Source organism: Streptomyces sp. NPDC085932 (assembly GCF_044540525.1).
Lineage (GTDB): Bacteria > Actinomycetota > Actinomycetes > Streptomycetales > Streptomycetaceae > Streptomyces > Streptomyces levis.
The window spans coordinates 1-57,671 of record NZ_JBITSJ010000012.1 but is presented as its reverse complement, the minus strand read 5'-3'; the positions used below and the strand labels follow the sequence as shown (position 1 = coordinate 57,671).

Genomic DNA, 57,671 nt, shown 5'->3' with positions numbered 1-57,671 from the left:
GGGCTCGAAACCGCACCCGTCGTCACTGATCACCGCACGCAGCAGCGAGTCACCGTAGGTCACGGAGAGGCTGACGGACGCGGTCTCACCCGCGTGCTTTCGGGCGTTGGACAGTGCCTCCTGGCACGAACGCAGTACGACCACTTCCAGGCCCGCCGGTAGAGCCTGCACAGACCCCGTGACATGGGCGGACGCATCATGACGTGCGGCCAGCCGCTGTAGGGCCTCCACCAGGGATACCTCTTGCAAGTCTGCGGGGGCGCCTCCGGCGACCAGACTGCGTGCTTCGGCAAGGTTGTGACGCGCTGTGTCCGCCATCAGGGCGAGGTGGCGCCGGGCCAGAGATACGTCGCCTTCCAGTTCGGACTCCACCGCCTGGACGAGCATCACGATGCTGGTGAATCCCTGGGCGAGCGTGTCGTGGATCTCTCGTGCTATGCGCTCTCGCTCTGCCATCGCTCCGTGCTCGGTTGAGAGCCGTGCGATCTCTTCCCGCCTGGCTTCCAGCTCGGTGATCAGGTGGGCCCGTTCGTTGCTCTGTTCGATGATTCGGATGATCCAGCTGCCAAGGGCAATGGAGAACACCAGGGTGACCAGCGCGAACACGCCGTTGAAGAACAACTCCGGAGCAGGTGGCAGCCACAGCAGTGCCCATCCGGCCACGGGAAGGAGGTTGATTACCGTAACGGCCACGATCGCGGGGCGGAGCCGGAGGGCGATGAAGCACTGAGGCACGAGCGCGAAGGTCATCAGCCGCATCTCGCCCACGAGAACGGCGGACGTCAGCAACATCACGGTCGCTCCCGCCACATAAACCACGGCTGACCGCTCGCTGCGGGTCCTGCCACTGAGCACCGGACGTCCCAGCAGGACGTACCAGGGCACCAGCAACGCCAGCATCATCATCGCGACGACACCGAACGGCCATCGAGGCCCCACAGTCCCAAGGACGAAGACGAGAGTGGCGGACCAGACCACCGCGAAGTAGAGATCCCAGAACCGGAACGCCCGGTGCCATGCGTCGATGTCCCGCGCTCCGGCGGGACCTCTCAGTCGTCGCGTCGGTTCTTCCACCGGAAGGTCAGCAGACAAAGGACCAAACCTCCAACGCACCAGGCTCCCAGAACCAGCGCGATCCGTTCGAATTCCCAGCTTCCCGCCGGCTCCAGCGCCCTGGCTGTGTCCGGCAGGAAGATTCCTCGGAAGCCCTGACTCATCCACTTGAGCGGGAACAGGGCACCGACGTTGAGCATCCATTCAGGGATCGTGGCGATGGAGACGAAGACCCCGGAAATGAACTGCAAGACCAGAAACGGGAGCACGACGACTGTGGAGGCGCTCCGCGCCGACCTCGGGACTGAACTGACCGCGATGCCGAGCAACGCACAGCCGGTGAGACCGAGGACAAGAACCCACCCGAAAGTGATCCACTTTTCCACACTCGTCGGCAGTGCGACATCGTAGACAGTGGTTCCTACGACCAACAGTATTGCCGTCTCCAACAGGCCGGTGACCAGGACGAGCCATACCTTGCCCAGGAAGTATGAAGACGGCGGCATCGGCGTCCCGCGCAGCCTGCGCAGCACGTTGGCGTCCCGTTCCACGGCGATCGAGATGCCCAGGGACTGAAAGCTGGTCGCCATGACACCTGCTGCGATCATCGCGGGCACGTAGAGCTGCGAGGCGCTGATGCCCGCGTCCGCAAGGTCGTCATTGAAGATGCTCGCGAAGAGAAAAAGGAAGACGACAGGGAAGGCGAAGGTGAAGACCACCTGCTCCCATTGGCGGAAGAACTGCTTCAGCTCCAGGGCGCCTCGGTGCAAGCCGAGACTCCAGGCGTCTGGCAGTCGCCGTGGGCCAGCAGCGGTGGGGGTGCGGGGAACGGAGGTCGAGGACATGGGCTCTCTGGTCAAGGCCGGGCCGCCTGGCGGGTGAGATGGAGGTAGACATCTTCCAGCGTTGGGCGATCGATTCTGAGCCCGGGGACCTCACCGCCGAACTCCCGCATGAGGTGGGCGACAGCACGAGCCGGCGTCGTCGTGCGCAGGTCGCGTGTCCTGCCGCCCGTATCCGTCCACTCGACCACGACTTCATCGCCCAGGTGACCGCGGAGCATCGCCGGCGTCCCCTCCGCCACCACCTTCCCGCCGACGATCACCGCGAGCCGGTCGGCCAGCGCTTCCGCCTCACCCAGGTAGTGCGTGGTAAGCACTACCGTCGTGCCGTCGACGGCGACCAGGTGGCGGACGAGATCCCAGAACTGGCGGCGAGCCGCCGGATCGAAGCCGGTCGTCGGCTCGTCCAGGATCAGGAGCTCAGGCCCTCCGATCACACCCAGGGCCACGTCGACGCGCCGTCGCTGGCCTCCGGAAAGCGTCTTGATGCGGCTTGTCGCCTTCTCCCTCAGGCCCACCAGCTCGATCACTTCCTCAGGGGGCCGCGGATCTGGGTAATAGCGCGCGAAGTGATGCACGGCCTCTCGTACTGTCAGGTCGCCTGGCGCCGATTGGTCCTGCCATACGATGCCGACCCGGGCACGCTCCTGACGGCCTGCGTTGGCAGGATCCCAGCCCAGAACTGAAACTTCCCCCCCGTCTCGCGCTCGATTGCCCTGAAGGATCTCCACCGTTGTGCTCTTGCCCGCACCGTTGGGGCCGAGCAAGCCAAAGATCTCACCGCGCCGCACGTTCAGGTCGATTCCCTTGACGGCATAGACGGCGCCGTAGCTCTTCTGCAGACCCCGCACGCGCACCGCCACTCCGCTGGGCTCGGCGACATCTGTGTGTCGTGTCATGTCACGCAGTCTCTGCTCTGAGCTGGTGCGGACGGGACGACGGTTCGGCCACTGTTGCGTCCACCGAACGGTGGACACCTCTACATATCCGGTCGGGCGGCCAGCCTGTTACGAGGACTCCATCCGGACGGCAACGATGCTTGCCGTGGCTGTGGGTGGGCCTTGCTGGGATCAGGTCGGGGCGGATGAACTGGATGCCGTGCACGGGCGGTTCCTTCACCTTTTCAGCACGTCGGAGCCCCGGAAGTCCGCGACGGCTGCTATGCGAGGGGCTGATCGCTCACTCTGCAGCGGAAGAATGACTGGACGCTGGCGGAGGAAGCCGATGAGGTGCTCGACGACGTGTGCGAGCACGGCGTCGACAACCTCGGCGACCCCTGCGCCATATTCGTCGTGGACGACACGGGCGTTTTGAAGAAGGGGACGCGGTCGGCCAGGTTGCAGCGGCAGGACTGTGGCACCGCCAGGCGGACGGAGAACTGCCAGGTCGACCCGTTCTCCGCTGGTGCTGCCGACCGTGGACGGGCCTTGATCGACCGGCGTCTGTATCTGCCCACCTGCTGGACCGATGACCGCGAAGGGAGCCGTCGAGCCGGCAGCGACGACGGGGTCGGCTTCGAGAGCGAGGCGGGCCAAGGGCAAGGTGATGGTCCGCCGCGCCATCATGGACAAGATTTCGATTCGCTGGGTGACCGCGGATGCCGCCTACGACTTCTCCAATGGCTGCTGGTCCGAGCCGAAACGGGCTGACGTCTTTCATGATGGCCACCACCCGGCGCGAAACCATGGTGACCCGCGGGGCGATCGACCCCCCGTCCACGACCTGTTCAATGACCTCGCCCAGGAATGGCAGCACCATTCCTGCGGCAATGATCGTGGACGGGACCCTCATCCCTGTGCGCGACCGGCGAGCGGCGCCTCCTCCGGCAAGTACCGCTTCACGCCCGCCGCCCCGCCGCTGGACGCCTCAACGACCGGCCGGGTGCTCGCAACGCTCGGCGACCCACGACGTGCCGAACACCACCTCGACGCCGCTGACGAACTGGTCGCTGACGGTCTGGACGACGAACCCGCGTGAACGGACTACTTCGACGCCTCCGAACCCGCCGCCGGCACCCACGCGGTCTCCACCTTCGCCGCCGCAGGACTCCAGGGCCAACCGCCAGGTGGCCGGTGCTTACTTCACCGCCGCCCCGATGCTGCGCAGGCCGGCCTCAACCGGGTGAAGACCGTGGACCGACTTGGCCTGGTCGCTGTCCCGTTCAGCAAGGACGAGCAGATGACAAGACGCTGCCGCTGCCCCCAGGCGCTGAGCGACGTCACCCGCGCCGACTCCACCCTCGTGGCCCCAGCTCAACACACGGATCGACGCCGCCCCCGGTACCGGACCACCGCGGCGAAAGACATCGGCGCCCGCGCGACGGATCTCGCCGAGGCAAGCCCGGCCATCGTCGCCGCCTGAGACCATCGGCCACATGGGCAAGTACTGCCGACCGCGACCGCTGCATCAGCCGTCCCGCGCGGGCACCGGCGCCGACGGCAGGCTCGCCGCATGCAGCCGACGCCGACACTGCCCCTGGGTGAGCCACAAGCAGAAGCTCGTGGGAGGTGTGCGCTGCCCACGGGGCATCATCGCAACCTGACCCCGCGGCTAGTGGCTGACGCTCTATCGTGCTGAGCGCAGGCGCCCTTCCGCTGAAGGGCAGGGGCGCGCCCCAGTTTGGAAGCGCTCCCTCCGGACAGCGGAGAGCGCTCTGATCACTGGTTGAGGGGGGAAGTTGTGCCGCATATCGTTCATCGACGACGAGTGCGACCTGGCCGCGTCCGTCGACGGATTGCCTCCAGCCGCTCTCACCGTGAGCACCGCGCCCAGACGTCCGGTCCAGAGGCCGGCGGCAGGGCGCTCCGCGTGATCACAGTGGGCGCCACCGTAGTAGCTGCCTTGGCGGCGATCGGAGGGCTGTGGGCTCAGGCAGTGACCACATACTGGAGCCAGCAGACAGCGAAGGATCAGCTGGAGCAGTCCCGGGAGGAAAGCGACCAGCAGAAGCGAGCACAGGCCAGCCGTGTAACGCTGTGGGTTGCGAAGACCAAGGACGGTCCGCGGCCGCACATCGCCAACAGGTCACCGGATGCCGTCACGGCTGTCCTACTGGAGCATCCCGACGGGTTCGGTTTGCTCCTCCCGGACCTGCCACCTTGCACACAGGTCGTATACACGCCACAATCCGACGCCGGATCAGATGGCGAGTTGCCCGCCCCTCCTGCCGTGCTCACGGAGTGGACGTTGTTCAACACTCATTCGGCAACTCCTTCACCCGCCCTCTTCTTCACAGACGGCCGCGGCTACAGCTGGGAACGACGGCTGGCGTCCCTCAACCAACGATCATCCGCCCGCCATGGAGTGGAAGTGATGATCCCCGTACCGCCCGACGAGTTGTCGGCTACGCCCGTCGAGAACTGCGGAACTGGCTAGGGATCTTTATCGGTCAGGCGTGCGTGGTGTTCGGCCCTCTGCAGGTTGCACCAGGGTGCTCGCAGCGTGGGGCTCCGGGCCGCCCGGTCGCCTGCGACGGGGACCCTCAACCGCTGGACGATGAAGGCGCGGTGCACAACGGGCTGGAACAACTGACGGCCGTGATGCCCCTCCACGAAGGAGAAGCAGTGGCGGACACGATCGACTGCCACGGGAAACGGGGCGCCGCCAGCGCCGGTAGCGGTTAAGCAGCCCGCGACCCACGACGCGGGCACGGTGGGGCGTAGTCGAGGCGGGGGAAGTACCGGGCCCACTGATCGCGGCCGATCGTGGTCCCGACGCGGTCGCATGCGTCGGCAAGTGCCCGGTTCAGGTCGGTGTACCAGACCTGAACGCTGTAGTGGGCCGTCACGGTGAGGAAAGTGTCGTTCGCCGTGAGGGGACGCACCTCCTTCACCGTTCCCCGGGGGTTGATGAGGTGGGCCCGGTGAGTGGGGTGTGCGGGGTCGGCCACGTCCCAGACGTTCACCGCGCCGTCCACGCCGACGGTTACCGCCGTGCGGCCGTGCGGGGCGAAGGTGACGCCGGTGACGATATCGGCGTGTCTCGTCAGCGCGCCCAGTTCCCGATGCCGGGGAAGGGCGCTGATGTCCCACAGTCTCGCCGTGCGGTCGTCGCTTCCGCTCAGCAGGATCCGGCCGTCCGGGCTGTAGGCGAGAGCGTCGACGAAGTGACGATGGCCTTCGAGGACGGCGACGGGGACGGCGCGGTGCGGGTCGGTCACGTCCCAGATGCGGACGTCGCGATCGTCGGAGCCCGAGGCCAGGGTCCTGCCGTCGGGGCTGAAGGCCACAGGCTTGACGTTCGCCTCGTGCCCGGTGAGCGTGCCCAGTATCCGAGGGTGGGCGGGGTCGGTGATGTCCCAAAGGCGGACGGTGTCGTCGAAGCTGCTGGTCGCCGCCATGCGGCCGTCGCGGCGCACGGCGATGGAGTAAAGGGCCTCCAAGTGGCCCGTCGGCCGCTTCGCCAGTAGGACCGGATGCTTCGGGTCCGTCACGTCCCACAGCCGGAGCACGCGGTCGGCGTCCGTGCCGACGAGCGTGTCTCCGTTCTCGGTGAACTCGATCGCGTTGATGCCGACTCCGTCCGTGTGGAGGGAGCCGAGCCGACGGGGCAGCCGCGGGTTGCTCATGTCCCACAGGACGATGCGCGAGCGGTCGGCCATGGCCAGCGTGCGGCCGTCAGCCGTCAGGGCCGGCGCGTGCCCGGCCGGCGTGTGCTCGGCGGGTGTCTGTCCGGCCGTTCGGGTTCCGAGTGTCTTGGGATCCGTGGAGGCGACGGACATGGTGCTCAGCAGGGCGTCGCGGGTACGCCTCTGCGGCGACTCGCGGTAGGCGGCCAGAGCGATCTGGACTGCCAGGGACGGGTTGTGCTGGCTGAGCCGCACGGACTCGGCGGCGGCCCGCAGGGCCACGGCCTCGTTGCGCTGCCGCGTGACGGTGTGCTGCGCACGTACGGCGAAACCGGCGGCCGTCACGGCGCAGACGAGCAGGACGACCAGGGCCCCGGCCAGGCGACGCAGGCGGCGCAGGCGGCGGCGGTCTTGCTGTCGCGCCTGCTTCGCCGCCGAATCGCCGGCATCGAGGAAGGCACGTTCCCGGGCGGTCAGCACCTGCGGCGGGAGTTCCTTGGCGGCGGCAAGACGCGCACCGCGGTAGAGGGTGTCCGGGTCATGGTCCATGGACTCCCATAGCGTGGTGGCCTCGGTGAGCGCACGGTGCAGGCGCTCCTGGCCGCGGTCCTCCTCCAGCCACCTGGCGAGCCGGGGCCAGCACCGGATCAGCGCCTCGTGGGCGATCTCGACATGGTCACCGTCGGCGGTCAGCAGCCTCGCCCTGGTCGCTTGTTCGAGGACGACCTCGGTGTCCGGTCCACTGTCGAGTTCCTGGCGCGGGACACGGCGCTTGGTGTCCTCGGTGCCCTCGCCCAACGCGACGAGGCGCACAAACAGCCGCCGCGCTGCCTCCTGCCTGCTGTCGTCCAGGGCGCCGTACAAGTCCTCCGCGGTCTGGGTGAGTGCGCCTTCGAAGCCGCCCGCATCACGGTAGCCGTCCAGTGTGAGCGCGTTGCCGCGCCGACGCCTCCAGGTCTCCAGCAAGGCGTGTGACAGCAGGGGCAGCGCCCCGGGCCGACCGTGGGCGTCGGCCGTTAGGGCCGTCAGCAGAGCGCTCTGGACGGTGAGCCGGCAGCGGGCGGCGGGCTGGACGATGGCGGCCCTCAGCTCTTCGACGGTCATCGGGCCGACGGAGTGGTGGGCGTGGGGCAGGGCCTCGGCGAGAGGGGGCAGCCGTGTGCAGTGCGTGTAGAAGTCGGACCGTACGGCGATGGCCACTCGCGTGCGGCTGTCGGGTGTCCGTGCGGCGTGCACGAGGGCGGCGACGAACCGCTGCCGCTCCCCCATGTCGCGACAGAGCGTGAATACTTCCTCGAACTGGTCGACGACGATGAGCAGTTCCTCGGGTGCGGGGCCTGTGTCCTGCCGCCTTGCAAGGATCTGCCGCACCATCCGGTGGAAGGTTTCCGGCTCCGCCGCGAGTCCGGCGTGCACCGGGCCGGGAGCGGTGCCGGCGCGCGCCGCCAGCCGTGAGCCGCATTCCTCCAGCGGATGTGCGCCGGGCGTGAATACCAGCGCGAAATCATCGGGAAAAGCCGGAATCACACCGGCACGCAGTACGGATGACTTACCGGAACCGGACGCCCCGAACAACACGAGAAGACGTTTTCGCTTCAGGTGTTCGACGAGTGCTCCGGTGAGTTTCTCCCGGCCGAAGAAGAATCCGGCATCGGCCTCTCCGAAAGTGATCAGGCCGGCATAGGGGGGCTTGGGGCCGCCCCTGCTCCGACTTTCGGTGCCGGCATCGGCCGACGTGTCCGCACCGCTGCACGCGTCGGCCGTCCGCTGCCAGATCACCTTCCATTCCCGCTCGTCACCGCCGCAGGCGCGCACGTAGGCGAGGGTGACGGCCAGGCTGGGGAGTTGACGTCCAGCCGCGGCCGAGGACAACGTCGCGATCCCGTAGTGCGCCCTCTGCGCGAGCTCCCGGTAGGTGGGACGGCTGGCCTGTTCCCGCACTTTCCGCAAACGAGCCGCGAACTCGAACAGAGGACCACCTTCTGGGTCCAGAGGAATCTCTCCCCGTGGCATGCACCGCCCCTTCCCCAAGGCCCATCACATGTTCGGCATCCGTTTGTTCACCGTCGGTCGGCCGGACCTGAACAACAGATTAGCGGCTACAAACGGTGCATCGAGTCCGGCAACCAGGACCGGACAACGAACGGAAAAGGGGAATCGCATGAAGAAGCGAAAGTGCGCGATCGGGACGATGCTGGCCTCATCGCCTTGGCAACCGCCGCCCTGGGCACGGCCGCCGGCCCCACGCTCGCGGAGATGACGGAGACCCGGTCCCGGGCGACGACGGTGGGTTCGGCCACGGGCACCGCGAACGCCGCCGCCCTGCCGCATTGCCCCGCCGGCAAGATCTGCATGTGGTCGGAGGCCCACTTCCAGGGCACGCGCTACGACTGGAGCCCCGACCAGGGCAACGTCTTCCTCGGCGGCCACGGGCTCGCCGACAAGGTCGCCTCGTTCGTCGCCTCGGTCAGGGGCTGCTTCCAGGACTCGCCGCCACCGCACCCGGCCACCACGCGTCCAGTCAACCCGGGCGACAACAACTCGAACTACGACTTCGGCCGACGTGTGGACCGGGTCAAGCCGGACTGCGCGGGCAGCGCATAACACGACCGCAGGGGTCCGCCACCGCGTCCCGGACCCATGCACCAGCGTCGGGTCGACCCGACGCTGCAGGGTTGGTCCGGCACACGACACCACCGTCTTTGCAGCACTCGGCCTTCGGTCCCCACAAAGCCATGGCCACTGAACAACCGCCCCTCTCCCCCGGTTCCTCCACCAAGGAGCACTCATGCACGACACAACACCGGATGGCGCCACGCGTCCCCCTCGGGCGGCCCCCATCCGCCCGGTCCACCTCAGCCGGGCCCGATTCCTCCGGGCGGCCACCTCGGCCGCCCTGGTCACTCCTCTCCTGCGGACCCCGGCCCAGGCGGCGGACACCCTCCGAATCTCCAAGGTCGCCGACCTCACCGGCCCTCGACTCACCGATTCCGAGTGAGGTCACCGACCTCGGCGTACCGGCGCCGACGCCCGACGGCCGGCTCCTGTTCGTCTTCGGCGACACGTTCGAGGAGGCCAGGGTCGGCGGCGGCTGGTGGCGCTCACCCGTGGCGCTGTACGGGCGTTTCGAGGGGTCCGGCCGACCGGTCGTCTGGACCGGCGCGGTGGGCGGACGGCACGCCCGGCAGCTGTGGCCGTACGACCACGACAACTCCGCGCACTCCACCGTGCTGCCGTCCGACGTGATCATCCTCGGCGGCAGCATGTACCTGCACGCCATGGTGAACCAGGGGCTCGGCAACGTGGTGCGCACAGAGATCTGGCGGTCGGACGACTCGGGCGCGACCTGGGTCCCGACCGGCGCCGTGTTCGCCCTGGACCTGCACGGCGGCATGTTCCAGCTGCTCACCTGGGCCCTCGGCGACGACGGGCACGTCTACGTCCTGTCCACCGGGTTCCAGCGGAACAAGCCCGTCATCCTGCACCGGGTCTGCCCCGGCAGGCTGACCGAGCCCGGCGCCTACGGGCTGCAGTACGGGAACTGACACCCCTTACGTCTCGCAAACGGCGTGTGCCCTGCTCTCCGGCGGGGCACGCACCTGTGCCTAGGCCTTGAGGGCGCTCGGTGGTGGCAGGGTACGGGTGCAGCCGCTGCCACCTGCCAGCCTCATTCCATTGCCGCAGCCAGCGCCAGCTCCCACAGTGCACCGAACACTCAACTCCCGCCGAGGGTACGGCAATAATGAATGATCCACCTCGCTGAAGGAGCCGTTGTACTCCCGGTTGAAGCCGTTCACGAGTACGGATGGGCGTGGTTTCGTCAGCCGTCCATGGCACTCTGAGAGGAGTCAACCAAGTTCTCATACTGCAAAACGATTCGCTCTTGAGTCACTCCGAGGGTCTCCACCCTCTCGTAGCCAACCAGGCGCGAATTCGCGAGTCCGTAAGAAAGGACTGATCTACCTGCGGAATCGAAGAATACTAGCTTGACCTCCTTCCGAATGAATGGATATTTTTTCTGCTGCAGCCACCACATCCTCGCGTACTCACTGCCGCCGCGCCCACTGAGTCCGAGCGTGTTACGGTAATCCATGCGCGCGACGTCGGTGAATTCGATTACCTGCCCGCCAATCGTCGCCTGTATTCGGGCAATGTTGGCGGCTGATACGGCAACCGAGGGAAGGCTAACGGCCTCCATCTCTTGAGCTACAGCATGGGATCCGACGTATTGATTATCAATAGCCATGCCGCTGGAGTGCGTCGACATTTCAGGGGATGCCATGAAAGCAGGCAGAGACATGGCGATGAGCAGTGACGCTGCCCACGCGGAAGGGATTCCATTTCCACTGCAATTACTCATTGCTACTCTTTTTCATCCGGCTTGTTACGTGGAGAATCCTTATGGACAAGGAAGCTGTGGTTGTGTGACAGCACAGCTTCCCCACATCTACCAGGACACCGCACACTGCGGTACGGCGCATCAGGGAATTTCCCCAGCATGTGACAGACCGCAGGACTTGGCGCCACAGTGTGCAGCACCATGGTCGTGACGACACGAGGGCATTCGCCACAAGGGTCTGGTGACCGTTCCGGCGCGCAAAGCCAGCCTGCTCCAGCGGGCCGACGGCTTCGGCGGCGGGGTGGTGCGGAGGCAGGCCGTCACGAACGGTCGGCGAACAGGCGTCGGCAGGACTTGGTGGAACCGCTCCAGCACGGAGGGCAAGGGCCTGGAAGGCAGAGGCGACGACACCAAGGCTCACTCGTCCCCCGCCGCCGGTTGCAGCCTGCGGGACAGAAGACGGCCTGACGAGGCACCTGGTCTCCTGGGAGGCCGCGGTGATGGCTTCGGGCGTCTCCGACGAGCTGACCGACTCCCGTGGCCCAGCCTTGCGCTGGTCGACGCACCGGGCACATCGTCTAGAGGAAGCGGTCCTGGCGCACGACGCGTCGTCAAGATGAGTAGCTGTCGTAGTCGGAAGGACCCAATGGCAGGAGTCGTCGCGGGCAGGCGCGCATGCGCAGTCCCAGGCCGGAGGGCAGGAGCAGTAGCCAGGCCTCAGAAGTCAGACGCTGCACGAAACTGCCTTGGGGCTTGCCTCGGGTCCGGTGAGCCGGTTGGTGGGGAGGTGTCAACGACGGAGGTCGTGGCTAACGCCTCCCGTCCGTCCCGTCGCGGGAGCGCACGTACGAGCCTACGCGCCCGTGTGCGCAAGCGTAACGGCGCGTCAGGTGGGTGAGCCGCGGGTGCCCGCGAGGAGCAGCGAGACGGCGACGTCGGCGGTGGCGGTGGCGGTGCTCAAGATCCTTGCTTGTTCGGTGGAGGCTGAGGGCCATGCTGAAAATCAGGGGGCAAGGCCTCGTCCCGTCCGCGTTGTCGCGGGACGCGGGCGGGCAGATCACGGATGCGACTGGGGCACCACGGGTCGCTGCAGGGGTGCTGTGGCGTCGCGCGGCGGCGACGGGCGCCGAGCGGACTGAGTTCGAAGGCTAGCCGTCCAAGCGCAACAAGGGTTCCCTGCCCGAGGATAAGACTCATCCACCACCCTTCATCCCAATACCAGTTTCAGTCCAGGGCCGTGTGCTCACCAGGGTCACGATGAGATGCGAGAAGGCAATAGTGATCCCCACCCTGCGCCGCCGGGGGCAGAGCAGCGGCAGCATCGCCCACAGCGCGGAGACCAGAACCAGCCAGGGGGCGACGAAGGGCAGTCCGAGCATGTGAGACTTCGAAATCGGTAGTGAGTGCCAGCTAACGTCCCGTCGGCGGGCCCGTACTACCAGCTCGGCGCAATATCGCACGGATCATGATGCGGCCTCGGCGGCCGAGTGGATGGCGGCGACACTGTCTACCGACCTCCGCCCGGACCGGAATCGGCTGAGGGAGAGTCCGCGGTAACCAGCCTGCTTCGCCGCCCTGAGCGTGTAGCCGGCCGGCTCCCGCACCGACCACCACACGGCCGCGCGCGGGATCCGTGTGGGGCGATCTCTACGCAGCACCATCACGAACGCGCCGTCCGAGGGCTGGGCAACGTCTGCGTCGCTGAGCACACGCACCGGTGCGGCCTTGCTGTGCCGTCGGTGCAAGGGAAGCGACCGCTCATGAGGCGGCCGAAAGTGTCAAGGGATCGGCGCACCTGCCATGGGATGGGCGAACAAGGTGCCGGAGAGAGGACTCAGAGCTGGAGTACGGCAGCTACCCGTACAAAACCTGCGGCTGACACACCCGGGACTCCGAAGAGGCTAGTCTGCGACGACATGCCACGAGGCGGGCATGGTGACACACCCATGGCGCCGTGAGCTGCGCACCCTGGGGCGCTGGGACGCCGGCCATCAGCCGGAACCGCGTGACGGCGTTACGACTTCCGGCGGAACCGTTGGAGAACCACCGTCGCGTCACTCAGGGTGAGAGCTTCGCCCAGAGCCTGTGCCGAGCGGCTCAGCGCTGACTCAAGGAGCAGGTACGGCTCGGCCGCTACCTTCTCTTTGTGCTGGACAGCGCGTATCAGAACGGCGCCGTTCGGCCTCACTGCCTCTCGTGGGCTCGCGGCACGGCACTGAAGGTCGTCCGCAAAGTCGCCGACAACCGCTCCGCCAGGGCGGATGGTGTCAACGAGCGGCCAGCGCACTGCGTTGCCCTTGAGAATTCGGGGCCTCACCTCTGGCTTGATGTCGAGAGTGGCGAAATCGGCCAGCCATCGGTCGGGGGTGATGACAGGGTAGTCCGAGCCGAACAGCACCTTGTCCTTCAGTAGCGTGTTGGCGTAGCGGACGAGTTGTGGGGGGAAGTACTTCGGCGACCAGCCAGAAAGGTCGATGTATACGTTCGGCTTGTGAGTGGCCACCGCGAGCGCCTCGTCCTGCCAGGGGAAGGAAGGATGGGCGAGGATGATCCGCAGGTCGGGGAAATCAGCAGCGACGTCGTCGATCAGCAGCGGGTTGGAGTACTTGAGGCGAATCCCTCCGCCTCCCGGGACGCCCGCGCCGATGCCGGTCTGTCCGGTGTGAAACAACGCTGGTACGCCGAGTTCCTCGATGGCCTCGTACAACGGGTAGGCCATGCGGCTGTCCGGCGAGAAGGCCTGCAAGCTGGGATGGAACTTGAAGCCCCGTACACCATAGTCGCCGACGAGCCTGCGTGCATGGAGCACAGCGGCACGGCCCCGCCACGGGTCGAGCGAGGCAAAGGGGATGAGGACGTCGGGGTGAGCAGCACAGTCTTCGGCTATCTCCTCGTTCGGGATGGGCGGATGACCGAAGGCGTGCTCCGCGTCCACGGTGAAGACAACGGCCGCCATCTTCCTTTGCCGGTAGTAGTCCGCCATCTCGTCGATCGTAGGCTGTCGGTGGTCGTGCGCGGCGAAATACTTCTTCGAGGCAACCATAAGCTCCGGGTTGAGAGAGGAATGGCCTGTGCGCGAGACTTCGGCATGCGTGTGCACGTCGATCGCAGCTGATCGAGGTCCAGGTGCAACGACGGAGCGATCATGTCAAACTCCAGCCATTTGCTGTGAAGTTGAGATGCAGACGTTCTGTGGTTCGGCGTCCGCTCCCTGCCCAGGGACGATGCGAGCGCCCCCGCGTTGCTCACCCATGGGCATCACCGCTGCTCTCAGAGAGAAGGAGACGATGACCGGCATAGCAGTGTGTCCCAGCCCTTCCCGCTGCTCCTCACCGCGGCCGCCCACTGCTCTGCACCCACACGCCTCACCCTTCCCAATCCACAGGATTCCTGGAAATAGGGGATTGTCCCGATCGACAAGAAACCTGTCAATGGTGAGGCTGGTCCGACGTCCTGCATCGGGCGTGCGGATGACGGGCCGGCCGAGCGCGTGGTCCCGATAGGAACATGCCTGAGAGGTCACCCGGGCAGGGATCATGGTGTACACCTCGACCTGCACCCAGTTCGAGCAGGTCACAGTGCGCTTCGGCGCCGGCAGCCTCACGTAGCCGCACTCGACGACGTTGCGGCGCCGGCACCGGCCTTCTCCTCACCGATGTCCCTGATGATCTATAGGGCTTCCGGACTCACTCATGGGTCTGGGTCTCCCGGCGGCCGACACGGCAGTCCACGAGGGTGCGCCTCCGCCACCGAGCGGATACCGCCGTATTTCGCTGCTACCGCTCTGCCGGCCATGCGCCGACACGCTGCTCGACAGTGCGGCCTGCGGGCAGTGGAGCTCGCTGTGAACAAACCCTAGGTTATTCCCTAGGGGTGCGTCATCGTGCTTGCTATGGCCCTCGGCACGGTGCTGGGATGGGTGCTCGCGACACCCATTGAGTTGTACGCGAACGTCCCGCCCACTCCCCCAGGACGGGATGCGGTTGAGGAAGTTGCAGTTCGAACCCCTGCGCTGCACGATCACCCGTCACACGGCGTAGCCGCGTGTCGAGACCTCGACTGGGGGGTGCTGCCGGAAGCCGGGTGGCACCCCCACCCACACAAGCGACGCATGCTGACGGTGTCCAGTGGCTTCTTCGCTGTAGGTGCCGCCGTCAGCAGATACTCGCGTCCGTCGGCGCCGAGGGGAAACACGCCAGGTCGATGTCATCCACGTCGCTCTCGACGCGTCCCAGGATGCCTCACCCTGCTGCGGATCGGGCCCTGCCTCGTAACTGCCAGCTGCGGCCACCGCGAAGCGTCACTCGCCGCCCTGGAGTGCGGGAAGGACCATCAAGAAGGAGAGCGAGTAGCCGAAGAACCACAGGACTGGACGACGGGTGGTGTTCGGGACGATGCAGCACACACAGCCAGTGACCGTGCAGGTCGTCGTGGTGCTCACAGTCGGCACACAGCGTCCGGGGCCCGGCCGGGGACCGCCCCACGTTCTCACTGCACCGGCGGCACATTGACGATCAGCGGCGGCAGCAGAGTCATCTCGCTGCGCTGTCCGCCGTTCAGCGCACCGCAGCGGGGTACCGTACGCGTCGGTCAGCGCGTGATGCTTCGAGCCCGGCCACACACGGCTAACCGACTCGACCCCACTCATGCGCTGCTGCGCCCACGGTGCCGACGCTTACCCGGCTCAGGTCACTGATCCGCATCGCCGCCCGGCCCGGTCAGGATGCCTGGGCTGAGAGCCACGATCGCACCGATGCGGCCTGACGCCGCTCGCAGCAATTGCGCAACTACGCGCATGCGTTCCGGCTTCGCTCGCGTATTGGGCATCAGCACCTCGATCGCCAGCGGCCAAACGTCGCCGTAAGCCGTCAGGGCCACGCTCAGCCCCGTCACTCCGACCTGAAACTCGTCCTTCGAGCGAGCACAACCTGTCCGCCGGGCTCGTGCCAGAGGCTCGCGCAGCTGAGGCCAGGACGTCGGCGTATGCGCTGTCAGCCGCTCGTAGGGGCCCGAACCGAGGCGTGCCAGGACACTTGCATCATCGCGTTGAGCGAGCAATGACTGTCCCAGCGCGCTGCAGTGCGCCCAGGACGGTAGACCGGCCAACCCACCGGTGCCGGGAACATCCTCCGACGCCGAACAGACGTACTTGATTCTTCGGCCAGTCAGCAGTCCCAGTCCTACCCACTCGCCGACCTGGTATGACAAGGTCGCCAGCTCCCTTTCGAGCATGGGACGGGGCTCGTCGGAGTCGTCGGGAAGACGGCAGTCCGGATGGACCTGGAAGTGTCGACCATCGATGCAGCGTGTTACGTATCCGTAGGTCTCCAGCGTCCCGATCAACCTATGCACCGTGGGCAGTGGAAGCTGCACGGCGCGGGCGATGTCGCTTTGGCGCACAGGGGTGGACGCTTGCCTCAACATGCCCAGTACTTCGAGCCCTCGAGCAAGACTCTTGACACACCGTCGCGCTGGATCAGGAGCGTTCACGTGACCAGCACCCCTCGATACAGTAACTGCACGGGCACCTCGACCCCTTGCTGACGTACCAGTACAGGTGAAGGCGCTGGTCGCAAATCGGCCAAGGAGCCGAAAAGTTCTGTTGGGCCGCTGACTATCGCAGGCCCCATGCCGGGGCATACCTGGAAAGTTCTTCTAGTTCGTCGCGTCACGCACGCGGGGCGTGCCCCTGCAAGCCGCCTCGATGAACGCACGGGGCCTTCCTCTCACGGTCGGTCACCAGCCCTTGCCGGGTGTCTCACCTGGGCATGCGACCACTCGTGGCGACAAGCCGGGTAGCGGCCGATTGCGGACGGCCGACCACACACCTTGGACCGGCTTCGCCTCATGAGCACCGAACCGACGAGAGCCGGCTGCCCATGCTGTCACCAGGCCTGAGAACCGGTGCGCTCAGCCTGCGCCCAGCGAAAATCGCGGCACACGTAGTGACGGGGGCATTGAGCCTGTGAACGGTGAGGGCAGGAGCTGGCCGGTCATCGAGCGGACATCGGCCGGACCGTCATCTACCGGTGCTCCACTCGCGAAATGAACCTCATCCCTGCGATCACCTGGCCGTCCCATGACTGCCAACCGCCTTCGGGTGCAGTCAGCGACTCATTCACCTCCCCACGAGGCAGCGGTCTCGGCAGGCACGAGGGAGCCTTCCTGAGTCCCGTTGTGTTCACCTGGTGAAAGCAACCGGTGCCAAGTGTCGCCCGATGAAGCCTGAGTCTTGTCGGCCGCTCACAGCAGCGGTGCACTTGCCGCGCTGTTGGGAGTGTTCGGAACGAGCAACCACTGAGGCGGACGCCCATGCTCGACGCCGCTCCCAGCGGGTGCAGCGGGGCTCCTCGAGTGAAGGGAGAGATCTGGTGATCTCACGCAGGAAGCTGCTGGCGGCCACCTCGGTTGCGGCGACCGCGACGCTGTGGAACACATCTCAGGCGCCGGCAGCATACGCTTCTGGTGTTGCACCGAAGCTGAGGCTGGTCAACGGCAGTGGACATTCGACGGCGTTTGCGTACGTCACGGCCAACGTGTTCTCAGGGACGAAGTTCGAGGGGCACGGCCTTCTCAACCCCCGTACAGGAAAACTGGATCCGCTGCCCAACCCCGCCAAGGACGGCCTGGAGCTGGATGCCTTCCTGGCGGATCACAGGCTGCCGTTCGATACGAATCTCACCCTGCTTCAGCGGTTGGTAACGGGCCGGGTCTGGTTCTCCCTCGGCACGAGCCTGAAGTTGAAGGCGAACCGCAACCCCGAAGGAAGCGCCGGTGTATTGGTTCAACCCGATCCCGGGGTGGCAGAAGACGATTCGTACGGGCTCTCGTGGGACTACTGCGAGCTTACGTACGATGCGAGGGGCCTCACAGCCAACGTAAGCTTCGTGGACGCGGTCGCCATCCCGATGTCTCTCAAGCTGGTGCCTGGAAGTGGAGTGACGCAAACCGTGGCGGGCATGCCTGCCAGAGGCACAGCGACATTGGCGAACATGCTCGCGGGGCAGGGGGGCGACTGGGGCGCGTGCCCCGTCTACAGCGCCAATGGGAAGCTCGTACGGGTGGTGAGCCCCGCCAAGATCCCGGGCCTGGGAAAGACAGTGTTCGCCGGCTACTACTCCTCATACGTCCAGAAAGTATGGGACCACTACCGAGACAGCGGCCCCAACTCCGTCGCGATCACCTTGGGCGATGTGTGGCCCGGCAAGATCGTGAGGGGCCGCACATCAGGGAACAAGTTCACCTTCCAGGGAATCACCGACGGTTCGTACACCGACAATCCGATTTGGCGTCCCGGAACGTATATTCCCCCGGGTTCTACGGTTCCCAACACCGCCGAGAAGGACATCTTCGGGTGTGACGGCGCTCTCCACGGTGTCAACGGCACCCAACAGGGGCGCATAGCGGCTGTCCTTGGTGCGGCCTTCTGCCGTGGCACACTGCTCAGTAATGCGGCCCAGCCCGACGCGACAGCGACGCACTTCTACACGCAGGCGCCAAAGCACCACTACGCAAGACTGGTGCACGAGATTGCGGGCCGCGGCTACGCCTTCCCGTACGACGACGTGACGCCCACGTTGGGAGGTGACCTGTCCGGCACCGTCGGGTATTACGAGCAACCCGACAACTGGGCACTGACAGTTACCTTGAAGCCTCCGGTCTAAAGGCGCTCCGTCCTGTCTGGACGAGTGGTGGGCGGCCTCCCGCCCTTCCGCAGGGCCCGCGCACGCCGATCCGGTCCATGGCCAAGCGCCTCGAGGCACATGTACCGCCTCCCCTCGACGGCGGGTCACCCTGCACAGCGGCTGGGTGACCCGTCGAGGACGTGCAAGGGTGGGGGTGTCACCTCGTGTCAGGAAGGGTCCTCAGGAAGGCGGCACGACAGAAGCATCCGCCGTTCAGGAGCAGCACGGCCGTGCAGCAGCGAGCGGGGAGCATACGGGTCATGGTCACTCCCCCGGTCGGACACGCTTACAGACAGGTTCATGAGCAGCGTCATGCACCGGACCCGGATGGGCAACAGCCCCCGGCAGTCGTTGGTTCCGGCCTCAGCCTCGACCGGAAGCGGATGGTCGGACTCTCGAGTGGTCAGGTGGCCTGGGCGCCGGCGACCTCCAAGACACCAGTCGTGCGACGGCCTCCCCGCCACGAAGAAGTCGGTCGGTGCGGTAAGCAAGTCGCCGACCCAGTCGATGAGCGAGAGTAAGGTCAGCTTCGTGGTGGACGGAGTCCATGGTGTGACGGATCAGGACATCGACAGGCCCTTGACCGGAGCCCGACGGATGCGGTCGAGAACCTGGCCGGATCTCCAGTGCCGCCGATCACGCCGAGGACCTCGCAGGGCAACGAGTGGATTCGCCACCGTCGATGCATGAGGGGGGCCATGGCGCCCTCAGACCTACGGGATTGCAAGACAGGCGTGCGGGAGGGGACAGCACTCATCGGGCCTCCTCTTGGGAGTCCAATCATCAGGCACCGGGAGGATGACGAGGACTCCGGATCAGGACATGCGTCCACTGAAAAGCTGGTACCGCCCAGTGCCACTGCGGTGAGGCTGTCGGTCTGACCGACTTGTGGGTCGCCCACGCCGGTACGGGCTGTTGTCAGGCGTGAACCGACCGGCCGCGGGCGGTGTCGCCCCATGCGCAAGCGATGATGAAGACCAGGGCGATGGCACCCGGCGAGCCGTGACAAAAGTCGCTCGTCCGAACGGCGGGCCGTTATGGGGCAGCCCAGCGCAGGCGCCAGGTCGAACCTGCTGTCGTTGACCACCTTGCGGCGCTCCCGCACCGGACGACCTGTCCCCGGCAGAGCTGGCAACAGGGCGATCACTGTGCTCGACTGATCAGTCAATGCGCGGCGAGGCCTCACGAACCGCCATGCACCGACCCCACTTACCAGACACGACCGTGGACGGGTCGGACAAGGCAGGCCGCGACAGCCTGATCATTGAGGCACCTGTTGTTCGCGTCCACGGGCGAGGGCTTCTCGGTCATGCAGATGGGTCTACGGCGGAACCTGGAGCCGGTGGGGCGCCTCACACGCTGACCTGGTGCCCCACCGGTGGGAGCAACCTCCGGTTCGCAGCTGACGACCTCGTCCTTGGCCTCCGCACCTAGTCCGTCTTCAAACGGATCTTGCCCAGAGCAGGATCGATGCGAGGGTGACCGCCGCTTCGTAGGAAGTGGCCGTCTTTTCGTAACTCGTGGCGACCCCGCGGAAGCCCTTGAGCCGGTTGAAGCAGCGCTCGATTGTGTTGCGCCGTCGGTAGGTCTCCCGGTCGAACCCTGGTGGTCGGCCGCCGTGGCCACCGCGCCTGAGCTGGTGCCGTCGCTGGTCGGTCTTCTCGGGGATGGTGTGTGCAATGCCGCGTTTTCGCAGGTAGGCGCGGAAGCCGCGGGAGCTGTAAGCCTTGTCCGCGATGACCTGGTCGGGCCTGCAGCGCAGCCGGCCCGGGCCAGTGCGGGGAACACGGATCCGTTCAAGAAGAGGGCGTGCTGAACAGCGGGGAGTTCCCGGCCGCGGCGGGCGGCTACCGCCACCTTCTCCATTGCGTACCAATGCGGAACGCTGCGACCTGGCGTGGAGTGCACTGGCTCCTACGGGGCGGGCCTGGCCCGCTACCTCGCGACACAGCAGGTTCCGGTCGTGGAGGTTACCAGGCCGGCCGATCCACCCGGCGCCGCCGCGGCAAGACCGACGCCGTCGACGCTGAAGCGGCCGCCCGGCTGCGCTGTCCGGCATCGCACGGGCGTTACTGAAGAGCGGCGGCGGACAGGTGGAAGCGCTGCGTATGCTCCAGTTGGCGAAGAACCCCGCGGTCAAAGCCCGTAACCAGCTCAAGGCCGTGCTGTCAACACTCCGTCCGCCCTACGCGAGCAGCTGGAGCCGCTCTCGACTTCGATATTGGTTGCGCTGTTACGCCTGTTAAGAAGTCCTCAGGAAAGAGCCAACGCCGTCGGCTCAACCGCGGCGGAGACAGGCAGGCCAACGCCCCTCTGTACCGCATCGTGGTCACCCGCATGCGACAAGACGAGCGCAACCGCCTCTACCTGGAGTGGCACACCGCCGAAGGAAAGGGAAACGCGAGGTCATGCGCTGCCTGAAACGCTACACAGCTCGTGAGGTGTACCACCTGATCCGCGCCGACATGATCACGCGCCACCACTAGCCTGATACTTCAGCGACCCTGATGACCGCAGCTTGACGAACATATCGATCCGAAACGGTAGGTGTTCTGGGTCCTTGATCCCTGTGTGAGTGAACTGGTGGGGGATGCGCGGCAGTTGTCGCCATCGGTGCAGGAGGCCTTTCGGCTGCGGGCAGTGGCCGCGTTGGTGGCAGGCCGGACTCGCGAGGATGTCGCGGCGGTGTTCCAGGTCTCGCTCAAGGCGGTGGACAACTGGTGGGAGAAGTGGCCGGCCGGCGGGCGCGAGGCGCTCGTGGCCCAGCCGCGTGGGCGCCGGGTCGGTGAACATCAGGTTCTCGATGCGGGCGAGCAGCAGGCGGTCCGGCAGGCCGTACTGGATCACCGACCCTGTGACCTGGGGCTGGCGGGGCAGCTGTGGACACGTGCTGGTGTGGGGGACCTGATCGCGAAGCCACCGAGACCCGCCGGTTCTGCCACCGACGCAAACGCCAGCCAGACATCGTTCGCGGCTACTTCGGCGGCCCACACGCCCGCTACACCCTCGAATAGAACCCTTTGAGTTTCGGATCAAAATTGCACCGGAGATCAGCCGGCCAGCTGCCTCTCAGGGACAGGACTTCGAATTCGTTACGGGTCGCCGACCTTCACCTCATGCTCCAACTCTCGTGCCATCAGCCTGCTTGACATCATTCCAACCTCAAACTGAAACGACCTGAACGTCGCGCCAGGGACCGTCATGAAGCAGGTCTTGGACCCTTCTGACCACGCAAGAACGCTCGGCCGGGAACCTCAGCCGAGCGTCTCGTCAAGCCTTTGACTACAGCCAATGGGTCACTTGTCTCACAGTTCGTGCCCCCTTGCTAACTTTCGGAGTCGAGGGGTCTCGCTTGTGCATATCGAAAACAGGTGATCAGTCCCCTGCCCGGATTATGCGAAAGACTGGCTCAGTCGTCCGCGTCTCTACTTGCGCCCGAGTGAAGGTGAACGCCTGACAGGAGTCGCCGCCCAGGGCGTTGCCTCCGTCCCAGTAGTCTCTCATCACGAGGGTCTCCTGGTGGTAGCGCACAATGAGCCGGTCCTTGTGGCACGCGTTGGCGCTGAGACTGATTACCTGGTTGGTCCGGTCGTTGACCAATGCGTAAGTGTTTTCAGGACCGATCTTCCGCGTCCGCCACTCCTGACGATAGTCAGATTCCGCGTCACTGTAGAGGCATGGCTTCTGCACGACCACGTCGTCGCCCAGCTTGACAGCTTTGGATCCGCCGTCTTGGTCAACATGGATGTAATGCGGAGCCTCTCTGATGTCCAGGCACTTCCTACTCTTGCCCTGGACGATGGCAAAGGTGCCGTCGCCGTCCCAGTCCTTCAGCTCCCACTTCTGGTTGTCCTGCCCATGCCATGGGTATAGGTGCGCGGGTGTGTCGTCGTCGGTGGAGGCATAGGCCATGTCGATCACATTTTCACTGTGCGCACCTGCCGAGTCGTAGTTTCCACCACGCACGTTGATGTAATAGCTCCGGTCCGGTTGGGGCTCCGGGTGCCACACGGGCCTGCCTTCGCAGATTTCCAACTGCTGGGCGTCAGTCATGGGTTGGGTGCTAAACACCCACTGCCCGTCAAAGCCGTTTTCGTCCAGCATGGTGTTCCGCACCACCACATCGGCCTGGTGTCGGGAGGACTGGCCGGCTCCCGTCTTCGAGCCGTTGCTGAAGTGCACCGGGTAGACCTCGATGCCGTCCTTGTAATTGACTGTCAGGCGGGTGGTCACCTCCCGTACGCGCTCCCTGAATGAAACTTCTCCGATGTATCCCCGCGGAATATCCCCGCCGAAGCTCCTGCGATCCGTCTCAGTCGTCGACCATGTCGTCGTGTACTGCTGACTCAGTGACTGGCCGATGGATGCGCCGAAACCATATTTCGGGTGGGAGAAGTTGACCTCGTAGGACGTTTCGGATCCGTTCATAACGGCGAACGTCGTAGTGGCGCTGTGATCGTATGTCTGATTGAGCGACGTTGGGCTGGGGTCGTCCTCGGCGGAGCAGTTTTGCCCCTTCATCTTGCTGTGCGTCACCCACTTCGTGGCCTCGCCGAGTACTTCTACATTGCAGGAGTCAGCGTTTAGGGTGCAATCATCCTCCAGGTTGGGGAGCGTATCGGGCTGATCACCGTCCGGTATACCCACGCATGTATAACGGAACTTGACGTTGTTGTGCTGGGAGACGGATAGGTTGGAGAACACGAAAACTAGGCCTTCACGGGAGTCGACGTTTCCCGGGTACGTCTTGCTAAGCGAGATGGTCGGCCAATTACCGGCCTTTCCCGCGCCTTCCGTGTTGCCTAGCTTGTCTCTCTTCAGATTCGTTCCTCTGGGGCAGAGAGCCTTCCACGCCTGCGCATACTTTTTCGGGGCAACGCGCAGCTCTGGGGTGTAATAGATGCGCTCGAACGGAGCCGCCTCGACGGAAGTAGGAGACACCCAGGCGAGCAGTCCGCTCAGAAGAGCAACCAGGACGGACAGGATTGCTACGCGGGATGTTCTCCCACTCGCAACGCCTCTTCCGAACGGTGGGCGTTGTCTTCGTGAGTGGATCACGGAATCATTCATTGGGGTTCCTTTCGGCTTCTTAGTTCCCTTATGGAAGAGCTGTGAACAGCCGGGCTATCGGCAGCCGCAATCTGTTGTCGGCATCTGCTGAGCCGGGTTGTCGTGAGCGACCAGGGCATCTGTGCAGCCCTCATCAGGCACATGGCATTCTGAGACGCCTGTCGGGCTGTTCTGGCGTCTCAGAATGGGCCGTTCCCATTAACGTCGGCCCCAAGGGTGGCTCGGTGGACGGTAGCTGCGAATCGGCACAGAACTACGTACTGCGGCGGCGCGCGGGCCATCAGACCGTAGGGCCGTTTCATTCCAGCAGTCCGTTCCGCACATGGGGGCGCGACGACCGTGGAGGCGCTCCGCGCCGACCCTGGGATTGAGCTGACCGTCATGCCGAGCAACGCACGGCTGGCGAGACCGAGCAAGAGAACCCACCCGAAGGTGAGCCACTTCTCCACACTCGTCGGCAGGGTGACATCGCAGTCGGCGGTTCCGACGAGCAAGAGGATCACCGTCTCCAGCAGGCCGGTGATCAGAACGAGCGATACCTTGCCGAAAAGTATTCCGACGGTGGCATCGGCGTGCCGCGAAGTCTGCGCAGTACGGTGGCATCCCGTTCGACGGCGATTGAGGTGCCCAGGATCTGGAAACTGGTCGCCATGAAACCTGCTGCGATCATCGCGGGCACGTAGAGCTGTGAGGCGGTGATGCCCGCGCTTGCCAGGTCATCATTGAAGATGCTCTCGAAGAGAAAGAGGAAGACCACCGGAAAGGCGAAGGTGAAGACCACCTGCTTCCCTTGACGGCATAGACGGCGCCGTAGCTCTTCTGCAGACCTCGCACGCGCACCGCTACTTCGCCGGGGCGGGCGACATCTGTGTGTCGTGTCATGTCAGGCAGTCTCTGCTCTGAGCGGGTGCGCGCGGGACCACAGGTCGGACACTCTTGTGTCCATCGAACGGTGGACACTTCTTTCGGTCTTTGCTCGAGAATCCGAGGGCGATACCGAACGAGCAGGAGGGCCACTGCTGCCGTGTGCTGAGCTGGCACAGGTACCTGTCGTCCGCCTCAACGGCAGGCTTCATGCAGGGCACCGCACGGTTCGAGCGAACCTTCTTTAGAGCCCGATCAGTCCGGCTGAGGCGTGGCGGACGGCCGCGCTCGGGCGGCAATCCGAGTCCGAGAATCCACCGGGCTTGATATCAACTTGACCGTTGCCTCAGACATTCAACCAGCTCAGGCAGCCGTTCGTCGCGGGCGCGGGTCTTGGCACGCGCTTCCTCTGGTCGTTCCCGCCCGGCCGTCCCTCGGCACCGATCGCCACATCCACATACGAAGAGCCTCCCGACCTGCGAAGAAGCCGGTGGGCGTGCCCCTAATCAGCGGTCTGTCAGTGCCTCCGGGGCTGGTGACACCACCCCCAGGCCATGCATGCTACAAGGGCGAAAGTCATGCCAACTCCGGAGGCCGGGCGCCCCATTGCGGGGCCACCAAGAAAGCAATTGTGATAGTCAACCTGCGGCCCGGGATGGGTTGCTGCCAGGTTGACGTTGACGTTTCGGTATGACCCGCAGGGTAAATGGCGGCTCGTCAGAGCTTGCCGTGCCCCCGTAGGCCTGAACGAACGTGCCTCGCTGACGGTCAAACGCATGGGTGCAGATCCCGTCGTATATATCTTGCCCGCCGTGGCGGGCGCGCGGTCGGCTGTGACGAGCCGACGGGCGTTCCCCCCTTTCACCGATGGGAGGACGGGCGTGCTCGCGAACTGCGGAGGTGGACGCTCGGCGCGCGCCGGTTGCGGATGCGGCCATGTCGTCGGCACCCGGAGCAATGGCGGACCAGGAGAACGTCGCTACAGGTCGTGTACTGCGCTGGGAACACTATTCACCTCAATGATGGAACCAAGTATGTGGGTAGTAGCGTTGACAGCATGCGGACTCGGGCGAACAAGTCCATGAGGTCGAAGCATGCGGTGAGGAAAGCCGGATATAATGCCGACGACGTCGTGAACGTCACTTGAGAGCCCGGACGTGCGACCCGTCCACGGAGCAGTCGTCCAGGTCCAGCAGCCCGGCGCGGCGCAACTCGGTCAGCAGGGCAGCATGCAGGCGTGGCCAGACACCGGCTTCGGTCCAGTCCCGCAACCGGCGCCAGGCCGTCACTCCGGAGCAGCCCACGGTCTCCGCCGGGACGTCCCGCCAGGCGACACCGGTCCGCAGCACGTGCATGATGCCGGCGAGGGCCACTCGGTCGGGAACGCGTAGCCGCCCCGGGTAGCGATGGCGCCGTTCGGGAGCGAGCGGCAGTAGCGGGGCCACCCGCTCCCACAGGTCATCAGGAACAAGATCAGCGCGCACCCCGGACACCCAGTCGACCAAGATCGTCGAGCACAAGACCTGCAGCTCAACTCATTCTGAAACGATCAGTTACTGATCTTTTCGTAAGTTCGGTGGGTGTGGTGGCTGTGTGGGTGGGAGGCTGTCGGGATGGCATATCAACCTTCCCCTTCGGTTGCCGGCTCCTCCCTTCCTCCTCTGTCGCGGCCTCAGTTGGCGGAGGCGCGTCGTGTTCGGGCAGTCGAGTTGTTCGAGGGCGGCGTCTCGAATGCGGAGATCGCGAGGGCGGTGGGAGTGTGTGCCGAGAGTGTGCGGCGTTGGCGGCGGGTGTGGGAGCAAGACGGTGCCCCGGGCCTGCGCAGACGGGCAGCCACCGGACGCCCTCCCAAGCTGGACGACACCCAGGTCGAGATGGTCCGGGCCGCGTTGGAGCAAGGTGCCCAGGCTCATGGTTTCGAGGCCGACCTGTGGACCCTGGAACGAGTCGGCGTGGTCGTCACCCGGGCAACGGGGGTGGTGTTGTCGAGGGCGTCGGTATGGCGGCTGCTGACAGGCCGGCTCGGATGGAGCCTGCAACGGCCCGAGCGGCGGGCGGTCGAGCGGGACGAATCGGAGATCGCCCGCTGGATCGCGCACGAGTGGCCGCGCATCAAAAGGGAGCCGTGAAACACACGTGCCTGGATCGTCTTCCTCGACGAATCAGGCGTCTCCCTGCTTCCTCAGATCCGCCGCACCTACTCGCCCCGAGGGCACACTCCGCTCCTGCGGCACCGGCTGAACTGGAAGCGCGCGTCGATGGCCGGAGCCTTGGGCTACCACTCCACCGACCCCGATCGTGGGGCCCGCCTGTGCTTCCGCCTCAAGCCCGGCAGCTACGACACCACCGGACTCATCGAGGTCCTGGAGCAGGTGAAGGTGTTCTACCGCGGCGAGAACGTGGTCCTGGTCTGGGACGGCCTGTCCGCCCACTGGAACCGGGCGATGCGGGCCTGGGCCGCCGGACGGGACTGGCTCACCCTGGAATGATTACCCGCCTACGCTCCAGAGCTGAACCCGGTGGAACTGCTGTGGTCCTCGCTCAAGAAGCGTGAACTCGCCAACCTCGCCGGCGACCACCTCGCCGATGTCGCCGACGCCGCCGAGCAAGGCATCCACCGCATCAACGCCAACCCCCGACTGCCATGGTCATTCCTCGCCCATACCGGCCTGACCATCCACCCACCACACCCACCGAACTTACGAAAAGATCAGTAAGGGGCATCGGTCAGGCTGGTCGCCAGCCACTGCTCGACGGCGGTGATGTGCACCGTGGCGGCCGAGGCGGCCAGCAGGGCGTCGCGTGCCCGGAGCGCGTCGAGGATCTGCTGGTGGTCCCGGTGCGCGTTGTCCACGGCCCGCCGGGCCTGGCTGCCCCGGACGATGCGGGCGCGCTGGGTGCTGGTGGACAGCACGCGCAGCAGCATGGACAGCACCGGATTGCCGACGGCTTCGGTGATCCTCGTGTGGAAGGCAATGTCGTGGGCCACGAACTCCTCGACGGTGGCGGCCGACTGGGACTGCTCCAGGATGTCGCCGAGTTCTCGCAGGTCTTCGGGTGTCAGCAGCGCGGCGGCCAGCCCGGTCGCCTGCGGCTCCAGGAGCCTGCGCACCTGGATCAGTTGCAGGGCGGTCTGCCCCTGGGAGACATCGGAGGCGAAGGAGAGCGTCTCCAGGAGGAGGTGGGGCTCCAGGCTGGACACGTAGGTGCCGTCGCCCTGCCGCACCATGAGGATGCGCATCGCGGTGAGCGCGCGGACGGCCTCGCGCAGCGAGTTGCGGGACAGGCCCAGTTGGGCGGCGAGGAGTTCCTCCTTGGGCAGGCGGGACCCGGGCGCGAGTTCGCCGGCGATGATCATCGCCTTGATCTTGTCCATCGCCTCATCGGTGAGTGCCACGAGGATGCCTTCCTGTGCCGGGGGAGGGGCCAGGTCCGCTCCGCCGTGGCACCGGGGCCGGGGCGGAGCGGCGCGCGAGCCATCCCTACTCCTGCTTCTCGCCGGAGGCGAAGCGCGAGATGATCAGGGCGACGATGATGATGGCGCCGTTGAGGAACTGGTTCCACAGCGCCGGGACGCCCGCGAGCGTCATGACGTTAGCGACGAGCTGGAGGGTGAGGACACCGGTGAGGGCGCCGAACACGGAGCCCTTGCCGCCGTTGAGGCTGACCCCGCCGATGACGGTCGCGGCGAAGACCTGGAAGATCCAGCCGCTGCCCTGCGTCGCCGAGATGGAGCCCTTCATGGCCGTGATTGTCTCCTTTGGCGGGGCGGAGGACTGCGGGGCAGCGCGGAGAGGGAGGCGTATGCGCCGGCCGAGGATGACGGGTGAGTACGCGGGCCGGGCAGAAGGTGGCCCGGCACGAGGCAGTGCGGACCGCGCCCGATGGGGACGGAAGTGAGGACAGCCGGTGCCGAGCGACAGAGGTCAAGCGCGCGCAGTTCCCATTCGTAGAGAATGCGAGCCATTCCTCCGATGTCTCTCGGACGCCGAGGACGTTACGGCGACGTTGCCGACGTTGACAAGCCTCCGCCGCCACTGAATTGCGCAGCATGCCGGCGCACGGCTCCGCAGCCCCGCCACAAGGGGTCGGCAACCCGCCAGGATCCCTGCGTGACCTGCACCTTCGCCCAGTCCTCTGGTCGGGCCGCAGGGACCGCACAAGCTCACGGTTCGGCAACGACGGCTGTGGTCCCTGAGCCGTAGCGGTGGCTGAGGGGCGTGCCCGGGGCCTTTCACCCGCACCGGGAATTGCTCTGCATGCCGTCTCGCGGCTCCCACCAGCGGAGCCTGTCGCACACAGCCGACGTTTCAGTCATCCGAGGAAACCCTCCGCGCCGCCTGGCCCTCCGTGACATCGGCGTCAAGTCCCAGCAGGCAGGGGCGGACTGGCGACGGCAGGGAAAATACATCCGAGGTATTGGTTGCCAGTGGGCTCCGCTGCGTCTACGGTCGCGCTGCCGCCATACATCCGATGACTGGGGGACGGGGAGCTTGGCTCGCCTCTGCTCCGGTCGGAGCACAGCCGGCGGCACGGCCTGTACGACCGGCCGCCACCTTCCTTTCCAAAACCGCCTATGCCAAGGGAACTGCCAGTGAAACTGCTACGAGTCGGCGCCCCCGGCGAAGAGCGGCCCGCTGTCCGCACCGACGACGGCCGGCTGCTGGACCTGTCCTGCGTGACCCACGACGTCGACGCCGCGTTCCTCGCCTCGGACGGTATCGACCGTGCCCGTGCCGCCATCGCGGCGGGAGACCTCCCCGCACTGGACGCGGACGGCCTGCGGATCGGCCCGCCCCTCGCACGCCCCGGCAAGATCGTCTGCATCGGTCTGAACTACCGCGACCACGCCGCCGAGACCGGCGCGGCGATCCCCGAGCGGCCGGTGGTGTTCACGAAGGACCCGGGCACCGTCGTCGGGCCCTACGACGAGGTACTCGTCCCCCGTGGCTCGGTCAAGACCGACTGGGAGGTCGAGCTGGCGGTCGTCATCGGCCGCCGGGCACGCTACCTGGACGGCCCCGACGCCGCCCGCGACGTGATCGCCGGGTACGCGATCAGCCATGATGTCTCGGAGCGGGAGTTCCAACTGGAGTACTCCCCGCAATGGGACCTCGGCAAGTCCTGCGAGACCTTCAACCCGCTGGGCCCGTGGCTGGTCACCGCCGACGAGGTCGGCGACCCGCAGGACCTCGGACTGCACCTGAGCGTCAACGGCGTGAAGCGGCAGAACGGCCACACCAGCGACATGATCTTCCCGGTCGACCACATCGTGTCCTACCTGAGCCAGTACATGGTGCTGGAGCCCGGCGACGTGATCAACACAGGTACCCCCGCGGGCGTGGCCCTCGGCCTGCCCGGCACGCCCTACCTCCGCCCCGGCGACACTGTCGAACTCTCCGTCGACAGGCTCGGCAGCCAGCGCCAGACCTTCGGCCAAGCGTGAAAGGCACCCCCTTGACTGCCATCTCAGCCCGGATCACCGCGGTCGACACCTACGACGTCCGCTTCCCCACCTCGCGGGAACTGGACGGTTCCGACGCGATGAACCCGGACCCCGACTACTCCGCCGCCTACGTCGTGCTGCGCACCGACGCCAGCGACGGCCTCGAGGGCCACGGCTTCACCTTCACCATCGGACGCGGCAACGACGTCCAGGTCGCCGCGATCGACGCCCTGCGGCACCACGTCCTGGGACGCTCGGTGGACGACCTGTGCGCCAACCCCGGGACGGTCAACCGCGACCTGATCGGCGACAGCCAGTTGCGCTGGCTCGGCCCCGAGAAGGGCGTGATGCACATGGCGATCGGCGCGGTCGTCAACGCCGTGTGGGACCTGGCCGCCAAGCGGGCCGGTCAGCCACTGTGGCGCCTGCTCACCCACGCCGAACCCGAGTGGCTCGTGTCCCAGGTCGACTTCCGCTACATCGCCGACGCCCTCACCCCCGAGGACGCCCTCACCCTCCTGCGCAAGGGCCGCGAGGGTCTCGGCGAGCGCGAGACCGTGCTGCTGGAGCGCGGCTACCCCGGCTACACCACCTCGCCCGGCTGGCTCGGTTACTCCTACGACAAGCTCACCCGGCTGGCCAAGGAGGCCGTCGCCGACGGTTTCACCCAGATCAAGCTCAAGGTCGGCGCCGACCTGGACGACGACATCCGGCGGCTGCGCATCGCTCGTGCCGCGGTCGGCGACGGCATCCGCATCGCCATCGACGCCAACCAGCGCTGGAACGTCGGCGAGGCGATCGAGTGGACCAACGCGCTCGCCGAGTTCGGGCCCTACTGGATCGAGGAGCCCACCAGCCCCGACGACATCCTCGGACACGCCGCCGTCCGTGAGGCGGTCGCCCCCGTGAAGGTGGCCACCGGCGAACACGTGCAGAACCGCATCGTCTTCAAGCAGCTCCTGCAGGCCGGCGCCATCGACATCCTCCAGATCGACGCGGCCCGGGTCGGCGGGGTCAACGAGAACCTCGCGATCCTGCTGCTCGCCGCGAAGTTCGGGGTGCCGGTGTGCCCGCACGCCGGTGGAGTGGGGCTGTGCGAGCTGGTGCAGCACCTGTCGATGTTCGACTACCTGGCCCTGTCCGGCACCACCGAGAACCGGGTCATCGAGTACGTCGACCACCTCCACCAGCACTTCACCGCGCCCGTGGTGATGCGCGACGGCCACTACACCGCTCCCCTCGCCCCGGGCTTCTCCGCCACCATGCGCGAGGAGTCCATCGCCGCCTACGACTTCCCGGACGGAACGTTCTGGACCGCCGACCGCGCCGGGCAGGAGAGTGTCGCATGATCGATCTGTCAGGGCTCACGGCCCTCGTCACCGGCGGCGCGTGCGGCATCGGACTCGCCACAGCCCAGGCGCTGGCCGCGCAGGGCGCGGCGGTGGCCGTACTCGACCTCGAACCCGCCGGTGTGCCCGAGCCGCTGCACGCCCTCAAGGCCGACGTCCGCGACGACACCTCGGTGCGCGCCGCCGTGGAGGCCGCGGCCACCGCGCTGGGCGGCATCGACATCCTCGTCAACAACGCCGGCATCGGCGCCATCGGCACCGTCGAGGACAACCCCGACGAGCAGTGGCACCGCGTCCTGGACGTCAACGTCCTCGGCATGGTGCGCACCACCCGCGCCGCCCTGCCCTACCTGCGGCGTGCTGCCACTGCCCGTACGGGCACTGCGGCGATCGTCAACACCTGCTCGATCGGCGCCACCGCCGGCCTCCCGCAGCGCGCCCTGTACTGCGCCAGCAAGGGCGCCGTGCTGTCCCTGACCCTGGCCATGGCCGCCGACCACGTCCGCGAGGGCATCCGCGTCAACTGCGTCAACCCCGGCACCGCCGACACCCCGTGGGTCTCCCGGCTCCTCGACGCCGCCGACGACCCCGAGGCCGAGCGAGCCGCCCTGAACGCCCGGCAGCCCATGGGACGCCTGGTCACCGCCGACGAGGTGGCAGCCGCCATCATCTACCTCGCCAGTCCCGCCGCCGCCTCCGTCACCGGCACCGCCCTCGCGGTGGACGGCGGCATGCAGGGACTGCGACTGCGCCCGGCGGCCCAGTCGTGAGGACCACCTGCTGGGCGGCAGCGCGGTGCAGGTCACGCACCTCGCGCTCGGCTGCGCGGGCATCGGCAACCTCTACCAGCCCGTCACCGACGAGGCCGCCCTCGCCACCGTTCAGGCGGCCTGGGACGCCGGAATCCGCACCTTCGACACGGCACCCCACTACGGGCTCGGCCTGTCGGAACGGCGGCTCGGCGCCGCGCTGCGCGGCCGTCCCCGGGGCACGTTCACCGTCTCCACCAAGGTGGGCCGGCTGCTCGTACCGAACCAGGCCGACGGCCTCGGCGACGACCTCGCGAACGGCTTCGCCGTCTCCGCAACCCACCGCCGTATCTGGGACTTCAGCGCCGACGGAGTGCTGCGCTCGCTGGAGGCGAGCCTGGACCGCCTCGGCCTCGACCGGATCGACGTGGCCCTGCTGCACGACCCCGACGACCACGCCGATCAGGCCCTCACCGAGGCCTACCCGGCGCTGGAGCGGCTGCGGGCCGAAGGCGTGGTCGGGGCGATCGGCGTCGGCATGAACCAGTCGGCGCTGCCCGCCCGCTTCCTGCGCGAGACCGACATCGACGTGGTGCTGCTAGCCGGCCGCTACACCCTACTGGACCAGGACGGCCTCGCCGAACTGCTGCCCGAGGCCGCCGCCCGCGGCCGGAGCGTGGTCATCGGCGGGGTCTTCAACTCCGGACTGCTCACCGCCCCGCGCCCCGGCCGGTGCTCGACCGCGCGCTGCGCCTGCTGGAGGTGACCGAACGCCACGGCCTGCCGCTGCGCGCCGCCGCCCTGCGCTTCCCCTTCGGCCACCGGGCGGTCGCGAGCATCCTGACCGGCGCCCGCTCCCCCGAAGAGGTACGCGACACCGTCGAGCAACTGCGCCGCCCGATCCCGGACGCACTCTGGGACGAGCTGCGCGCCGAGGGGCTGCTGGCCCCGGGCACCCCCGTACCCGTAGCCACGCCGTCGAAGGAGCCGTCATGAGGATCGCCCTGCACACCAAGGTCCGCGCCGACCGCATCGAGGAGTACGAGGCGGCACACCGGGAGGTGCCCGAAGAGCTGACCGCCGCCATCCGCGCCGCCGGGGCGAGCGAATGGACGATCTGGCGCAGCGGCACGGACCTGTTCCACGTCCTGGAGGTCGAGGACTACGCGGCGATGATCGCCGAACTGGAGAAGCTGCCCGTCAACATCGCCTGGCAGGCGCGGATGGCCGAACTGCTGGACGTCGTCCACGACTACTCGGCGCAGGGCGCGGACGCCTCCCTCCCGGTGGTGTGGCGGTTGTGAGCCGCGAGGAGAGCGAAGCCGGCGTCATCGACGCGCACCATCACGTGTGGGACCTGTCCGTCCGCGATCAGAACTGGATCAGCGGTCCCGAACTCGCGCCGCTGCGCCGCGACTTCCTGCTCGCCGACCTGGAGCCGGAGGCTCGCACGGCCGGGGTCACCGCCACCGTGCTGGTGCAGACGATCACGGTGCCGGAGGAAACCCCGGAGTTTCTTCAGCTGGCCGCGTCCAGCGATCTGGTCGCGGGCGTGGTCGGCTGGGCCGACCTGACCGCACCCGATGTCGCCGACCACCTCGCGGGTTTGCGCGCGGGCCCGGGAGGCGAGTACCTGGTGGGCATCCGCCACCAGGTACAACCAGAACCGGACCCCCGCTGGCTGGTGCGCCCCGACGTTCTGCGCGGTCTGACCGCGGTCGCCGAAGCGGGACTCGTCTACGACCTTGTGGTGAAGCCTCACCAGCTCCAGGCCGCCGCCGAGGCCGCCGCGCGCCTTCCGGAACTCACGTTCGTCCTCGACCACCTCGGCAAGCCGCCCATCGCGTCCGGCGCCCTCGCACCCTGGGCCGAGGAGACCCGACGGCTGGCCGCCCTCCCCAACACTCGTTGCAAACTCTCCGGCCTGGTCACCGAAGCCGACTGGGGTTCTTGGACCACACAGGATCTCAAGCCGTACGCCGACACCGTCCTGGACGCCTTCGGCCCCGACCGGCTGATGTTCGGCTCCGACTGGCCCGTCTGCAAACTCGCCGCCGACTACGCCGAAGTCATCGCAGCCGCCCGCGAGTTGACGGCCCGGCTCACCCTCGCCGAACGCCACCAGGTCTTCACCGGCACCGCCGCGCGGACCTACGGCCTGACCGTCACCGGATCCCCAGGCCCACCCCAGGAAGCACCATGCGCATAGCTCTCTTCATCACCTGCTTCAACGACACCATGTTCCCGAGCACCGGCCGCGCGGTGACCGCACTGTTGGAACGGCTCGGCCACACCGTGGAGTTCCCGCAGGGCCAGACCTGCTGCGGCCAGATGCACTTCAACACCGGCTACCGCCCGCAGACACTGCCGATGGTGCGCCGCTTCGCGGAGGTCTTCGCGGGCTACGACGCCGTCGTCGCCCCTTCCGGATCCTGCGCGGGCATGGTGCGCGACCACCACCGGGTGGTGGCCGCCCAGTACGGGGACACCGCCCTCACCGAGGCCGTGGAAGAGGTGGTGCCAACGGTGTACGAGCTGTCGGAACTCCTCGTCGACGTCCTCGGCGTCACCGACGTCGGCGCCTACTTCCCGCACCGCGTCACCTACCACCCCACCTGCCACTCGCTGCGCATGCTGCGGGTCGGAGACCGGCCACTGCGCCTGCTGCGCGCCGTCAGGGGCATCGACCTCGTCGAGCTGCCCGCCGCCGACTCCTGCTGCGGCTTCGGCGGCACCTTCGCCCTGAAGAACCACGAGGTCTCCCACGCCATGCTGGCCGACAAGATGCGCCACGTCCAAAGCACCGGAGCCGAGTTCCTGTGTGCGGGCGACAACTCCTGCCTCACACACATCGGCGGCGGCCTGTCCCGGCTCCGCACGGGCATCGGGACCCTGCACCTGGCCGAGATCCTGGCCTCCACGGAAGGGGGCACACGGTGAGCGGCGCCGACAACGTCGTATGGCTGGGCACGCCGGCCTTCCCCGAGGCCGCGCGCGACGCGCTCGCCGACACCCGACTGCGCGCGAACCTGCGCCGGGCCACCGCAACCATCCGCGACAAGCGGCTGGCGGTCGCCGCCGAACTCGACGACTGGGAAGAGCTGCGCGAGCGGGCGGCGGCCATCAAGCGCCACACCCTGCGCCACCTCGACCACCATCTGCTGCGGCTGGAGAAGGCGGTGACCGCCGCCGGCGGCACGGTCCACTGGGCGGCGGACGCCGCCGAGGCCAACCGCATCGTCACCCGTCTGGTGAAGGCGACCGGTGAGCGTGAGGTCGTCAAGGTCAAGTCGATGGCCACCCAGGAGATCGGCCTCAACGAGGCGCTCGCCGAAGCGGGCATCCGCGCCTACGAGACCGATCTCGCCGAGCTTATCGTGCAGTTGGGCGGTGACCGCCCGTCCCACATCCTCGTACCCGCCATCCACCGGGGCCGCTCCGAGATCCGGGAGATCTTCCTTCGGGAGATGGGGGACTGGGGCAGACCGGCCCCCGACGGCCTCGGCGACGATCCACGCGATCTCGCTGAAGCCGCCCGGCTGCATCTGCGCGAGAAGTTCCTGCGGTGCAAGGTCGCCGTCTCCGGTGCCAACTTCGCGGCCGCCGACACCGGCACGGTGGTGGTCGTGGAGTCGGAGGGCAACGGCCGGATGTGCCTGACCCTGCCGGACACCCTCATCACCGTCATGGGCATCGAAAAGGTCCTGCCCTCCTTCGCCGACCTGGACGTCTTCCTCCAACTGCTGCCACGGTCCTCGACCGGCGAGCGGATGAACCCGTACACCTCGCTGTGGACGGGCGTCACCGAAGGCGACGGCCCCACCAACTTCCACCTGGTGCTGCTCGACAACGGCCGCACCGCCACCCTGGCCGACGAGGTGGGCCGGCAGGCCCTGTCCTGCATCCGCTGCTCGGCCTGCCTGAACGTCTGCCCGGTGTACGAGCGCACCGGCGGCCACGCCTACGGCTCCGTGTACCCCGGACCGATCGGAGCCGTACTGACCCCGCAGCTCGTCGGAGTGGAGAACGCGTCCTCACTGCCCTTCGCCTCGACCCTGTGCGGCGCCTGCTACGACGCCTGCCCCGTGAAGATCAACATTCCGGAGGTGCTGGTCCATCTGCGTGCCGAGGCCGTGGAGGCCCGGCGTCGCAGCCGGCTCCTGCCCACCGCCGAGGCACTGGCCATGAAGGCCGCCGGATGGGTCATGTCCTCCCCGAAGCGGCTCGCGGCAGCCCACCGACTGGTCGCCCTCGGCGCCCGCCTCGTCGCCCGCGACGGCCTCATCGGTGCCCTGCCCGGTCCGCTGACCCGCTGGACCGGAACCCGGGACACGCCGGCACCAGCCCAGGAGTCCCTGCGCGGGTGGTGGCGCCGCACCAAAACCATGAACGAAACACAAGGCCGGACTACGGCGGAAGAAGAGGGACGCCGATGAGCGGCCGCGACACCGTGCTGCGGGCGGTCAGGAACGCGCTGACCGACGTGCCCCGCTCCGAGAACCCCGGCGTCCCACCACCTCCACACGGTCACCGCAACGACCACACGGGGCCGGACATCGTCCAGCTCTTCAGCGAACGCACCGCCGAATACCGCGCCACGGTGGTCCGCGTTCCGGCGACCCGTGCCGCTGCCGCGGTCGGGGACGCGTTGGCACGCACCAAAGCGCGTTCGCTGGTCGTGCCGCCGGGCCTGCCCGCCGATCTGATCCCCGAGGGACCCTGGACGCTGCTGGAGGACACTCCGCCGCTGACGCCAGGACAACTCGACGCGACGGACGCGGTGCTCACCACCAGCGCGACCGCCATCGCCGTCACCGGGACCGTCATCCTCGACCACGGCCCCGGCCAGGGCCGCCGGGCCCTGACCCTCCTGCCGGACCAGCACATCTGCCTGGTCCGCGAGGACCAGATCGCCCCCGACGTGCCCGAGGCGCTGAGCCGACTCGATCCTTACCGCCCCTTGACGCTGGTGTCCGGCCCCTCGGCGACCAGCGACATCGAACTGGACCGGGTGGAGGGCGTGCATGGGCCCCGGACCCTCGACATCATCGTGGTGGAGGGCGCGTAGCCGCAGGTGACGGGAGATCGCGGGAAGCGGCGTGGCCGGGTGGCCGCGCCGCGAACCGTGTCCTGTTCCGCACGCGAGGGCCCCCTATAGGTCCTGTCTATTCCCGTCGCCGCACGCGACTGCGGGATCGTGACGATGTTCTCTCCTCATTTTGTGCCGCTGCTCTAAGTCCGGGTTCCGGACGCTCGACCTCACGCTCGACCAGGTTCTCCGGTCCGCCCCACTGCTCTACGAAAACCGCACGCATGCGATCACCTCATCCTCGTTTCGTTTGGCCCGTCACCGGACTCCCCGTGCCGGAGTCCATGATCTGACCCCGCGATCCATCGTGTATCGGCCCTCAGGCCACCGTGTGACAGGATCTGGCCACATGGGAGGGATGCAAGCGGCGAAGGAGGATAGGCAGCGCCACGCGACGGGGAGGATCCCGCCCCATCGCATCGCCGTGCTCGCCCTACCTGGTGTCCCACCCTTTGAGCTCGGCATCGCATCCCGCGTGTTCGGTAGCGTGGGGGACGCGGATGGCGTCCGCTTTATGACATCGTCGTCTGTACCGCTGACGGAAGCCCCGTGCTCATCGAAGCCGATGGTGCGGCGGCGGTTAGGGCGTGCGCCACGGCCGTGCACCCGCCAGCCGCCGCCCTCGGGGATGCGGCCGAGGTTCTTGACGTCGACGTGGATTTGACTAGGGTCCGTCTTCAAACGGATCTTGCCCAGAGCAGGACTGATGCGAGTGTGACCGCCGCTTCGTAGGAGGTGGCGGTCTTTTCGTATCGGGTGGCGATGCCGCGGAAGGCCTTGAGTCGGTTGAAGCAGCGTCCGATGACGTTGCGTTGGCGGTAGATCTGCCGGTTGAACGTTGGCGGTCGCCCGCCGCGGCGGCCGCGGTTGTGCCGGTGTCGCTGCTGGTCGGTCTTCTCTGGGATGGTGTGGCCGATGCCGCGTTTGCGCAGGTAGGCGCGGAAGCCGCGGGTGCTGTAGGCCTTGTCTGCGATGACCTGGTCGAGCCTGCAGCGTGGTCGGCCCGGCCCGGTGCGCGGGACACGGATGCGCTCCAGAAGGGGTCGCGCGCAGATGCTGTCGTTGCGTTGGCCGGGTGTCACCAGGATCGCGAGCGGGCGGCCCTTGCCGTCACAGGCGAGATGGATTTTGGTGGTCAGTCCGCCTCGGGATCGGCCGAGGGCGTGATCGTCCGGTTCGTCCGGCCGATGGTGCCCCCTTTTCGGGCCGGTGGTGGCGGCGTGCTGGTGGGCGCGGACGATGGTGGAGTCGATCTGGACGAGCCAGTCGATGTCGCCGGTCGCGTCCGCGCCAGCTTGGATCTGTTGCAGGGCCCGGGCGAACACGCCGTCGAGGGCGTAGCGGCGGAAGCGGGTGTAGACGGTCTGCCAGGGTCCGTAGCGTTCCGGCAGGTCACGCCAGGAGATCCCGGTCCGGATCTTGTAAACCATCCCGTTGATGACCTGCCGGTCCGACACCCGCGGCCGGCCCGTCGCAGCCCGCGGTATCAGCGGAGCGAGTAACTCCCACTCCTGATCGGTGAGTTCAAGGCGTATCACCCCACCATGATCCACCACCCGGTGATCTTTGAAGACGGACCCTAGGACAGGGACCGCCACGCCCCGATGAGTGCCTTCCGAAAAGCATCTTTCTGTTCGGCGCTCAGGTTCGCGACCATGCGCTCCTCCAGTTTGCGGGCGGGCTCCGCATACTCGGCGAGCAGTTGCCGTCCCGGGGCGGCAAGCAAGATCAGGCGTTCGCGGCCGTTGCCCGGGTTGGGCTCGCGGCGGACCAGGCCGCGGCGCTCCAGGCTGCGGACCATGTCGGCCATGGACTGGGCGGTGACGAAAGAGTCACGGGCGAGCTGTGCGGCGGAGATTCCATCGCGCCGCTGCAACACGGTGAGGGCGGTGTACTGCAACGCAGTAATCCCAGCGGGCTTAAGCAGTTCCTCCAGGCGAGCGCGCACCGCCAACTCTGTTCTCTTAACCAAATAGAGCAGTGAGGTACTCATGTCCGTCCTCCGTCATGGTGGGTCCGCGCAAGTCATCGTGCCGTTCCCTGAGCTGTGCTTCGCAGACGTGGTGACGTCTCCACAGTAAAGCATTGACAGGAATCCTGTTGATTGTGCAGACTGACTTTCATCAGGATGCCTGTCGATCCAGCTCAGGCCGGGGCATTCGACATCCCACCCCACATAAGAGAGGCACCCCATGCGCCTACGGGGCAAATTCGCAATCATCACCGGTATTGGACGCGGCGCCGACTTGGGGTACGCACAAGCACTCGACGCGGCTGGTGCAGGAACCGAGCTCGAGACCAACGACCCCTCTGTGCCCACGACCTTGGAGGCGTGAGATGGCCGAGCTCGCACTGGACCTCGACCGCCTGATCGCCATTGATGTGCACACGCACGCGGAGATTGCCGAGGACGGTCACGGGGCGCTGAGCCCCGAGCTGCTCGGCGCCTCCAAGGCATACTTCAAGACCCATGGGCACCGGCAACCGACCATCGATGAGATAGCCGAACACTACCGTGAACGCCGTATGGCAGCTGTGGTCTTCACCGTCGACGCCGAACACGCCACTGGCCACCCCCGCATCTCCAATGAGGAGATCGCCGAGAGCTGCGCCGCCCATGCCGACGTCCTAATCCCCTTTGCCTCCGTTGATCCGTACAAGGGCCGCGCAGGCGTGCGCGAGGCGCGGCGCCTAGTCGAGTGGCACGGCGTACGCGGGTTCAAATTTCATCCGAGCATTCAGGCGTTCTCACCAAACGACCCCTTCGCCTACCCCCTGTACGAGGCCATCGAGGAACTTGGCGTGCCCGCCCTGTTCCACACCGGCCAAACAGGCATCGGAGCTGGCGTTCCCGGCGGTGGCGGCATCCGCCTGAAGTACTCCAACCCCATGCTTGTCGACGATGTCGCCGTGGACTTCCCGCAGATGCGGATCATCCTGGCCCATCCGTCCTTCCCCTGGCAGGACGAGGCCCTCGCTGTGGCCACCCATAAGCCCCACATCTACATCGATCTGTCTGGTTGGTCCCCGAAGTACTTCCCGCCGCAGCTCGTGCGATACGCCAACACCCTGCTGAAGGACAAGGTTCTCTTCGGGTCCGATTACCCTGTCATTACACCTGACCGCTGGCTTGCAGACTTCGAGAAGCTTGACATCCAGCCCGACGTTCGGCCGAAGATCCTCAAGGAGAACGCCGCTCGCTTGCTCGGCCTGCTCGCAGACTGAAAGAGGCGTTCGGTTGGCCAAAGCGTAGGCTCGCAGGCGAGCCCGCCTGCGGGCCAGCCAACGAGGTGAAGGCGTCCGCATGCTGCGGCTCGGAGCGGGTGACCGTGCAGGCGACCGCTGCCGGTTTGTGGTGACAAGGCTACTCATCGCGCCCCGACCACACCTACCGACGCGACGCCGATCCGGGCCACTACTCCGAAACCGGCAGACCAGGCTGGCCACCGCGAACGCCCGCCGTCCGCCTCACCACATATGCGACGGTCTAAGACCGTGTCCTACGTGGTGAGGCGGACGAGTCGTTTGTAGCAGCAGATGGCTGCGGCGAGGCCGAGAAAGGCCAGTTAGTTGCGGGAATCGCGTTCGTAGCGAGGGCTAAAGCGCCGGTAGCCGGACAGCCAGGACATCGTCCGCTCGATGACCCAGCGGCGCCGGCCCAATTGTTCGCTGGACTCGATGCCTTGCGTGCGATCCGCACTCCAATGCGTTTGCCGCGTAACCATTTCCGCAGGTCGGCGCGGTCGTATGCCTTGTCCGCGTGGAGGCGCTGGGGCTTGAAGTAGCGGCCGCGATCGGGGTCGTGTCTCGTTTGGTGACCCTCGATCACGGGCTTGAGTCCTTCGCTGTCGTGGGTGTTGGCTGCTGAGACGCCGACGAGGAGGGGCAGTCCGTTCGCGTCCGACAGGACGTGCATCTTGGAACCCGGCTTGCCGCGGTCCACGGGGCTCGGACCTGTGTGTTCGCCCCCTTTTTAGCCCTGACGTGGGCGGTGTCCAGGACGACGCGGGTGACGTCGATGAGGCTGGCGTCGTCGAGTCGGTGCAGCACGGCCTCGTGCAGCCGCCCCCAGACGCCGGCTCTCGACCAGATCAGGAACCGACGGTGGGCGGTCGACTTCGATATACCGAAGCAGGGCGGAAGTTGGCGCCAGGCGCAGCCGCTGACGAGGCGGTAGATGATGGCCGCGAACAGCGTCTCATCAGGGGTGTCCTGCGTTCCTCCGCCCTGCGGCCGCACCCTCGAGGGCGGGATCAGCGGCTTCGCGATCTCCCACAGCCCGTCCGGAACGATCCAGCTCCACGTACCCCGCCCCATACCGAAGCCAACGACGCCTCACCACGTAGGACACGGCCTAGGCGCTGTTTCTCGGATCATGTGCGGAGCCAGATGATGAGGGCTGCAAAGGTGACGGTGCCGAGGTAGGTGTAGGCCCGTTTCTCGTAGCGTGTGGCGACGGCGCGGAAGCCTTTCAGGCGGTTGATGGCACGCTCAACCGTGTTGCGTTTTTTGTAGCGCTCGCGGTCGAACCCGGCGGGCCGGCCACCGCGAGAACCGCGGGCATGACGGTGTCTGCGCTGGTCGAGCCGTTCGGGGATGGTGTGCGGTATGCCGCGTCGCCGCAGGTAGCGGCGGTTTTCGCGGGACGTGTAGGCCTTGTCGGCCAGGACCTGGTCGGGTCGGGTGCGGGGTCGGCCGACTCCGATGCGGGGCACGGACAACTGCTCCAAAACGGAGCGGAGTTGGGGGCCGTCTCCGTAGTGTCCGGGTGTCAGGAGGAGAGCGAGGGGCCGGCATCGTCCGTCGGCCGCGAGGTGGATCTTGATGGTGAAGCCGCCGCGGGAGCGTCCCAGACACTCGCCGACCTGGCCACCTCCTCCAGCCGGACGACCAGTCCGAAGCACCGGATCGACCTGATTCGTCCGTGGACGGACCCCCTTATGAGGAACGACGGCGGGCGATGTATTGCGTGCACCGGCGGCGTGCTGGTGGGCGCGCACCGCCGTAGAGTCCACCGAAACGTCCCAGTCGATGCGGCCCGCGGCGTCCTCGGCGGTCTGCGCCTTCGACAGCAGCATCTGCCAGGTGCCGTCCGCCGACCAGCGGCGATGACGCTTGTAGACCGTCTCCCACGGCCCGAACCGTTCCGGCAGATCCCGCCATTGCACCCCCGTACGGACCCGGTACAGCACCCCGTTGATCACACTGCGGTGATCACTCCACCGGCCCCCACGCGCACCACCGCGAGGTAAGAACGACTCCAGCCGATCCCACTCCGCGTTCGTCAGATCTCCACGTCCCATGCAGTCAGCCTGCCCCCAACACCCCACTCACGGAAGGAGATCCGAGAAACAGCGCCTAGATGATCAGGATGCGCATGAGAGGTGCGCGCCGACATCGCACGAGCTCCGGGATCACGGGTCGCGCCGGCCGTGCCCTTTGGACGCGTCCGGTCCTCTTCGTCCGATCCTCTTCGTCCGATCCTCTGCATGGTTTGTCCTGCTCCCGATTCGAGCGCGTGGCATGCGGGACGGTGGCTGCCGATGTCGGTCGAGCGCCTGCGGCGATCGACGCAAGCGAGTCCTGCTCGACCACTCTTCCCGAGGCGGAGCGGTGCCGCCGACAGGGAGCGCTGCTCCGTGATCTCGCAGTCACGAGGACAGTTGTGTGCTTCTTTGCGGGCCTGGATCGCGAGTACGAGGGCTGTCCGCTGGTGCCGAAGGCCATCGGGCTCGGATGCGCGCTCCGCACCGTCACGGAGATGCCGCAAGTCCATGTCATGAGCCCTCGGGTACCGGCGGATGGCGAACGATTCGAGATCCCCCCGCAGTCCTCGCCTGCGAAGCGGCTTGCTGGGCTGTGCTCCTCGGCAGGCCTCCGCGCGGATCAGTCAGCTCCTTCGGCAGCCGTGCGCCATGGACCAACCGAGTGGCGCAGGCTATTCCGCTACAGCTCGGAGTCCAATGATCTCGAAATGGGCCTGCGAAGCGCAGTCACGGGAAAGGGGGATGTGCACGATCGCCGCGTCTTCCCCTTCGGCGTACGTGACGGTCAAGTCGAACTCCGTGTCCGCTGTATACGTCAGCGCACGGTAGATGTCGTTGTTGAAGAAGTCCCGTCCGTTCCGGAAAACCACGCTCGTGCGCTCCCACAACGTGTACGAAAGATCGTGGCCGACGGTGAAGGAGCCGTCTGGCATGAAGCGGACGAACGAACTGCGCGAATCCGTCAGAATGTAGTAGGACGTGCTGTTCACTGGGACATCTCCTTGCGTGGGACGGTCCCACTAGACAAGCATGCGATCGCGGAGACACCGAGGTATGACGAGGCAGCCGAAGAGGCATGGTCGTGGGGTGGTCCGGCCAGTTGCCAGTTGCCAGTTGGCAGCCAGGGAGTCAGTGCTCGCTGTCGCGGGTTCGGCGGAACCTCACGAGCCACCCGCATGAGTCGTCGACACGGCAAGCCGCCTTCGTTACGACCATGCCTCGTACCTCCCCTCTCAGCGGCTGCTCGCAGAGCATGGGGGATAGCAACAGCGGTGCAGAGCCCGCGGGTCGGCCCGGCGCGAAGTTGCGCCGCTGCATCGCAGCGCAGCCAGGGTTACCTATGGGCCGGCAAGATCGGGTAAGGCTCGGGATGACGACTTTCCAACAGTGGATTCCGTCTGAGTACTGCGGGCCGGCAGTTTCGCACCTCAGTGCTGCCTGCTTCCCGATGGGGCACACACGACAGCCTTGAGCCAAGAGCAGGGCACACTCGACATGTGACGTGTGGGCCAGGCACGCTCCCGCCGTGGGGGTGGAATCTCACGGGCACGTCCATCCGCGCGGCCGATGGCGATGAGCCCGGACGGAACTCCGAGACCAAATCCTCAGGAGCAAGCTGTCCCGGCAGTTAGCGCGTGGTCGCTATGGCTGGGATCCAGCTCGACTGTTCCCTTTCACCAGTAATGCTCGAAGGAGCGAATGCATGCTCGGTGGGAGCGTCCGGGGTGGACACTCTCGAAAAAGTGGGTACCATCCAAATATGGCTCAGAAAATCGTGACCGTTTACACGGATGACTTGACTGGTGCGGAATCCGAGGATGTGCGAACGCACACCTTTTCTCTCGACGGGGTGAATTACGAGATCGATCTTGTGTCGGACAACTATGACAAGCTGTTCGAAGCGCTGGCTCCCTTTATCAGTAAGGGTCGCAAAATCACTCGACCCAAGAGGTCCAGCAGGACTGCCAAGACGACGGCGGAAGGTCCGAGTGCCGAGGAGATCCGGGCTTGGGCTCGGGCGCAACATCACCATGTGGCTGACCGGGGTCGTGTCCCGGCCCACATCAGGGAGGCCTACAACAAGGCTCAGTGACAAGGAGGCTTTGCGTCTGGGCGTCACCCGAGGGAATGGTTCGCCCGCTGTCCGTCCGACAGGCTCGCCGTCTGCCTCCCCGTCCCCGGCGCGGCCGCGCCCGCAGGAATCGTGGAGAGGGCACACGCCGCGCATGATCCGGCGGACACCGCGCCGATTCGGCGGTGGGAGCCGAAGGGGCTGTGGCACCGGCGAGTCGCGGCGGGCCACATCCCGGTGTTCACTGCGATTTCAGGGTTCCTGTCAGCCAGTCTCGGTGAGCATGTGGAGTGGTAGGAGCAGTGCCCTGAGTATTGATGGGAAGCCGTACTACGAACCGAGTGCCGATGCCGGATGACGGCGTTGATGCCCATACGCTGCCGCGGTGCAGTGCCACTTGCTGCGCCACTAGGGTGAGACCCAGGCCAGAGCCGGGGCTGTCAGGCCGCCGCTTGTACCGCTGGAAAATCCCTTCGTGGTCTTTGGGAGCTATCCCCGGCCCTCGATCGTCCACAGTCAGTACGACATAAGCGCCGTCGAGAGCTGTCTCACTACGCAACTGCACGTCAACCACTGGTGCCTCGCCGCTGCGACAGCCGTGAATGACCGCATTGGTGAGGAGGTTGTCCAGCACCATCCGGAGCCCTGGCTCCCAACCGTATAGTTGCAGACCAGGGACAGTTTTGACACTCAGTATCATATGAGGTGCTCGTCTCCGTACGCTGCTGACTGCTGCTTCGAGGACCTCGACAAGATCGATGGTGGTGAACGCATCGGCCTCAACCAAGTCACCGCGGGCCAACGCACGAAACATTTCCAACATCTCCATCAGGCGCTTGTGCTCACTTCGCAAGTCCTCTACCAACTCGGAGAATGTCTGTGGGCTCAGATCCGGATACTCGGCCAAGGTATCCAAGTTCGTGCGCATGCTCATGAGGGGTGTGCGGAGTTCGTGCGAGGCCGCGCTGGTGAACGACCGAGCGGTTTCGAGAGCCTCCTCGGTCCGCCTGGCTTGCTCGTCGAAGCGACTGAGCACCGTTTGGAATGTTGACGCGAGCGAGTCCACCTCAGAGATGCCACTAGGCACATGCTGCGGACGAGTGTGGCTGATCTGTGGATCCAGTCCGCTCGCCTGCTGTTCCAGAAGACGAAGTGGGCGTGTCGCGTGCCGGGCGCTGTACAGGGCGAGCAAGGCAGACAGGGGAGATGCGAGAATCGCCACCCAGAGGATTCGGTGCCGCACACTTCGAATTGTTGCGTCCTCGTCGGAGATTCGAGCGAACAGCGAAAGTGTGCCGCGAGTGTCAGGCCGTGGCCCATTGATACGAAAGGACAGAACCCTCCACTGCCCGTCTGACAGCACCGTTGTCGGGATTCCTGCGTAAGGCATTTTCGGTCTGGGCTGCGGGCCGACCCTGACTTCTGTGCCGCCCTCGGAGGAGAGTCGTATGCCGACGTCCATTGCTGCGGCCAGCAACTTTTCGTGACACAGCCTCGCTGCTGCCGGGCGGTCCCGGGACGTTGCGAGCAGATAGTCCCTGGCTATCGATGCGATGGCGACACCGCGGGCACGAAGCCGTTCGTCTCGCTGCTGATCGAGATCGTTTGCAACCAGGCGTACCAGTAGCCACCCAGCTGCCAGAACAAGAAGGGGAACAGTTATGCCGACAGGAATGGCGATTCGCGTCGAGAGTCTCACGACCCACCGATGTTACCGCAACGCAAAATAAATCCCAAACCTCTGATGGTGTGAATCAAACGCGGGCGTCCATCCGCTTCCAGCTTACGGCGCAAGTAGCTGATGAAGGTGTCTACAACGTCAGTACGGATCTCCAGGCCGTATCCCCATACACGCTCGAGCAGTTGGTCCCGCGTGAGAACTCTCCCCGCATTATGCGCAAGTGCCAGAAGGAGTTCGAATTCCCTTCCGGTGAGCGTGATTTCTGCCCCGAAGTAGGTGGTCTCTCTCGTTGCGGGATTCATGATGAGATCCTCGACGCACAGGACATCATCGACAGGGGTGTAACTGCGGCGTAGGAGTGCTTGCAGCCGCAGAACCAGTTCCTGCAAGGCGAAGGGCTTCACGAGATAGTCGTCAGCGCCCGCTTCAAGTCCTGTGACCCGGTCACCGACTTCATCCAAGGCCGACAACATGAGGACAGGGGTGTGATCCCCGCTTTCCCTCAGAAGCCGGCAGACATCCGTACCATTCATGTCGGGCAGGGCCACGTCGAGAACCAGGATGTCCGTCGGCCGTACCGCCATGTCCGCCAGGGCTGCCTGACCGTCGGACGCCAGGTGCACAGTGAAGCCCTTGAGTCTCAACGCACGGTCCAGCGACCGACGGATAGCTGGGTCGTCGTCGACCACGAGCACTCGGCTCATTGCACTCCCTTCGGTCGATGTCGACTGGCTGCGGCGGAGGGGTGAAGATCCCACGATGTAGCCTGACCGTGGCAGTCGCCCTAGGGATGCCTCCTAGTTACGCGCGGTTACACCGCCCGCTCGCAGGTTCTGGAAGCACTCGCGCATGCATCGCCGAGCCGGAGTTGACCAGTGATCTCTCGCCCTCCTGGCTTTCGATGGGAACAGCACACGTCGATCGCCCGACCTGGCCGGTCACCTCAGTCCATGCCTCGTTTCCGGCCGTGAGATCGGCTGTGCTTCTGGGCGCTGTGGCTGGGCTGCTTTTCTGTGTCGGTGGAGGGAGCCAACAGCCTGCGCAGTGCGCGGCGGGAGGTGACATTCAGTTTTTTGTAGATGTTTCCCAGGTGGTACTCAACCGTCTTCACGCTGACATACAGCTCTTTGGCCACTTCGCGGTTGGTCAAGCCGCGGAGAACAAGCATTATCACGCATCTTTCCCGCTTCGTAAGTCTGCTGTCGTCGACCTCCGATGCTTTCCAGGGCCAGTACGAATGTTCTTCCAGTGTCACTAACAGGTCCAGCTCGGCGTCATCAACATTGACCAGATAGTTCATGGCTGCATGGAGTTCATGGGCATGGTCCTCTGATTCTTGCAACTGGCTTAGTTCGCATAGCCAGTATGCGCCCACTCGTGCGCGGTCGTCGCCATCGGCGTCTGTCATGCTCGCAGAGTCACAATGTTCCTTCATTACCTTGCTGAATCGGCGCAAGGCGGAGAGGGCCTCCTCGGCGGCAGACAGTAGTGAGTTCATCGCTTCGGGCACAATTACACCCCACGCTCAGCGGATACGGGAAGTGGAAGAACGCCGCCTTCTCGGGTTTGCGGTTCGAAGGGGTGACCGCTTCATTGGATAAATTCTGCGGCTTAGGCTTTTGCAATCGAGTGTTTTACGGTGCTCGGAAACGTGGGAAGAGGGGCAATGTATCTGTCCCGGTTTCCTTATTGGTTACGGGTGTCAACACCATAGACGCTGCTCTTGTGAGGTTCTTGTGGGATCGAGCGAGCCACTGCTGAACTGGCATGAGTGATGTCTGGCTGTTGCGGCGTGTTGTTGTTCCGGCTCACTGGAAGCATGACGTGGCTGAAGTGGAGCCTCTGGAGGTGGCACTAGGGTCCGTCTTCAAAGATCATCCGGGTGGTAGATCATGGTGTCGTGGTACGTCGTCATGAACTCAGTGATCAGGAGTGGGAGTTGCTCGCTCCGCTGATACCCCGGGCTGCGACGGGACGGCCCCGCGTGGAGGATCGGCAGGTCGTCAACGGGATGGTTTACAAGATCCGCACCGGGATCTCCTGGCGTGACCTGCCGGAACGCTACGGGCCGTGGCAGACCGTCTACACCCGCTTCCGCCGCTACGCCCTCGACGGAGTCTTCACACGGGCCCTGCGGCAGATCCAGGCCCACTCCGACGCGGGCGGCGACATCGGCTGGCTGGTCCAGATCGACTCCACCATCGTCCGCGCTCACCAGCACGCCGCCGCCACCGGCCGAAAAGGGGGCACCATCGGCCGGACGAACCGGACGATCACGCCCTCGGCCGATCCCGAGGCGGACTGACCACCAAAATCCACCTCGCCTGTGACGGCAAGGGCCGCCCGCTCGCAATCCTGGTGACGCCCGGCCAGCGCCACGACAGCGTCTGCGCACGCCCTCTTCTTGAACGGATCCGTGTTCCCCGCACTGGCCCGGGCCAGCTGCGCTGCAGGCCCGACCAGGTCATCGCGGACAAGGCTTACAGCTCCCGCGGCTTCCGCGCCTACCTGCGAAAACGCGGCATTGCACACACCATCCCCGAGAAGACCGACCAGCGACGGCACCAGCTCAGGCGCGGTGGCCACGGCGGCCGACCACCAGGGTTCGACCGGGAGACCTACCGACGGCGCAACACAGTCGAGCGCTGCTTCAACCGGCTCAAGGGCTTCCGCGGGGTCGCCACGAGATACGAAAAGACGGCCACTTCCTACGAAGCGGCGGTCACCCTCGCATCGATCCTGCTCTGGGCAAGATCCGTTTGAAGACGGACCCTAGTGTCTATGCACGAGGTGTTGTCGGAACCATCGGGTGAGTCCAGCGTCCACTTCGCGGGCTTGTGGCAGTTGAGGCGCCGGCTCCATGCCGGGCTCTTCGGCGAGCCGATGCGCCAACCCGGGCAGCGATGCGGCGAACTTCGTCCGGGCGGGCCGCGACCTGTTCGTGACGCGCAGCAACGTCACCAACGCGATGGGCATCGACTGGCTGCGCCGCCGCCTTGGCCCCGAATACTGCATCCACGAGATCACCAGCCGCTGCCGTACGCCCATGCACATCGACACCGCGTTCGTGCTGCTCGCCCCCGGGAAGGTGCTGGTCAACCCCGAGTACATCGACCCTGGCCGGCTGCCGGACGTCCTGGACGGCTGGGACGTGCTGGTCGCGCCCGAACCGGACCCGATCGACGACCGGCTGCTCAAGGTGACGTCGATGCGCGGCAAGTGGCTCAGCATGCTCATGCTCGACGAGAAGCGGGTGATCGCGGAGCGGCACCACACGGGGATGCTGCACGCGCTGGAGAAGTGGGGCTTCGAGCCGATCCCGTGCGACCTGCTGCACTACGCCCCCTTCGGCGGCCACTGCGCGACCCTCGACGTCCGGCGCCGCGGCCCGCTCCAGTCCTATGTCGACTGACCACACCGGCCGGACGGCTCAGCGTCCATCGAAAGGTGACCCGTACAGAAGGCATACGCCGAACTGCCCTCGCTCCCCACCGCGCCGATAGTCCTGCTACTGCCTCAGGCCCTGCTTGCCGGGCTCAGAGGTCGCTTTCGCCCGGTGTTTTATCTCGGAATTTGGTATTTGATCTGTGGTCTCAGGTCGCGCCAGGAGATAGTGTTCTCACCGGTGAGGCGGCGGGCCATGAGGTCGGTCATGGCAAGGTGGATCATGGCTTCGGAGCGAGCGGACGGGGTCTCGTAGTCGCGGGCGAGGCGACGGTGGAGCATGAGCCAGCCGTAGGTCCGTTCGACCGCCCACCGTTTCGGGATCGACGTGAATCCCCTGGTGGCGGGCTTACGGGTGGTGATTTCCACGTCGATACCGAGGGTGGCGGCGTGTTCGACGAGGTGCTGGCGGTAGCCGCCGTCGACCCACAGCTTGCGGATGCCGGGGTGTTCGGCGGCGACCTGGTCCAGGAGACGGGTGCCGGTGACGATGTTCCCCTTCCTGCCCACGATCTTCTGTCCGGCGTCGGCGCCCAGGTCTTGACGCTCTGGGCGCCGATCACGCAGCCCGATGGCTCGGCCTGCCGGCCCTCTTTCTCCCGTAAGAGCTGGCGGAGCAGCCTGTTGAGCTGCGCGAATACTCCTTCCTGCTGCCACTTGGCGAAGTAGCCGTAGACCGTGTTCCAGTGTGGGAAGTCGTGCGGGAGGTAGCGCCACTGCACACCGGTGCGGGCCACGTAGAGGATCCATGATTTCGCGCAGGTCGTGCTCCGGCGGCCGGCCGAAGCCCAGGGCCCTGCCTCGGCGTTCGAAGCGCCAGGCGGAAAGGACCGGCTCGATCAACTCCCAGCGGGCATCGGACAGATCACTCGGATACGCACGTCGCGTCGACATGCTTCGGGCGTACCGCCGCGAACCGAGTGCGCCCAGGCGCACAGCGACGACAACGGAAGCACGCAGCCGCGAAAGCCGGGCATCCTGGAATGAGACAGACACAAACCACGTCCCGCCTTCGCCTGCCACCCCACCTGACCAGCACCAACCATCCGCTTCAGCAGGAGCAGATGCACCGGTCACATCAGCTTCCTTTACTCAAGGAAATTGAATCGGTAGTTCTCGGTATAAGCCGCGAGCACTTCCTGCACTTTCTCCTTCACAATCTGGTTTTGCGTGAGGTCGACTGCCCCATTTTCGGTGGCCAGTTCGGAGAATTTCGACATGCTTTCAAATTCGGCATCCGTGAGCTCTGCCGCGGCGCCCCATACCTCCCCATCGTCACCGCCTACATGCTGCCAGGAGATCACAGCATTGATGAAGGAGATGACCTTTTTCTGATTCGCCGCTTGCGCGCTTTGGGAGGATAGCGCCAGATATTTGTCGTGATCATTTTCGATGAGCCACTGAACTGAATACTCGGTATAGCTTACGGAGGTCCAGTCTGGATACCCTACAGGCCCCGCCTTACCTCCATCGAAGACGATGTCTTGAATCTCGAAACCTAGTCGCATATACGCGACAAATCTGTGATGCCCTTCCTGGATGTAATAGTGACCACCGGTCTTGTATACCTCCACGTGGCCAACCTGCTCTCCAGCCGAAATGCGGTGGACGTATTTCTCAACCTCCTGCTTGCAAACATAGTTCTGGGTGGGCCTCACGGTGTCGAAGGCAGTTCCCACAATTTCACTCATGATGATGAACTCCCGAAGCCTAGATTAGCGCGTATGCGTGACTTGTGGATAATGCCACATCGCGCTCTTTGGGATGTGCACAGAGGGTCATGGAAATGGTCAGGCCCCCTTGCGCGTTCGGGAAACTGATCGGGCAGCGCAAGAGGGCGGGGTGATCTCGTCGGACGGCTGCCGTGAGGCACCAGGAATGCTCTTTTCCCGGCATCAAGGCGGCCGGATCCGCTCAGCGGTTGCAATGAACGCGAATCTCACGGCGCCGGAGGTGGCCGCGGATGGCCCGGGAGGAGTAAGCGGTCCGCCAGGACTGCTACGGGGCAGGTCCGGCGCCTGCCCCGCGGCGGTGACGGTGAAGGCCAGGCGCTCAGTGCGCCACAAGTGGGGGAGCACCGACGCGTCAACTGCGACCGAGACCCTTTCGGCCGCCTTCTCCACGACCACTGCCGTACTCCCACTACCCCCTACCTGCCTGGCGTTCGAAGTCGTGGGCCCTCTACGCCTCGATGTCGGCGGAGGTGATCGACGAGGCGTACACGTCGAGCGGGCCGTCGGGGGGGGAAGGCCACAGTCGGGAATCTGGGTTTTCAAAAGCGTCTCCTAGTCAGCTGGTGCTGTCGAGGGCGTTCACAGGGCTCGCTCCAAGCGGTGGGCGCGCTTCCTCGGAAGACTCCGGCCGCTGGTGATGCCGTCCATGACGGCATCGATCTTCGCTATCACCGCGGAGCAGGAGGCCTGCAGCCGCGGGAGAGCGACTGGAGCGACGTGGAGGCTGCCGCTCTCGCGGACATCCACCCTCTTCCGGGATGCCATGGCGGTCCTCGTAGTTCTGGACGGTGGTGAGCACCTGATTTGCATTCAGGTCGAATAGCGGCCGCGCTCGACGCCGAACACCGCGTCCTGAGCAGCTCCTCACTCCACAGGATCAGCGGCAGCAACGCCCTCCAGGGCAGGGCCTCCGGGCGTGGACCGGCGAAGTCGAACCAGTATGTCCCTGCGGTCCGGCGCGCGCTCGGGGTTCGGGGCGTGGACGAACGGTGCGCCGGCCAGGAGATCGAGGTCGAGCCCGCCCGGCTGAAGGCCCTAGAGGGCCGGCATGGGGCCCAGCCGTGAAGGTCTGCAGGGTGGAGCGGCCCAGTGGGATCCGGGTCCCCACCGGGAGTTCGCCGGTGAGGAGCAGCCAGTCCTCCGCTGCAGGAGCGGGGGCCGTGCAGAAGGCGACGAAACTGTCCGCGACGTCTTCCACCGGCACCGTCGCGCCCCGGGCCACCAAACGGGTCGCATCACCCAGTCTCGATCCTCCGAGGAGCGTGGACCATCGGGGCAGCCAGGCACCGTCGACCTTGCCGTACAGGTCGCGGCGCTCGGATTTCGGCGCGGCACCCACCACCGCATTGATCACGGCTTCGAACTCCGGCCGCGCCGACAGCGCTATATCAGTGATGATCGAGCGGCGGGACGGGCGGCCCTTGGGACAGCGCACGGGCCGGACCGGGCCGTCCCCTTGTGAAGCGTGGGCCCCCGCCGAAGCCGAGCCGATCGTGAGAGAGACCGGACCCGCCCGGCGGTGCGCCCTGCGTGCGGCCGATGCTGCCGCCGCCGAACACCGCCAGCAGCGCAGCCGGATCGGCTCAGCTGCGCACGACGGTGGGGGCCGCGCGTCCTCATCCGGTGTATCGCCGTCACGGCATGAGGGGATGCTGTCCTTCTCGGGCCACATGGGAGGGGGCTGATGGGGTGCATCGCTGGGCATGCACGACGGGGCCAGGACCCATCGGAGGCACCTCGGATCGCGCCCTGCTCCGGGTGGGTACCCGGGGAGTGTGCCTCGGCATGGGAGGTTGCTTGCATGAGAAGGTGAGGTTGAAGGGGCTTTCCCGGTCAGGGGCGGGTTGTCGGGGCAGGAGAGGGAGACGGAACGCACGTGTATGTCACACGGGTCCAGCTCACGGACATCAAGGGCTTCAGCGGCCGTCGGGCCGGGGACTGAGGCTGCCCGGAAAGGGCGGCTGGACAGTCATCGCCGGGCGCAACAGCTCGGGGAAGACAACACTCCTGCAGGCGATCGCCGTGGCACTCTGCGGCCCAGATGCCGCTGCATCCCTGAACGTGAACATCGGCGGATGGGTCAGCGACAGAGCCGAGGCGGCTTCGTAAAGGTCGACGTCCATGTCGACCCGGCAGCCGATGTCTTCGACGCGGACGATGAGGCGGCTCCTTCTACGCTTCAGATGAGCATGAAATGGCCCCACGGCACACGGCAGCACGGCGAAGGGGTGGCACGGTGGCCGAGCGTCGAGGTGGATAACGAGTCGCTCATGCGCGGCAGGCAGGGGCCATGGGGCTATGCTCCGCGGGGCTGGTTCTGTGCTGGATACGGGCCCTTCCGACGGCTTGCCAGTGCCAGCCCCTCCCACAGAGCTCAGACCAATACTCCCGGAACCGTGGACACGCTTTTCCGTGACGACGCAGCCCTGTCGGACAGCGTGGGGTGGGTTCTCGATCTTCACTACCGCGCGCTCGAACAGGAACGCGCGCAACAGGAGGAAAGTAGAGCCGATGAGGGCGCTGCGAGGCGCTTGCTGGATGCAGTCCTGGCTCTGCTGGGCGACGGACTGTTGCCGGACCGCTTCCAGATCCAGGGGGTGTCGTCCGATGGTCTGTGGGTGCGCATGCCGGGCCGCAAGGCGCCTTTCCCGCTGCGTGAGCTGAGTGACGGCTACCGGTCGGTCGCGGCGTTGGTGCTGGACATCGTCCGTCAGATTCATGCGGCCTATGAGTGCCGCCCGCCGGGACGCTGCCTGTCATGCACGTCCACAGCACCGTCCGCCGCGATCTGGGCCACCGGCCCGACGCGTGACGCCCTCCCTTCGGGGTGAGTCCGCGCCGTGCGGGCGGCGTCCTAAGCGGTTGTGGGGTTCGGCTTGCCGTCAGGTGGGGTCGAGCGGGGTGATCCCGGTGACCTGATAGAGCCTGGGCTCCAGCGACAGGACGACCAGTTGCTCCCCCTTCTTCACGGCCTGCCACGCGATTGCCGCCGCGTGGGCCACCGGCCAGTCCGCGTCCTCCCAGGCCATCGCTTCCTTGGCGTGCTCCGCGGTGAACGGGACGCTCTCGGCGAACCGCAGGGACGCCGCGTGTTTGCCCGCTCCGGCCGCCTCCCGCTCGGCGGCGACGACGGACAGCGACGGGACAAGGACGCGGCCGGTGCCGCGCGAGGCCTCGATGTAGAGGCCGGTGAAGAACGGATCCGCTCGGTACAGGGCGGCCAGGGCGGTGTGGTCCAGGACTGCTGTCAGATTCACGCGGCGGCGCCGCCCTGGTGGGCTCGGACCTTGGCCCAGGCGTCCTGGCCGGCTTGCTGGACCTGCTCGGTGTACTCGACACCCAGCTCACGGGCCGCCTCGACGGCACGCTGCTCGCGCTCGGCCGCCGTGAGCTCGCGGGAGGCCAGCTCTTCCAGCAGTTCGGTGATAGTCGTACCGCGTTCCGCGGCCAGGACGCGCAGCCGGTCACGCACGTCCTCGCTGGTCTTGATGCTCGTCGACTTGCTCATACCCGGGATTCTACCGGCGGTAGAGCGGAGTGTCCTCATTGGGGAGCCCTCATAAGGGAGCAACCTGCGACTCGGCACGGGGGCGGGCACGCCTGCGGGCTCACCGGCTATGCCACGACGACGGCCAAGGGCCTGGTGAATGCCGAAAGCGCCGACCAACCGCCGCCACGTCACCTTCACCGACAGGAAGGGCAACTGCGCGAACGGCCTCTGCTTCGCTGGTCCACCGAGCGGTGCGCCGTTCGGACCGGAGGACGTGCCAGCGATGCCCTCGGTGGGGCGCTGCCCGAAGAGGAAGGTGCTTTGCCTCATCAGCCCCCTTGCAAGCACCGGAACAGATGGTCTACTGCGGTTGATGAAGGTGACCGCCAACGGGTGGGGCTCCTGTCCTTCCCTCGTCGTTCCCGAGGAGTACCGCATGCAGATCGCGTCCTCCACCTATCTTCCGCACCACCCGAAGCAGCCTCAGACCACCCCTATTTTCGATCGCCTGGTCTTCGAACGCGGCGACGTCCCCGCCCAGGTGCGCCTCGACGCGCAGCGCCTGGAGCGGGAACTGGCGCGGGCGATGAGCTTCGGCACAGCGGAGTCAGCCGTGCCCTTGCACCAGGCCTACCGTCATACGCCGGGTCAGATGCCCATGGAGGCGATCTCGATGGGTGAGCGGTAGTTGGCGGCGGTGGTGACCACGCAAACGGCTCTTCCTGAGGCTCCGTCGCCTCGCGCGGTCCGCGGAAGCTTCCCTCCCGCTCGACGATGAGGGTGGCGATGGTCGACTCCGGTCTGGGTCCGTCCGGGCGGTCGATGTTCCCGCCGGGCAGGAGGTGCTCGGCGATGCGTGCCAGTGCCAGTGCCACTACGGCGACCGCGCTGGCGAGGAAGGAGATGAGCAGCCCCGCCGGGGTCCAGTGCGGGACGACCGCGTGGACCGCGCGCAGTGCGAGCGGGAAGCCAGGGAAGAAGGCCTCGCGGTTGTCCCAGTCCTTCTGCCGCGGTCCGTCCGTTCCCGGGAAGTAACCGTCGCGGGCGATGTTCAGGAAGTGTGTCCAGTCCCACTGCCAGAACGGGGCGAGCGGCGGTCGTGGTGTGCGGGCGTCCTGCTCAGGCGGGGAACAGCCAGCGAGCGCAGTGATCCATGCCTCGGGACGAGTCCGTCACGGTCGAGCCGGGATCGTCGGATCCACCCCCCGGCGAACTCCTCCTGCACCACGTCCTGCGCCTCCTGAAGATCACCGAGCATCACCTACAACTGGCCCGTGAGCCGCCCGACCGTCTGGGCGTAGAACGTCTCGAACTCCTCGACGGTCAATGCGCCACTCCCGGTTCTCTGCGGGCGGAACACGGCGATGCTCTCGACGAGGCTGCAGGCCGGGCTGGACAGGGCCTCCAGCTGACGGCACAGGGCCTGGGCGAGTGAGCTGAGGCACCGGCAGCGACGTCCGTTGGCGGGACACCCGCTCCAGCGGGACCTCCGCGAGGAGCGTTTGGAGGTACAGAGCGTGACCGTCGACGCACAGTCGTTCGACTTGGCGGTGCCAACGGATCGGTCGCACACATGCGCGACCGGTTCGGCCACGTCGCAGGTGTCGAGTCCGGTCAGAGTCAGGTTGCAGCCGTGCGGCATGCCGGCCATAAGGCGGGACAGATCGATGCATCCGGCGCGGCCGGGCTCGGTGCTGCTGCGGGCGATCAGCACGGTCAGCACGGCGAGGCCTCCCGTCGGCGCCAGACGAACCCGAGCGCCTGGGCTCCGCCGCCGGTGTTGTGGCTCTGGACTCTTACTTCATCAGTCTCCGCCACCTCGCGGGGAGGGCTTCGGTGTCGAACACCACCGCTCCGGCGCTGTAGTGCAGGAAGGCTCTGGCCACGCCTCGCCAGCGAAGAAAGTAGGTATGGCGAGGACAAACCGACCAACCGCCATACCAGCCCGCATGTTGGAAGTAGCCCGGTTTGTCGCGTGCAACCTCGGGGGCGTGCGGATCGATGTCCGGCGCGGGGCGGGCGTACAGGGTCCATCCCCGTGCAGCCCCACGGCCGAAGAATAGGCGGTCGACCTCGCGCCACTCCCAGGAGTACCTGTTTGACCACTCGGCGGGCGGCCACGTCTTGCCTTCAGGGTCATCGATCCACCCATGCGCGTAGGTGGAGAAGCCCCCTTCATCCACGTGGAGTCTGAACGTCTCACGATGGTACAGACCGCGCAACGGGCCCCGAAACGTCGCCATCGTCTTATGACAGCACGAAGACGACCCCACCTCCATGGCTTGTAACGGAAGTCTTCCGGCCACATCGTTTCGGTGGCCGGAAGGGGTGGAATCCACGTGCCGGGTTTCGCCGGCGGGACTGCGCAACGCCTCTGGCGGCGTCCGGACATGGTGTCCCACCAGCCATCGCCAGAGCACTGCGCAAGCCGGTGATCAGCCGCTCTGGCACGCGAGCTGCCCAGGACAGAGTTGCCCGCCTCGCAACACATACTTGGTCAGGCAGCCTACGTGAGCAATCGACGGGAACCGTAACTCAACGTTGCGGATCCGGCTCCAAGTCGGCCAGAGGGCAGGCCTCACGGACATCTTCACCGCGGCCCGCACCGGTGTTGGGCAAACCCAACCTCTCGCACCTTCCTGCGGATCCGAGCGCGGGCCGGGCCGACCCAGTACAAGTAGGGCGGCAGCGGGGCGATGGGGCAACGCACGGTGGGCGTCCTTGCCCAGGGGCAGCCCCCCAGCACGCGGGCGGCCCCTTCAGGGGAAGAGCCGACGAGCGGGGGCGGAGCGGGACAGGGCTGGCTTTTCATCTCGTTCTTGGTCGGTGGCTGCAGCGACTGATGCGCAGTGGGCGCGGATCGAGCCGTTGCTCCCGGACCGGACGCCGAAGCGGGGTGGCCGCTGGCAGGACCACCGTGAGGTGATCGACG

General features: G+C 66.3%; 40 protein-coding genes and 13 pseudogenes (1 of these 53 running past the window's edge). 26 read left to right on the top strand and 27 right to left on the bottom strand.

Annotation, left to right across the window (positions count from 1 at the left end; translation table 11 throughout):
- The 3 genes in view from ACIGAQ_RS37350 to ACIGAQ_RS37340 are tightly spaced (at most 11 nt apart) and all read right to left on the bottom strand, a layout consistent with a single transcriptional unit that may run on beyond the window.
- Positions 1-1,092, bottom strand: the 5' portion of a protein-coding gene (locus ACIGAQ_RS37350) for a sensor histidine kinase (protein ID WP_399791174.1). It extends 189 nt beyond the left edge of the window; the window shows 1,092 of its 1,281 coding nt (coding positions 1-1,092); its start codon is at positions 1,090-1,092; its stop codon lies off the left edge, out of view.
- Complete coding sequence (locus ACIGAQ_RS37345; protein ID WP_399791171.1) at positions 1,050-1,898, bottom strand: ABC transporter permease; 849 nt, start codon at positions 1,896-1,898, stop codon at positions 1,050-1,052. The genes ACIGAQ_RS37350 and ACIGAQ_RS37345 overlap by 43 nt, the downstream gene beginning before the upstream one ends.
- 11 nt (positions 1,899-1,909) lie before the next feature.
- A complete protein-coding gene (locus ACIGAQ_RS37340; protein ID WP_399791168.1) occupies positions 1,910-2,794 on the bottom strand; it encodes an ABC transporter ATP-binding protein in 885 nt (294 codons plus the stop codon).
- A 136-nt stretch (positions 2,795-2,930) separates the two neighbouring features.
- Between ACIGAQ_RS37340 and ACIGAQ_RS37335 the strand changes: the two are divergent.
- Together ACIGAQ_RS37335 and ACIGAQ_RS37330 are read left to right on the top strand one after the other, a co-directional pair.
- Positions 2,931-3,698 (top strand): annotated as a pseudogene (locus tag ACIGAQ_RS37335) (transposase); the annotation flags it as partial.
- A gap of 318 nt (positions 3,699-4,016) precedes the next feature.
- Entirely contained in the window at positions 4,017-4,256 is a 240-nt protein-coding gene (locus tag ACIGAQ_RS37330) for a hypothetical protein (RefSeq protein WP_399791165.1), read from the top strand.
- 1,258 nt (positions 4,257-5,514) lie between these two features.
- Here the strand turns inward: ACIGAQ_RS37330 and ACIGAQ_RS37325 are convergent.
- On the bottom strand, positions 5,515-8,475 hold the full coding sequence (locus ACIGAQ_RS37325) for a hypothetical protein (protein ID WP_399791162.1): 2,961 nt from the start codon (positions 8,473-8,475) through the stop codon (positions 5,515-5,517).
- 195 nt (positions 8,476-8,670) lie between these two features.
- Here ACIGAQ_RS37325 and ACIGAQ_RS37320 point away from each other — a divergent pair, with 195 nt between their 5' ends.
- Both ACIGAQ_RS37320 and ACIGAQ_RS37315 read left to right on the top strand, forming a co-directional pair.
- Positions 8,671-9,066 (top strand): peptidase inhibitor family I36 protein, encoded by a 396-nt coding sequence (locus ACIGAQ_RS37320; protein WP_399791159.1) that lies wholly within the window; start codon positions 8,671-8,673, stop codon positions 9,064-9,066.
- Positions 9,067-9,197: 131 nt separating this feature from the next.
- Positions 9,198-10,007 (top strand): DUF4185 domain-containing protein, encoded by an 810-nt coding sequence (locus ACIGAQ_RS37315; RefSeq protein ID WP_399791156.1) that lies wholly within the window; start codon positions 9,198-9,200, stop codon positions 10,005-10,007.
- A gap of 275 nt (positions 10,008-10,282) precedes the next feature.
- On the opposite strand, the gene ACIGAQ_RS37310 is transcribed toward ACIGAQ_RS37315, so the two are convergent.
- The 3 genes and pseudogenes from ACIGAQ_RS37310 to ACIGAQ_RS37300 all read right to left on the bottom strand — a co-directional run bounded on the left by ACIGAQ_RS37310 (position 10,283) and on the right by ACIGAQ_RS37300 (position 16,441).
- Positions 10,283-10,744, bottom strand: a complete 462-nt coding sequence (locus tag ACIGAQ_RS37310) for a hypothetical protein (protein ID WP_399791153.1) — start codon at positions 10,742-10,744, stop codon at positions 10,283-10,285.
- A gap of 2,341 nt (positions 10,745-13,085) precedes the next feature.
- A pseudogene (locus tag ACIGAQ_RS37305) lies at positions 13,086-13,907 on the bottom strand (amidohydrolase family protein); the annotation flags it as partial.
- Positions 13,908-15,490: 1,583 nt separating this feature from the next.
- Positions 15,491-16,441 (bottom strand): IclR family transcriptional regulator, encoded by a 951-nt coding sequence (locus ACIGAQ_RS37300; protein WP_399791150.1) that lies wholly within the window; start codon positions 16,439-16,441, stop codon positions 15,491-15,493.
- 731 nt (positions 16,442-17,172) lie between these two features.
- Here ACIGAQ_RS37300 and ACIGAQ_RS37295 point away from each other — a divergent pair.
- On the top strand, positions 17,173-18,465 hold the full coding sequence (locus ACIGAQ_RS37295) for a beta-1,3-glucanase family protein (protein ID WP_399791148.1): 1,293 nt from the start codon (positions 17,173-17,175) through the stop codon (positions 18,463-18,465).
- Between the two features lie 1,462 nt (positions 18,466-19,927).
- Here the strand turns inward: ACIGAQ_RS37295 and ACIGAQ_RS37290 are convergent.
- Positions 19,928-20,290: pseudogene (locus ACIGAQ_RS37290) on the bottom strand (transposase); the annotation flags it as partial.
- Between the two features lie 416 nt (positions 20,291-20,706).
- Here ACIGAQ_RS37290 and ACIGAQ_RS37285 point away from each other — a divergent pair.
- Both ACIGAQ_RS37285 and ACIGAQ_RS37280 read left to right on the top strand, forming a co-directional pair.
- Positions 20,707-20,907, top strand: a complete 201-nt coding sequence (locus ACIGAQ_RS37285) for a transposase (RefSeq protein WP_399791209.1) — start codon at positions 20,707-20,709, stop codon at positions 20,905-20,907.
- Between the two features lie 162 nt (positions 20,908-21,069).
- Positions 21,070-21,402 (top strand): annotated as a pseudogene (locus ACIGAQ_RS37280) (transposase); the annotation flags it as partial.
- 459 nt (positions 21,403-21,861) lie between these two features.
- Here ACIGAQ_RS37280 and ACIGAQ_RS37275 read toward each other — a convergent pair.
- From ACIGAQ_RS37275 to ACIGAQ_RS37265, 3 genes and pseudogenes are all read right to left on the bottom strand, one after another.
- On the bottom strand, positions 21,862-23,556 hold the full coding sequence (locus tag ACIGAQ_RS37275) for an RICIN domain-containing protein (RefSeq protein WP_399791145.1): 1,695 nt from the start codon (positions 23,554-23,556) through the stop codon (positions 21,862-21,864).
- A 323-nt stretch (positions 23,557-23,879) separates the two neighbouring features.
- Positions 23,880-24,385 (bottom strand): annotated as a pseudogene (locus ACIGAQ_RS37270) (ABC transporter permease); the annotation flags it as partial.
- Positions 24,386-25,562: 1,177 nt separating this feature from the next.
- Positions 25,563-25,904, bottom strand: a pseudogene (locus ACIGAQ_RS37265) (transposase); the annotation flags it as partial.
- A gap of 129 nt (positions 25,905-26,033) precedes the next feature.
- Here ACIGAQ_RS37265 and ACIGAQ_RS37260 point away from each other — a divergent pair.
- From ACIGAQ_RS37260 to ACIGAQ_RS37250, 3 genes are read left to right on the top strand one after another with little or no spacing between them, the layout of a single operon-like run.
- Entirely contained in the window at positions 26,034-26,549 is a 516-nt protein-coding gene (locus tag ACIGAQ_RS37260) for a winged helix-turn-helix domain-containing protein (protein WP_399791142.1), read from the top strand.
- Between the two features lie 15 nt (positions 26,550-26,564).
- Positions 26,565-26,909: a transposase gene (locus ACIGAQ_RS37255; protein WP_399791206.1), complete on the top strand. Its 345-nt coding sequence runs from the start codon at positions 26,565-26,567 to the stop codon at positions 26,907-26,909.
- Positions 26,910-26,939: 30 nt separating this feature from the next.
- Positions 26,940-27,137 (top strand): transposase, encoded by a 198-nt coding sequence (locus ACIGAQ_RS37250; protein ID WP_399791140.1) that lies wholly within the window; start codon positions 26,940-26,942, stop codon positions 27,135-27,137.
- On the opposite strand, the gene ACIGAQ_RS37245 is transcribed toward ACIGAQ_RS37250, so the two are convergent.
- Together ACIGAQ_RS37245 and ACIGAQ_RS37240 are read right to left on the bottom strand one after the other, a co-directional pair.
- On the bottom strand, positions 27,131-27,817 hold the full coding sequence (locus ACIGAQ_RS37245; RefSeq protein ID WP_399791137.1) for a FadR/GntR family transcriptional regulator: 687 nt from the start codon (positions 27,815-27,817) through the stop codon (positions 27,131-27,133). The two genes, ACIGAQ_RS37250 and ACIGAQ_RS37245, sit on opposite strands and share 7 nt — an antisense overlap.
- A gap of 85 nt (positions 27,818-27,902) precedes the next feature.
- Positions 27,903-28,157, bottom strand: a pseudogene (locus ACIGAQ_RS37240) (ABC transporter permease); the annotation flags it as partial.
- A gap of 857 nt (positions 28,158-29,014) precedes the next feature.
- On the opposite strand from ACIGAQ_RS37240, the gene ACIGAQ_RS37235 reads away from it, so the two are divergent.
- From ACIGAQ_RS37235 to ACIGAQ_RS37195, 9 genes and pseudogenes are all read left to right on the top strand, one after another.
- The gene (locus ACIGAQ_RS37235) at positions 29,015-29,866 is read left to right on the top strand and encodes a fumarylacetoacetate hydrolase family protein (protein ID WP_399791134.1); all 852 of its coding nucleotides are present in this window, start codon (positions 29,015-29,017) and stop codon (positions 29,864-29,866) included.
- A gap of 11 nt (positions 29,867-29,877) precedes the next feature.
- Complete coding sequence (locus tag ACIGAQ_RS37230) at positions 29,878-31,215, top strand: L-fuconate dehydratase (protein ID WP_399791131.1); 1,338 nt, start codon at positions 29,878-29,880, stop codon at positions 31,213-31,215.
- Entirely contained in the window at positions 31,212-31,985 is a 774-nt protein-coding gene (locus ACIGAQ_RS37225) for an SDR family NAD(P)-dependent oxidoreductase (protein ID WP_399791128.1), read from the top strand. Before ACIGAQ_RS37230 ends, ACIGAQ_RS37225 begins: the two co-directional genes overlap by 4 nt.
- 7 nt (positions 31,986-31,992) lie before the next feature.
- Positions 31,993-32,960, top strand: a pseudogene (locus ACIGAQ_RS37220) (aldo/keto reductase).
- Positions 32,957-33,268, top strand: coding sequence for an L-rhamnose mutarotase (locus tag ACIGAQ_RS37215; protein WP_399791125.1), 312 nt, complete (start codon positions 32,957-32,959; stop codon positions 33,266-33,268). Before ACIGAQ_RS37220 ends, ACIGAQ_RS37215 begins: the two are co-directional and overlap by 4 nt.
- Positions 33,265-34,173 carry an amidohydrolase family protein gene (locus ACIGAQ_RS37210; protein ID WP_399791122.1) on the top strand — a complete coding sequence of 303 codons (909 nt, stop codon included), beginning with the start codon at positions 33,265-33,267 and terminating at the stop codon, positions 34,171-34,173. The genes ACIGAQ_RS37215 and ACIGAQ_RS37210 overlap by 4 nt, the downstream gene beginning before the upstream one ends.
- Complete coding sequence (locus ACIGAQ_RS37205) at positions 34,164-34,904, top strand: (Fe-S)-binding protein (protein WP_399791119.1); 741 nt, start codon at positions 34,164-34,166, stop codon at positions 34,902-34,904. Before ACIGAQ_RS37210 ends, ACIGAQ_RS37205 begins: the two co-directional genes overlap by 10 nt.
- Positions 34,901-36,400 (top strand): LutB/LldF family L-lactate oxidation iron-sulfur protein, encoded by a 1,500-nt coding sequence (locus tag ACIGAQ_RS37200; protein WP_399791116.1) that lies wholly within the window; start codon positions 34,901-34,903, stop codon positions 36,398-36,400. The genes ACIGAQ_RS37205 and ACIGAQ_RS37200 overlap by 4 nt, the downstream gene beginning before the upstream one ends.
- Positions 36,397-37,032 (top strand): lactate utilization protein C, encoded by a 636-nt coding sequence (locus ACIGAQ_RS37195; RefSeq protein WP_399791113.1) that lies wholly within the window; start codon positions 36,397-36,399, stop codon positions 37,030-37,032. The genes ACIGAQ_RS37200 and ACIGAQ_RS37195 overlap by 4 nt, the downstream gene beginning before the upstream one ends.
- A gap of 698 nt (positions 37,033-37,730) precedes the next feature.
- Here the strand turns inward: ACIGAQ_RS37195 and ACIGAQ_RS37190 are convergent.
- Together ACIGAQ_RS37190 and ACIGAQ_RS37185 are read right to left on the bottom strand one after the other, a co-directional pair.
- On the bottom strand, positions 37,731-38,591 hold the full coding sequence (locus ACIGAQ_RS37190; RefSeq protein WP_399791110.1) for an IS5 family transposase: 861 nt from the start codon (positions 38,589-38,591) through the stop codon (positions 37,731-37,733).
- A 41-nt stretch (positions 38,592-38,632) separates the two neighbouring features.
- Positions 38,633-39,046, bottom strand: coding sequence for a MarR family winged helix-turn-helix transcriptional regulator (locus ACIGAQ_RS37185; RefSeq protein ID WP_399791107.1), 414 nt, complete (start codon positions 39,044-39,046; stop codon positions 38,633-38,635).
- Between the two features lie 359 nt (positions 39,047-39,405).
- Here ACIGAQ_RS37185 and ACIGAQ_RS37180 point away from each other — a divergent pair, with 359 nt between their 5' ends.
- Positions 39,406-40,278: an amidohydrolase family protein gene (locus tag ACIGAQ_RS37180; protein ID WP_399791203.1), complete on the top strand. Its 873-nt coding sequence runs from the start codon at positions 39,406-39,408 to the stop codon at positions 40,276-40,278.
- Between the two features lie 275 nt (positions 40,279-40,553).
- Here ACIGAQ_RS37180 and ACIGAQ_RS37175 read toward each other — a convergent pair.
- From ACIGAQ_RS37175 to ACIGAQ_RS37165, 3 genes and pseudogenes are all read right to left on the bottom strand, one after another.
- Positions 40,554-41,370: pseudogene (locus tag ACIGAQ_RS37175) on the bottom strand (IS5 family transposase).
- Positions 41,371-41,426: 56 nt separating this feature from the next.
- A complete protein-coding gene (locus tag ACIGAQ_RS37170; RefSeq protein WP_399791104.1) occupies positions 41,427-42,356 on the bottom strand; it encodes an IS5 family transposase in 930 nt (309 codons plus the stop codon).
- Positions 42,357-42,991: 635 nt separating this feature from the next.
- Complete coding sequence (locus ACIGAQ_RS37165) at positions 42,992-43,309, bottom strand: hypothetical protein (protein ID WP_399791101.1); 318 nt, start codon at positions 43,307-43,309, stop codon at positions 42,992-42,994.
- Between the two features lie 770 nt (positions 43,310-44,079).
- Here ACIGAQ_RS37165 and ACIGAQ_RS37160 point away from each other — a divergent pair.
- A complete protein-coding gene (locus tag ACIGAQ_RS37160; RefSeq protein ID WP_399791099.1) occupies positions 44,080-44,412 on the top strand; it encodes an Lsr2 family protein in 333 nt (110 codons plus the stop codon).
- A gap of 220 nt (positions 44,413-44,632) precedes the next feature.
- On the opposite strand, the gene ACIGAQ_RS37155 is transcribed toward ACIGAQ_RS37160, so the two are convergent.
- From ACIGAQ_RS37155 to ACIGAQ_RS37145, 3 genes are all read right to left on the bottom strand, one after another.
- The gene (locus ACIGAQ_RS37155) at positions 44,633-46,090 is read right to left on the bottom strand and encodes a sensor histidine kinase (protein WP_399791096.1); all 1,458 of its coding nucleotides are present in this window, start codon (positions 46,088-46,090) and stop codon (positions 44,633-44,635) included.
- Complete coding sequence (locus tag ACIGAQ_RS37150; RefSeq protein WP_399791093.1) at positions 46,087-46,776, bottom strand: response regulator transcription factor; 690 nt, start codon at positions 46,774-46,776, stop codon at positions 46,087-46,089. The genes ACIGAQ_RS37155 and ACIGAQ_RS37150 overlap by 4 nt, the downstream gene beginning before the upstream one ends.
- Before the next feature lie 239 nt (positions 46,777-47,015).
- Positions 47,016-47,480: a LuxR C-terminal-related transcriptional regulator gene (locus tag ACIGAQ_RS37145; protein WP_399791090.1), complete on the bottom strand. Its 465-nt coding sequence runs from the start codon at positions 47,478-47,480 to the stop codon at positions 47,016-47,018.
- Positions 47,481-47,972: 492 nt separating this feature from the next.
- Here ACIGAQ_RS37145 and ACIGAQ_RS37140 point away from each other — a divergent pair.
- Both ACIGAQ_RS37140 and ACIGAQ_RS37135 read left to right on the top strand, forming a co-directional pair.
- Positions 47,973-48,835 (top strand): IS5 family transposase gene (locus ACIGAQ_RS37140; RefSeq protein ID WP_399791087.1). Its coding sequence is split into 2 segments (ribosomal slippage): positions 47,973-48,329 and positions 48,332-48,835, totalling 861 coding nucleotides; the frame shifts between segments, so codons are not numbered across the junction.
- A gap of 130 nt (positions 48,836-48,965) precedes the next feature.
- Positions 48,966-49,484 (top strand): annotated as a pseudogene (locus tag ACIGAQ_RS37135) (amidinotransferase); the annotation flags it as partial.
- A 149-nt stretch (positions 49,485-49,633) separates the two neighbouring features.
- Here ACIGAQ_RS37135 and ACIGAQ_RS37130 read toward each other — a convergent pair.
- Positions 49,634-50,410: pseudogene (locus tag ACIGAQ_RS37130) on the bottom strand (transposase).
- 194 nt (positions 50,411-50,604) lie between these two features.
- Complete coding sequence (locus ACIGAQ_RS37125) at positions 50,605-51,207, bottom strand: hypothetical protein (RefSeq protein ID WP_399791084.1); 603 nt, start codon at positions 51,205-51,207, stop codon at positions 50,605-50,607.
- A gap of 1,581 nt (positions 51,208-52,788) precedes the next feature.
- Between ACIGAQ_RS37125 and ACIGAQ_RS37120 the strand changes: the two genes are divergently transcribed.
- Positions 52,789-53,358: an AAA family ATPase gene (locus ACIGAQ_RS37120; RefSeq protein WP_399791199.1), complete on the top strand. Its 570-nt coding sequence runs from the start codon at positions 52,789-52,791 to the stop codon at positions 53,356-53,358.
- 287 nt (positions 53,359-53,645) lie between these two features.
- Positions 53,646-54,080 carry a hypothetical protein gene (locus ACIGAQ_RS37115; RefSeq protein WP_399791081.1) on the top strand — a complete coding sequence of 145 codons (435 nt, stop codon included), beginning with the start codon at positions 53,646-53,648 and terminating at the stop codon, positions 54,078-54,080.
- A gap of 51 nt (positions 54,081-54,131) precedes the next feature.
- On the opposite strand, the gene ACIGAQ_RS37110 is transcribed toward ACIGAQ_RS37115, so the two are convergent.
- Both ACIGAQ_RS37110 and ACIGAQ_RS37105 read right to left on the bottom strand, forming a co-directional pair.
- Complete coding sequence (locus ACIGAQ_RS37110) at positions 54,132-54,506, bottom strand: hypothetical protein (protein WP_399791078.1); 375 nt, start codon at positions 54,504-54,506, stop codon at positions 54,132-54,134.
- The gene (locus tag ACIGAQ_RS37105; RefSeq protein WP_399791075.1) at positions 54,503-54,757 is read right to left on the bottom strand and encodes a hypothetical protein; all 255 of its coding nucleotides are present in this window, start codon (positions 54,755-54,757) and stop codon (positions 54,503-54,505) included. Before ACIGAQ_RS37105 ends, ACIGAQ_RS37110 begins: the two co-directional genes overlap by 4 nt.
- A gap of 418 nt (positions 54,758-55,175) precedes the next feature.
- Between ACIGAQ_RS37105 and ACIGAQ_RS37100 the strand changes: the two genes are divergently transcribed.
- The gene (locus tag ACIGAQ_RS37100; RefSeq protein ID WP_399791196.1) at positions 55,176-55,427 is read left to right on the top strand and encodes a hypothetical protein; all 252 of its coding nucleotides are present in this window, start codon (positions 55,176-55,178) and stop codon (positions 55,425-55,427) included.
- 145 nt (positions 55,428-55,572) lie between these two features.
- On the opposite strand, the pseudogene ACIGAQ_RS37095 reads toward ACIGAQ_RS37100, so the two are convergent.
- Together ACIGAQ_RS37095 and ACIGAQ_RS37090 are read right to left on the bottom strand one after the other, a co-directional pair.
- Positions 55,573-55,888: pseudogene (locus ACIGAQ_RS37095) on the bottom strand (hypothetical protein); the annotation flags it as partial.
- A pseudogene (locus tag ACIGAQ_RS37090) lies at positions 55,876-56,066 on the bottom strand (sigma factor); the annotation flags it as partial. The pseudogenes ACIGAQ_RS37090 and ACIGAQ_RS37095, both read right to left, overlap by 13 nt.
- Between the last annotated feature and the right edge of the window lie 1,605 nt (positions 56,067-57,671).

Excerpts from the sequence above, each read along its gene's own strand:
- ACIGAQ_RS37170 (WP_399791104.1), bottom strand. The coding sequence starts at position 42,356 with ATGGGACGTGGAGATCTGACGAACGCGGAGTGGGATCGGCTGGAGTCG.
- ACIGAQ_RS37300 (WP_399791150.1), bottom strand. The coding sequence starts at position 16,441 with ATGCCCCGGCATGGGGCCTGCGATAGTCAGCGGCCCAACAGAACTTTT.
- ACIGAQ_RS37345 (WP_399791171.1), bottom strand. The coding sequence starts at position 1,898 with ATGTCCTCGACCTCCGTTCCCCGCACCCCCACCGCTGCTGGCCCACGG.
- ACIGAQ_RS37340 (WP_399791168.1), bottom strand. The coding sequence starts at position 2,794 with ATGACACGACACACAGATGTCGCCGAGCCCAGCGGAGTGGCGGTGCGC.
- ACIGAQ_RS37100 (WP_399791196.1), top strand. The coding sequence starts at position 55,176 with ATGCAGATCGCGTCCTCCACCTATCTTCCGCACCACCCGAAGCAGCCT.
- ACIGAQ_RS37215 (WP_399791125.1), top strand. The coding sequence starts at position 32,957 with ATGAGGATCGCCCTGCACACCAAGGTCCGCGCCGACCGCATCGAGGAG.
- ACIGAQ_RS37145 (WP_399791090.1), bottom strand. The coding sequence starts at position 47,480 with ATGACAGACGCCGATGGCGACGACCGCGCACGAGTGGGCGCATACTGG.
- ACIGAQ_RS37225 (WP_399791128.1), top strand. The coding sequence starts at position 31,212 with ATGATCGATCTGTCAGGGCTCACGGCCCTCGTCACCGGCGGCGCGTGC.
- ACIGAQ_RS37325 (WP_399791162.1), bottom strand. The coding sequence starts at position 8,475 with ATGCCACGGGGAGAGATTCCTCTGGACCCAGAAGGTGGTCCTCTGTTC.
- ACIGAQ_RS37275 (WP_399791145.1), bottom strand. The coding sequence starts at position 23,556 with ATGAATGATTCCGTGATCCACTCACGAAGACAACGCCCACCGTTCGGA.
- ACIGAQ_RS37310 (WP_399791153.1), bottom strand. The coding sequence starts at position 10,744 with ATGGCATCCCCTGAAATGTCGACGCACTCCAGCGGCATGGCTATTGAT.
- ACIGAQ_RS37195 (WP_399791113.1), top strand. The coding sequence starts at position 36,397 with ATGAGCGGCCGCGACACCGTGCTGCGGGCGGTCAGGAACGCGCTGACC.
- ACIGAQ_RS37185 (WP_399791107.1), bottom strand. The coding sequence starts at position 39,046 with ATGAGTACCTCACTGCTCTATTTGGTTAAGAGAACAGAGTTGGCGGTG.
- ACIGAQ_RS37105 (WP_399791075.1), bottom strand. The coding sequence starts at position 54,757 with ATGAGCAAGTCGACGAGCATCAAGACCAGCGAGGACGTGCGTGACCGG.
- ACIGAQ_RS37260 (WP_399791142.1), top strand. The coding sequence starts at position 26,034 with ATGGCATATCAACCTTCCCCTTCGGTTGCCGGCTCCTCCCTTCCTCCT.
- ACIGAQ_RS37120 (WP_399791199.1), top strand. The coding sequence starts at position 52,789 with ATGCTGCCGCCGCCGAACACCGCCAGCAGCGCAGCCGGATCGGCTCAG.
- ACIGAQ_RS37205 (WP_399791119.1), top strand. The coding sequence starts at position 34,164 with ATGCGCATAGCTCTCTTCATCACCTGCTTCAACGACACCATGTTCCCG.
- ACIGAQ_RS37150 (WP_399791093.1), bottom strand. The coding sequence starts at position 46,776 with ATGAGCCGAGTGCTCGTGGTCGACGACGACCCAGCTATCCGTCGGTCG.
- ACIGAQ_RS37125 (WP_399791084.1), bottom strand. The coding sequence starts at position 51,207 with ATGAGTGAAATTGTGGGAACTGCCTTCGACACCGTGAGGCCCACCCAG.
- ACIGAQ_RS37160 (WP_399791099.1), top strand. The coding sequence starts at position 44,080 with ATGGCTCAGAAAATCGTGACCGTTTACACGGATGACTTGACTGGTGCG.
- ACIGAQ_RS37315 (WP_399791156.1), top strand. The coding sequence starts at position 9,198 with ATGGCCACTGAACAACCGCCCCTCTCCCCCGGTTCCTCCACCAAGGAG.